This is a genomic window from Microbispora triticiradicis, from assembly GCF_005864065.1.
Lineage (GTDB): Bacteria > Actinomycetota > Actinomycetes > Streptosporangiales > Streptosporangiaceae > Microbispora > Microbispora triticiradicis.
Window position 1 is genome coordinate 57,672 of the sequence record NZ_VANP01000018.1, and the last position, 57,671, is coordinate 115,342.

Consider the following 57,671-nt stretch of genomic DNA (forward strand, 5'->3'; position numbering starts at 1 on the left):
GCGTGAGGTCGCGGGCGCTGGTCGCGGGCTGCGTCCTGCTGGGCGGGGTGGTCGCGATCGCGATGGTCTCGGCGCTGTGGACGCCGTACGACCCGGCCGACACGTCGGGCGGCAGGCTTGAGCCGCCGGGCCCGGAGCACTGGCTGGGCACCGACCGGCTGGGGCGGGACCTGCTGACCCAGCTCATGATCGGCGCCCGGGTGGCGCTGTCGATCGGGGCCGGGGCGGTGGCCCTCGGCGGGGCGCTCGGCCTGCTGGCCGGGATCGCGGCCGGCTTCGCCGTGCGGTGGCTGGACGACATGATGGCGGTGGTGCTGGACCTCCTGATCGCCTTCCCGACGCTGCTGCTGGCCATGCTGGTGATCGCGGCCAGGCGGGGATCGCTGCTGTCCGCCGTGACCGCCATCGGGCTGGCGATGACCGCCGTGGTGGCCAGGCCGGCCAGGCAGCAGGTGAAGCGGGTGCTGGCGCAGGACTACGTGACGGCGGCCCGCACCTCCGGCACGTCCTGGCCGGGGATCGTCGCCGGGCACGTGCTGCCCAACATCTGGCCCGCGCTCGCCGTGAACCTCGCCCTCCAGCTCGGCCGGGCCGTCCTGGCCGAGGCCGGCCTGTCCTATCTGGGCCTCGGCCCGCCGCCGCCGAACGCCTCCTGGGGACATATGCTGCGGGAGGCCCAGGCCACGGTCCTGGTCGCGCCCGGTGACATCGTCGCCCCGGGACTGCTGCTCGTCCTCCTGGTGATCGGCGTCAACCTGCTGGCCGACGGCGTCCGCGAGGTCGCCGACCCGCTCCTGCGGGGGCGCTGGTGAGCCTGCTCGAAGCCGGGAACCTGACGGTGCGCACGGCGGACGGCCGCGAACTGCTGCGCGACCTGTCCTTCCGGCTGGCCAGGGGGGACCGGCTCGGGCTGATCGGGGAGTCCGGCGCCGGCAAGTCCCTGACCGTGCTGGCGATCGTCGGCCTGTTGCCGGCCGGCATGACCGCCTCGGGCCGGGTCCTCCTGGACGGCGAGCCCATCCTCGGCGCGCCCGAGCGGGTGCTGAACACGGTCAGGGGCCGCCGCGTCGCCATCGTCTTCCAGGACCCGCTCGCCGCCCTTGACCCCCTGATGCGCGTCGGCGCGCAGGTCGCCGAGCCGCTGCGACGCCACCGGGGCCTGCGCGGGGCCGCCGCGCGGCGCGCGGCCCTGGAGGCGCTGACGGAGGTGCGGCTGGGCGACCCGGAACGCATCGCCCGGTCCTATCCCCACGAGATCTCCGGCGGCCAGCGCCAGCGGGTGGCGATGGCCATGGCACTGGCCTGCGAACCGTCGTTCCTGATCGCCGACGAGCCCACGGCCGCTCTGGACGGCACGGTCCAGGCGGAGATGCTCGCGCTGCTGGAGCGGCTGGTGGCGGCTCGCGGCATGGGGCTGCTGTTCGTCGGCCACGACCTGGCCGTGGTGGCCCGGGTCAGCCGCCGGATCCTGGTGCTGGAGCGGGGCAGGGCGGTGGAGGAGGGCGAGGTCGGGGACGTGCTGCGGGCGCCGTCGCACCCGCACACCCGGGACCTCGTGTCGGCCGCCCGGCGGCTGCACGGAGCGCTGGAGCGGATGCTGCCGTGACGTCGCCTCCTCCTGTTCTCGGCGTACGCGACCTGGGCTTCGCCTACCGGCGCGGTCCCGCCGTGCTCAGCGACGTCTCCTTCGAGGTCACCGCGGGCCGCGGGCTGGCCCTGGTGGGGGAGTCGGGAGCAGGCAAGACCACGCTGGTCCGCCTCATGCTGGGGCTGCTGCGGCCCCGCACCGGGCAGGTGCTCCTCGACGGCCTGCCGTTGCGCGGACGGATGCGGGCACTCCGGCACGCGGTGCAGCCCGTCTTCCAGGACCCGTACTCCTCGCTGGACCCGCGGCTGCGTGTGGACCGGATCGTCGGAGAGCCCCTGCGCTCGCTCGGCGTTGCCCGCGGTGCGGCGGCGACGGCCATGGTCGAGGAGGCGCTGCGCTCGGTGGGGCTGCCCGCGGACGCCGCCCGTCGCTATCCCCACGAGTTCTCCGGCGGGCAGCGGCAGCGGATAGCGATAGCGCGGGCGATAGCGGCCTCCCCCCGGGTGCTGCTGGCCGACGAGCCGGTCAGCGCCCTGGACACCGCCACCCGGGTGCGGCTCCTCGATCTGCTCGCCGAACTGCGGGAAAGCAGGCGGCTGACCGTGGTGCTCGTCTCCCACGACCTGGCCGTCGTCGCCGCGCTGTGCGAGGAGACCGTGGTCCTCGACCGGGGCCGGGTGGTCGAGCGCGGGGCCACCGCCGAGGTGCTCGGATCGCCGCGTCATCCCTGCACACGGCGCCTCGTGGCCGCGGCGCCGCGGCTCCCGCGAGCTCTAAACCCGCCCTGACCTGTAAAAAGCCGATTCAATAACGGAAGGATGGCGGCCTTTCCTACCTTTAAGGCGTCGGACAGAGTTCCCAGCCACAATGTGAGGTAAGAGATGAAGAACCACCTGCTGTCGCGTCTCGGCCGGATCGTCGGTGCCATGGTCGTCACGTTCGCGTTCGTCGCCTTCCCGCTCAGCGGAGGCGCCGCCGCCGGTGCCGTCGTTGACGTCAAGCCGGTCTACGAGGTGCCCGCCACCAAGCTCTGCTGCGGTTTTCCGTGATTGGGGCGCCCCGTTAAGAGTGAGTGAATTCTTGTTGCCGGCTGGAAATCGAATCCTGTGATTCTGACTGTGCCCGGTCACGCTCACAATGGAGCGGGATCGGTGGGGGTAGGGGGGCTTTCCCGATCTGGGGGAAGTCGAAGCCGACGCGGTGTGCCGCTCTGGACGGATCGTCGGCGAAACGTACGCGCACTCTGAGAAATCAGCCCATGACGGGTGGTGCCTGGTCGAAGCAGCCGAGGGGGGCGGCCTCGCCGGGTGTCACGACGACGGCGCTCGGCGTGTGGCAAGGGGGGCACGAACAGCATGGTCTCGTGTCGCACGCCGAGGGTGCGGGGGCCGTCAGGCCGTCATATGTCTTATACGTTTGTATTACCCGCTTTCATTCGGAAAGAGACTTTACGGGACACCTGGCATCACAGTGACTGAAAGTCGTCGAGAACGGCTCAGCTGTCGGGGTTCGGACGTAGCACACACGATTGGGATGGATTAATCTCTCCGTCAGGTCCTTCGGCATGGGGGAGCTACGCCAGCCCAACAGGAGATGTGGGTGGACTTCCGGATCCTGGGCCCACTTGAGGTCGTTCTCACCGACCGAAGGCTGGAGCTCGGGGGAGCCAGACAACAGACCGTCCTCGCCGCGTTGCTCCTGGAGGCGGGCCGGACGGTCACCGTCTCCCGCCTCACGGAGACCATCTACGACGACGCCCCTCCGCCGACCGCCAAAGCCCAGATCCAGATCTGCGTCTCGGCCCTGCGGCGCCTGTTCGGCAGCTGCGGCAGGCCCGACATCATCGTCACGCAGTCGAACGGCTATTCGGTGCGCATCACCGACGAGGGGTTCGACCTGGGCCGATTCGAACACCTCCTGCGCCAGGCCAAGCAGGCCCGGACGGCGAACCGCGCCGAGGAGGCGGTGGCCCGGTACCGCGACGCACTCGCCCTGTGGCGGGGCCCGGCCCTGGAGGGCATCGAGAGCCGGGTGGTCCAAGCGGCCGCGATGCGCCTGGACGAGGACCGGATCGCGGCCAACGAGGACTGCGTCGACCTGGAGTTCGACCTCGGCCGCCACCACGAGCTGGTGGGCGAGCTGACCGCGCTGGTGGCACAGTATCCGCTCCGCGAACGGCTGCGGGGGCAGCTCATGCTGGCCCTCTACCGTTCCGGCCGTCAGGCCGAGGCCCTGCAGGCTTACAACCAGGCGCGACGCGTCATGATCGACGAGTTGGGGATCGAGCCGCACGAGCGGCTCCAGCGACTCCAGCACGCGATCCTCACCTCGGACCCCGGGCTGAACCTGCCGGCGACCGCCGTGCGGGTGAGCACGCCTGCGCCGCCCTCTCCGCCGGTCGCCGTGCCCCGGCTGCTGCCGACCGACATCGCCGACTTCAGCGGCCGGTCCAAGCTCGTGGACGAGATCCTGGAGCGGCTGGTGGGCTCCGGCGGCGGTCCCGGCAGATACGCCGTGCCCATCGTCGCGCTGGCCGGCAAGCCCGGCATCGGCAAGAGCACGATGGCGGTGCACGTGGCGCACCGGGTCGTCGAGCACTATCCGGACGGCCAGCTCTACGCCAAGCTCCACGGCGGCTCCTCCCGGTCGGTCGCCGCCATCAGGGTGCTGGAACGATTCCTGCGGGCGCTCGGCGTGACGGGCTCCGCCGTCCCGGAGGGGCTGGAGGAGCGGGCCGAGCTCTACCGCATGCTGCTCGCCGACAAGAAGGTCCTGATCGTCCTGGACGACGTCGGCACCGAAGGCCAGGTGCTGCCCCTGCTCCCCGGCAGCCCCAACGCGGCGGTCGTCCTCAGCAGCAGGAGCCGCCTGGCCGGGTTGTCGGGCGCCGTGCACGTCGAGGTGGACGTCTTCGACTCGGCGCAGTCGCTGGACCTGCTCTCCCGTATCGCGGGGGCCGAGCGAGTGCAGTCCGAGCCCGACTTCGCGGTGGCCCTGGCCGAGCTCTGCGGCCACCTGCCGCTGGCCCTGCGCATCGCGGGCGCCCGGCTGGCCGCCCGCCCCCACTGGAGCATCGAGCAGCTCGTGGAGCGGCTGGGGGACGAGACCCGGCGGCTGGACGAGCTCAAGCACGGCGAGATGGGGATCAGGGCGAGCATCTCCCTGACGTACGAGAGCGTGAGCGGCGACGCGAGGCGGCTGTTCCGGCGCCTGGCCATCCTGGACTGCGACATCATCACCGCCTGGCTCGGTGCGGCCCTGCTCGACCGGCCCGTCGCCGAGGCGCAGGACCTGCTGGACGACCTCGCCGACGCCCAGTTGCTGGAGACGACCGGCACCGGCCGTGGCATCAACGCCCACTACCGCTTCCACGACCTCATAAGGGTCTTCGCCCGCGAGCGCCTGGCGGCCGAGGAACCCATCGCCGAGCGCAGCGCGGCCCTGGGCCGGATGCTCGGCGGCCTGCTGACCCTGGTCGACGCGGCCAGGCGGAAGGAGCTGGAGGACCGCCTCCTGATCCCGCCCCCGGCGTGGTCCCTGCCCGAGGTCCTGGTCGACCGTCTGGTGGAGCACCCGCTGGCCTGGTTCGAACGAGAACGGTCCATCCTCGTCTCGGGCATCAGGCAGGCGGCGCAGGCCGGGCTGACGGAGGTCTGCTGGGGGCTGGCGCTCGGCGCCGCCACCTTCTTCCTCTCGCGGTTCTACCTCGACGACTGGCGCGAGGCGCAGCAGATCGCGATGGCCGCCGTGCAGCAGGCGGGGGACATGGCCGGGCAGGCCACCATGCTGTACGTCAACGGCGCGCTGGCCTCCAACGAGCGCAGGTTCGACGACGCGCGCCGCGACTACCTGGCGGCGATCCAGCTGTTCACCGAGCTCGACGACCAGCGCTCCCTCGCCACCGCGCTGGCCAACCTCGGCTATCTCCACCTGGTCACCGGACAGCTGGACGCCGCGGCGGAGCGGTGCCGGCAGGCGCTCGACCTCTCGCGGCGCCACGGCACGCCGAGCAACACGAGCAACGTGCTCTGCCACCTCGCACAGATCCGGCTGTTGTTCTCCGACCCCGAGGGCGCCGAGGCCCTGCTGTCGGACGCGATGGAACTGGCCGGCGGCGTCAGCGGGCGTCAGAAGGCCTACATCCAGGTCAGGCTGGGCTACACCTACCTGGAGCTGGGCCGGTCGGCGGAGGCGCTCAGGATCGTGGAGGCGGCGCTCGCCGTTTACCAGAAGATCGGCGACCCCATGGGCGAGTCGTACGCCCTGATCTGCACGGGCCTGGCGAAGCTGCGGCTCGGCGCAAGGGCCGAGGCGAGCGGCACGCTGCGGCGCGCCCTGATGCTGGCCACCACCACCGACGACCGGCTCAGCAGGGGCCGGGTGCTGGCGGCGCTGGCCGAACTCGCCCTGGCGGAGGGCGACTCCGCCGGCGCGGTGACCGCCGCCGAGCAGGCACTCGACCTGTTCGCCACGCTGGGTGTGCCGCTGGACGAGGTCAACGTCCTCAAGCTGCTCCGGGACGCGCACCGGGTGCGGGGCGACGACGCGTCGGCCGCGGAGGCCGTCGCGCGCATCCTGACCATCGCGGCGAAGCTGGGTCCGGAGGTGGCCGAGCGGCTGCGGGTCGTGCTGGCGACGCCCACGCGTCGGGCCGGCATGTCCTAACCCGGCCGCTGCCGGGACTGCCAACCTGTTGGAATCCCCATCGGTTGGGTCATAGGATCGGTCCGCAACGGTAATCTTTTCGTCCATCCCCATCAACGTGTGAAACCGATCATCCTTGTGGGCCCGGGGGACGGGTCCGATAAGTGCAAGGAGTCACGCGGTGAAGTTTCGCATTCTCGGGCCTCTGGAAGTCGTGGACGGCGCGCATCGCGTGGACCTGGGCAGCACGAGACAGCAGACGGCTCTCGCCGTGCTCCTGCTGGACCACAGCCGGGGCACGTCCATCGGCAGGCTCATCGAGGCGGTCTACGACGACAACCCGCCCACGACCTGCCGCTCACAGGTGCAGATCTGCATCTCGGCCCTGCGCCGGGTCTTCGCCCAGTACGGCCGGCCCAACCTGATCTCCACTCACTCCCAGGGGTACGCGATCGAGGTCGGGGACGACGACGAACTCGACTGCGACCGCTTCCAGAACCTGATCCTGCTGGCCCGGCGGTCCGGCGCGGCCGGCGCGGCCGAGGCCGCCGTCGGGCACTACCGCGAGGCGCTCGCCCTGTGGCGCGGCCACGCGCTGGAGGGGATGGACAGCAGGCTGATCCGGGCGGCCGCCCGCCGCCTCACCGAGGACCGGATCACCGCCCACGAGAAGTGCATCGAGCTGGAGCTCTCCCTGGGGCGGCACCGGGAGGTGATAGCCGAGCTGACGGAACTGGTGGAGCGGTATCCGCTGCGCGAGCAACTGCGCGGTCAGCTGATGACCGCTCTCTACCAGTCGGGACGGGAGGCCGAGGCCCTGCACGTCTACCGCGAGGGCAGGCGGATCCTCGTCGAGGAGCTGGGGATCGAGCCGAACGAGCGGCTGCGCCGGCTCGAACACGCGATCCGGGTCTCCGTCGAGACGGGGCGGCCGGCGCCTGCCCCGGCGGCCGCGGCGGGCGTCGCCGTGACGGCGCCTCGTACCGGCGCCCCGCGGATGCTGCCGGCCGGCATCGCCGACTTCACCGGCCGGGCCCCGGAGGTCGACGCCGTACGCCGTCTCATCACGCCGTCCCCGGGGGAACGGGCGCCGTTCGCCGTGCCGATCGCGGTCATCACCGGCAAGCCGGGCGTCGGCAAGAGCACCCTCGCCGTCCACACCGCCCACACCGTGGCGGAGCGGTTCCCCGACGGGCAGCTGTTCGCCGCCCTCCACGGCGGGACGGCCCGCCCCGTGCATCCGTTCGACGTGCTGGGGCGGTTCCTGCGGGCGCTCGGCGTCCCGGGCGGCGCGGTACCGGAGACGCTGGACGAGCGGGCCGAGATGTACCGCGGCCTCCTGGCCGGCCGCACGACGCTGGTGGTGCTCGACGACGCGGCGGGCGAGAGCCAAGTGGTGCCGTTGCTGCCGGGCAGCTCCGACTGCTCGGTCATCGTCACCAGCCGCAGCAGGCTGACCGGCCTGCCCGGCGCGCGTAACGTCGAGGTGGAGACCTTCGACCCGGACCAGTCGATGCGGCTGCTGGCCCACATCGCGGGAGAGGACCGGGTGCGGTCGGAGCCGGCGTCGGCACAGGCCCTCGCCGAGCTCTGCGGCCAGTTGCCGCTCGCGTTGCGCATCGCCGGATCACGTCTTTCCGCCCATCCGCACTGGAGCATCGAGCAGCTGGCGGGGCGGCTGCAGGACGAGACCCGTCGGCTGGACGAGCTCAGGCACGGCGGGATGGGCATGAGGGCCAGCATCGCCATCGCCTACGAGAGCACCGGCGAGGTGGCCCGCAGGCTGTTCCGCCGGCTCGCCATCCTCGACTTCCAGCCGTTCCCCTCGTGGGTCAGCGCCGCGTTGCTGGACCGGCCGCTGCACGAAACTCAGGACCTGATGGACGACCTGGCCGACGCCCAGCTCGTCGAGATCACCGGGACCGGGCGGGGCGCCCACAGCCGGTACCGTTTCCACGACCTCATCCGGGTCTTCGCCAGGGAGCGCCTGGCCGCGGAGGAACCGGCCGCCGAGCGCGGCGCCGCGCTGGCCAGGGTGCTGAGCTGCCTGCTCCACCTCGCCCGGGACGCGCACCGCGAGCAGTACGGCGACGACTACGCGGGCCTCCACAGCGGCGCCGCCCGCTGGCCGCTGCCCGACACGCTGGTCCGCCGGCTCGTCCAGCAGCCGCTCCCGTGGTACGAGCGCGAACGGCTGACCCTGGTGTCCGGGATCCGCCAGGCGGCCCAGGCCGGTCTCGCCGAGCTGTCCTGGGACCTGGCCATCTGCGCCGCGCCCTTCTTCGAGTCCAGGGTCTACTTCGACGACTGGCGCGACACGAACAACGTGGCGATGGCGGCCGCCCGCCAGGCCGGAGACCGCAGGGGACAGGCGGCCATGCACTACTCCACGGGCCTGCTGTCGGCCGCCGAGCAGCGCTACGCCGACGCCCGCGGCAGCCTCGACACGGCGCTGGAGCTGTTCCGGCAGACCGGCGACGACCACGGCGTGGCCCTCACCATCCGCCGCATCGGTCTGCTGGAACGCGAGTCGGGCCGTTTCGACGAGGCCGGCGCCCGCCGCGTGGTGGCGAGCCGTCTTGATGAGGAGAAGACACAGGCACCCGGCCGGCGTTCCGCCCGGCCGGCCCGTGGCCGTCCGGCCTCCGGGCCCTCTCCGCGGAACGTGGAAACCCCCGCCCGCAAGTGATCCGGGCAAACGAATGGAGCCGTCGGGTCGATTCCCGACGGCTCCATTTTCGTACGTGCGACTCGTTCGTCTCTCATCGCTGGAATCACGGCTTCTGCCGGCTACCGCGCACTCAGTGGCGTCACCTCTCATGAGGCTCACAAATCGTTCAAAATTGCGCTTTCGCTGATATCACTATAAGAGGATCGGCAGACGCGTTCACACCCCTAGGCACCCTTGTCCGGGTGGCCTCGGCCCAGATGTCCGGCGCCCGTTCGCGGCCCCGCATCCCCGATAGAGCGGCGAAGGTGAACCGATAGCCGGCGCTGCGAGGCTGTGCGGAAGCGACCCGGAACACGTCACTGGAGACTCGAGATCGGTCCCCGAGGGTCCGATAGACAGGTGTGCGGAGAGATGAACATTACGGCGCAGGCGTTGGACAGCGTTTTCGGCCGCGGTGCGGCCGGCGTTCGTTTGCGCCTGGAGCGCGAGGTCGACGGCATCTGGTGGCATGTGACCACCGCCGAGACCGACGGGGCGGGCGTCGTGAAGGGATGGGACACCGCCCAGTTGGAGCGCGGGCTCTACCGCATGATATTCGACAGCGACCACTACTTCGTCAATCTCGGAATGACCGCCGCCTATCCGGAGATCGCCGTGATGTTCCGCATCATCGGCGACGTTTCCTCTTTCCAGATCCAGGTGACGCTGTCGCCTTATTCCTATTCGACGTATTTCGGTTCGAACGGTTAACCCTGAGCCAGAGAGAAGGGATCTTCCGTTGACGAGGATGACCAAGGCGCTGCGGCGCTACCGCGCACCCGAACCCGTCCGGCTGCCCGGCCGCCGCTGGCCTGACAACGTCATCACGCGGGCGCCTCGCTGGCTTTCCACCGACCTTCGCGACGGCAACCAGTCGCTGGCCAGTCCGATGAGCCCGGCGCGCAAGATGGCCATGTTCGATCTGCTGGTCCGGATGGGCTACAAGGAGATCGAGGTCGGCTTTCCCGTGGCGAGCGAGGACGACCACGCCTTCCTGCGCGAGCTCATCGAGCGCGACCTGATCCCCGACGACGTCCGCGTCTCCGTCCTGGTGCAGGCACGTGACGAGTTGATCCGGCGGACCGTGGAGAGCCTCGAAGGCGCTCCCCGCGCCACCATCCACCTGTACAACGCGACGTCGCCGTTGTTCCGGCGGCTGGTGTTCGGGATGACCAGGGACGAGTGCAAGGACCTGGCCGTCCAGGGCACGCGCCTGATGATGAAGTACGCGGACAAGACGCTGAGCGACTGTGACCTGGGCTTCCAGTACTCTCCCGAGCTGTTCAGCGACACCGAGCTGGACTTCGCCCTCGAGGTCTGCGAGGCGGTCATGGACGTCTGGCAGCCCGGCCCCGGACGGGACATCATCCTGAACTTCCCGTCGACCGTCGAGCGGAGCACGCCCAACGTCTTCGCCGACCAGATCGAGTGGCTCGACCGCAACCTGTCCCGGCGGGAGCACGTCTGCCTGTCCATCCACCCGCACAACGACCGGGGGACCGGCGTCGCCTCGGCGGAGCTGGCCATGATGGCCGGCGCGCAGCGCATCGAGGGCTGCCTGTTCGGCAACGGCGAGCGCGCGGGCAACGTGGACCTGGTCACGCTCGGCATGAACCTGTTCAGCCACGGCGTCGACCCGGGCATCGACTTCTCCGACCTCAACGCGATCCGCCGCGTCGTGGAGGAGTGCAACGGCATTCCGGTCCACCCGCGCCACCCCTACGGGGGCGACCTCGTCTACACCTCCTTCTCCGGCTCCCACCAGGACGCCATCAAGAAGGGCTTCGACGCGCTGGAGCGGGAGGCCGCTGCGGTCGGCGCCCCGATGGACGAGATGCCCTGGGACATGCCGTACCTGCCCGTCGATCCCGCGGACGTGGGCCGGACCTACGAGGCCGTGGTGCGGATCAACAGCCAGTCCGGCAAGGGCGGCGTCGCCTACATCATGAGCACCTGGTACGGCAGGCACCTGCCGCGCGACCTGCAGATCGACTTCGCCCGGGTGGTGCAGCGGCGGGCCGACAGCGAAGGCATGGAGATCACCCCCAGCGGGGTGCGGGAGCTGTTCGAGAGCGAGTACACGTGCCCGCCCGGGCCGCCCGTCTTCGGACCGGAGCCGCTCGCCGTCGAACTGCACGTGGACGGCGGCGGGTTCGAGGTCGGCGCGGAGCGCGCCGACGCGCTGCAGGCACTCCGGGTGAGCCTCGCCGAGTGGGGGATCGAGGTCCGCGCCGTCCACCGGACCGGTGTCGGCCAGGGGGAACAGGACGTCGCGGCGGGGGTCGCGGTCTACGCCGAGTGCCGCCTGGGGAACCGTACGCACTGGGGCGTGGGGATCGAGCGGGACGCCGAGACCGCCGCGCTCCGCGCGGTGCAGGCCGTCGTCCACCGGGCCGCCCGGCTCGTCGAGCCCTCCGGCAGGAACCACCGCGAACTGGGCGAGGCTCACGGGCGCCCGCGCAGGCGGCGGCTGGCCACCACCGCGTGACCGCGCACGACCGACCTCCGGCCCTCGTCCACGGGCCCCGTACGGAAGGGCACGACGCGATGACGCGAAAGCAGCTGAAGAAGAGCCGGCCCTCGGGGCGCCCTGCGGCCAAGGACGAAGCGCCCGACCTGCGTACTCCCTCCGGCCGCCCGCTGAAGTTCTGACGCGCCCGCCGCCTCCGCCCTGTCACGGGCGGGGCGGCGGGTGTCGCGCGTCCCGGCGGGTCCCGTCCCTGGCGCGTGAAATCGCCGTGAATTCCCAGCTCACGAGGTCATGGCGGGGGCGCGGGAGTGCGGGATAAGCGCGCGATAGCGATCCAAAAGTGGCCGGCGAGACCATCGTCTCCAACAAGCAGGCAAGCGTCCATTCGTAAGGACGGAAGCTCAGCTGGAGGGGGCCCGCTTGATGATGAACTTGATTGAGAGAGACGAGGCACTGACCTCGTTACAGGAGATGCTGGCGGCCGCGCTGACGGGCAAGGGCAAGGTCGCGATGCTCAGCGGCACCGTCGCCACCGGGAAGAGCGCACTGCTCGACGCGTTCGCCGAGCAGGCCGTGGAGCTGGGCGCCCTGCCCGTCGCCGCGACCGCGTCCCGCATGGAGCAGGACCTGCCGCTCGGCGTGCTCGGCCAGCTCATCGAAGAGGCGCCGCTGGTGGAGGAGGAGCGCGTGCGCGCGCTCGCGCTGCTTGAGGAGGGCAAGCAGACCGCGATGAGCTCCGGGCTCGCCTCCGAGACCCTGGACCAGGTGGACGCCCAGATCGCGCACGCTCTGTGCACTGTGCTGCTGGAGCTGTCGGAGCGTTATCCCCTGGTGATCGTGGTCGACGACGTGCACTACGCCGACCGTCCGTCGTTGCTGTGCCTGGCGTACCTCGCCCGGCGCGTACGCTTCGCCCGGATCATGGTGATCTTCAGTTACTCCGACTACGTGCGCAGCACCGACACCTTCTTCTGGACCGACCTGCTGCGCCAGCCGTACTGCGGGGTCGTGCAGCTCAACCCGCTGTCCCGGCAGGGGGTGCACACGCTCGTGCGCGAGCGGGCGGGCGACGACGTCGCGGTCCGCTTCGCGGAGGACTGGTACGCGTTCAGCGCCGGCAACCCGCTGCTGGCCGCCGCCCTCATCGAGGACTACCTCGGCGGGCCGCGGGAGAGGGACGGCGAGCCGGTGACCGACGAGCCGGTGGTCGGCGAGCGGTACGGCCAGGCCGTGCTGACCTGCCTGCACCGGGGAGAGCCCGAACTGCTCAGGATCGCCCGGTGCCTGGCGGTGCTCGGCGACACCGACTCGCTCGACCGGCTGCTCGGCCTGGGGCACACCCAGATCAGCAGGGCCATGAACGCCCTGACGGCCGGCGGCGTGCTCAGCGTGGGCCGGTTCCGGCACGAGTCGGCCCGTACGGCCGTGCTGGCCGAGGTGGGCCTCGACGAGCGCCGGGACCTGCACCGCCGCGCGGCCGAACTGGCGCACGCGGACGGCGCGGCCACGTCGGTGATCGCCGATCACCTCGTCCAGGCCGGCCCGATCGACGCGCCCTGGGTGGTGCCGGTGCTGGAGGACGCGGCCAGGGACGCGCTGCGCGAGGGCCGCACCGAGCGTGGCGTGGACTACCTGCGCCTCGCGTGGCAGGCGTGCACCGACGAGCGGCGCCGCCTCAAGATCGCCACGATGCTGGTGCGTGCCGAGTGGCGCATCAACCCCGAGGCGCCCGACCGGCACCTGGCCGACCTCACCGAGGCGATGCAGCGCGGTCACCTGCGCGGCAGCGACGGCGTGGTCCTGGCCCGCGCGCTGCTTTGGCACGGCCGGTACGACGACGCGCAGGACGTGATCGAGCATCTGACCACGGCCGGCTACGAGAGCGACCCCGAGACGGTGATGGAGCTCAACATCGCGCGCCCGTGGCTGCGCGCCACCCATCCCGCCTTCGCGTCCAAGCTCGGCGAGCCGCGCGCGGACACCGGAACCGCCCTGGTGTCGGTGGCCGCGGGGCGCCGTCTGGAGACGGCGACCGCGCTCGCGCAGGTGCTCGTCAACGGCCCGCACGAGGGCGCCCTGATCGCCGTCGAGCGCATCCTGCGGCTCGCGCGCCTGGACGAGATGTCGATGGACACCGTGGAGTGCGCGCTGCTCGCGCTCACCTACGGCGGGCAGGCGGAGAAGGCCGCGCCGCTGTGCGACCTGTTCAGCGTCGAGGCGTCCTCCCGGCGCGCCCCGAGCCGCCAGGCCAGGCTCTCGGCCATCCGCGCCGAGATGGCCGTACGGCAGGGCGACATGGTCAGCGCCGAGCAGTACGCGCGGGCCGCGTTGGAGATCATGCCCATCACGAGCTGGGGTGTCACGGTGGGCAGCCCGCTCGGCAGCCTGGTGATCGCGCTGACCGCGATGGGCCGGTTCGACGACGTGCACGACATCCTCGACCGGCCCGTGCTGGACGCTATGTTCGAGAGCCGGTACGGCCTGCACTACCTGTACGCCAGGGGCCGCTACAGCCTGGCGGTCGGGCAGGCGGCGCTGGCCCTGCGGGACTTCCAGCTCTGCGGCGAGCTGACCGGCAGGTGGGGCCTGGACGTGCCGGGCCTGCTGCCGTGGCGGGCCGGCGCCGCTGAGGCCTGCCTGCAGATGGGCCGGTCCGAGCAGGCCTCCCGGCTGATCGAGGACCAGTTGTCCCGCTGCAACTCCCGCACGCCGCGGGAGCTCGGCATGACGATCCGCCTGCTGGCGGCCACCAGCGAGCTGCGGCACCGGCCGATGCTCCTGCGCAAGTCCGCCGACATGCTGCAGAACGGCGGTGACCGCTACGAGCAGGCCCGCTCGCTCTTCGACCTGGCGGAGGCCTATCGCGGCCTGGGCGAGCACCGGAGAGTCGGCATGATCATGATTCGGGCGCGGGCCCTGATGAAGGAGTGCGGAGCCGAGATCGGCGGCGCGCAGGCGGCGGCCGAGACCGGCAAGCAGGCCTCCCCGGCTCTGAGCGGGGGCAGCGCGGCGCTGCTGAGCGAGGCCGAGCGCCGGGTCGCGGTGCTGGCCGCCGCCGGGCACACCAACCGGGAGATCGCCGGTGAGCTCTACCTCACGGTGAGCACGGTGGAGCAGCACCTCACCCGGATCTACCGCAAGCTCGACATCAGCAGCCGGGCCGACCTGCCCGCGGTCCTCGAGTTCGGCGGGGCCGCCGTCGGCTGAGTCGATCGTGGTCCCCCGGTGGCCGGCCCGTAGGGGGCCGGCCACCGCCGGACCGGAACACTGATATCCGGACCGTTTTCCGGTTCTATTCGGGACGCGTTTTATCGGCGCGGTCGCCGTCCTTTTTAGGGGTGTCGTGGCGTTGATCGGCCCCCTTACCCTGAGGGCACCCGGTTGTGCCGTCAGGAGGAATACATATGGGGACCGTGGTGACGCGGGTCAGCGACCTGCCGAAGGAATCTATGCGGGAACGGCTGGCGGATTTGCAGGTGCTCAAGGAGAGCATCCATTCAGGCCCGAGTGAGGAGGCGACCGCGCGCCAGCACGCCAAGGGCAAGCTCACCGTGCGGGAGCGCCTGGACGTGCTCCTCGACAGCGGGTCCTTCGTGGAGGTGGAGGCGTTCCGGCAGCACCGGGCCACCGGTTTCGGGCTGGAGCACCGCAGGCCGTACACCGACGGCGTGGTGGCGGGGTGGGGCAAGGTCTACGGCCGCGAGGTCATGGTCTTCGCCCACGATTTCCGGATGTTCGGCGGCGCGCTCGGTGAGGCGCACGCCGAGAAGATCCACAAGGTGATGGACCTGGCCGAGGCCGCCGGGGTGCCGCTGATCGGTTTGAACGACGGCGCCGGGGCCCGGATCCAGGAAGGTGTGACCGCGCTTGCCGGTTATGGCGGTATTTTCCGGCGCAATGTGCGGATGTCGGGGGTGATTCCGCAGATCAACGTCATGCTCGGCCCGTGCGCGGGGGGAGCGGCGTACTCGCCGGCTCTCTCCGATTTCGTGTTCATGGTGCAGAACACGGCCCAGATGTTCATCACGGGCCCGGACGTCGTGAAGGCGGTGACCGGTGAGGAGATCAGCGCCGACGACCTCGGTGGTGCGCGGGTGCACGGCACACTCTCCGGCGTGGCGGGGTTCGTCTGCCCGGACGAGGTGTCCTGTCTTGAGGAAGTCCGCTATCTGCTGTCCCTGCTGCCCGCCAACAACCAGGAACTGCCGCCGTCCATCACCTGCACCGACCCGGCGAACCGGCGCAACGACGCCCTGCTCGACCTGGTGCCGGCTGATCCGGCGATCTCCTACGACATGTCGGCGGTGATCGAGGAGATCGTCGACGACGGGGAGTTCTTCGAGTTCCACGCGGGCTGGGCGCAGAACCTCATCTGCGGGCTGGCCAGGTTCGACGGCCACGTCACCGGCATCATCGCCAACCAGCCCGCCCACCTGGCCGGGGTGCTGGACATCAAGGCCTCGGAGAAGGGCGCGCGCTTCATCCAGATGTGCGACGCCTTCAACATCCCGCTGGTCAGCCTGGTCGACGTGCCGGGCTTCCTGCCCGGGACCGACCAGGAGCACGGCGGCATCATCAGGCACGGCGCCAAGCTCCTCTACGCGTACTGCGCCGCGACCGTGCCGCGCATCTCGATGGTGCTGCGCAAGGCGTACGGCGGCGCGTACATCGTGATGGACTCCAGGTCGATCGGCGCGGACCTGTCCTTCGCCTGGCCGACCAACGAGATCGCGGTCATGGGCGCGGAGGGCGCGGCCAACGTCATCTTCCGCCGGGAGATCGCCGCCGCGCCGGACCCGGTCGAGGCGCACGCCCAGCGGGTGGAGGAATACCGCAGGCAGCTCATGCACCCCTACTACGCCGCCGAGCGCGGGCTGGTCGACGACGTCATCGACCCGAGCGAGACCAGGGCCACCCTGACCAGGGCGCTCGGCCTGCTGCGGGCCAAGCAGGCGTCGGGGCCGCGGCGCAAGCACGGAAACCCCCCGATGTGATGGGCGCCGAACTGCGGGTGGTCGCGGGAAATCCCACCGAGGAGGAGATCTGCGCGCTGGTGTGCGCCCTGTACGCGGTCGCGGCGGACCGTGCGGACGGCGCAGAACCCGGGCCGGTCGCCGGGCCGAAGAGACACCGGCCCCGGCTGCGCCTGCCGGACTACGGGTCGCCCCGGTCCTGGGTGGCGTGCCACCGAACCGACGCGCTCACCGGTGTCCGGTGACGCCGCAGCCGCCGCCCCGGGTGCTCCCGGGGCGGCGGCTCACCACGTTCTCCAAGCGGCCGGTCTCCCGGCGAACGGCTTCTAGGCGGACGGCCTCGACGAGCGTGTCTTCCACCGGATGTCGGGCAGCAGGGCGCGCACCGAGCGCCCGCGGATCGCGCCGAGCCACAGGCCGGACCCGTACGCCGCGTCGTCCAGGCGCCGGGCCACGGCGTAGCGGACCGGGTCGAGGTGCGCGCCGGTGCGCCGCAGATCGGTGAGGGCGTCCATCACGGCCACGGCGGCCACGGCCCGGCGGAGCCTCCTGGACAGCAGGCAGCCGACGGCGGCGAGCGGCCACCAGTGGCGGAGCAGCAGCGCCGCCGCCTGCCAGACGGCCGCGACGGCACCGTCGGCCGTCAGCGTCAGGGCGAGGCGCACCGGGTGCTCGCTCCGCCTGACCTTGGCCGACATCGTCGCGGCCGTGCCCGCGAAGATCAGCGCCGCGGCCGGCAGCGACCACCGCCGCTGCGCCAGCAGCGCCAGCACGAAGGCCGCGCTCCAGGGCGCCAGCACCGCGGGGGCCACGTCGCGGCCGTGCCGCCGGGCGAGCAGGTCGGCTCCGGTGCCGTAGAAGGCCTTGCGCCGCAGCCAGTCGTGGACCACCGTGCGGTGCTCGTGCCGCACCGTCGCGGCCGGCTCGTAGCGCACCCGCCAGCCCGCCCGCGCCAGCCGCCACACCAGGTCGACGTCCTCGCCGACGCGCATCTCGGCGCTGAAGCCGTGGCCGAGGGCGTCCGCCCGCGCCAGCAGGAACGCGCTCGGGACCCAGGAGACCGGCGCCCTCGGGCGTACGATGCCCGGATCGAGGCCCAGGTCGAGGGAGGACCGCGCGTCCTCGTAGCGGAGGATCCAGCGGGCCCGGCCGGGCAGGCGGAGCCCCAGCACGCGCGGCGCGGCCACGGCCACCCGGGGATCGGCGAAGTGCCGGAGCAGGGTCGGCAGCGTGCCGGGTTCGAGGACCACGTCGGAGTCCGCGAAGGCGACGTAGGGCGTGGTGACCCGGCGCAGGCCCGCGTTGCGGGCGGCGGCGGGGCCGACGTTCTCCGCCAGCGCGACGAGCACCGCGCCGTGCGCCGCCGCGACCTCGGCGACGGCCTCCGGGGCGGCCGACGCGTCGTCCACCACGATCACGCGGTGCCGGTCGCCGATGCCCGACAGCAGCCGGTCGAGCGCGGCGGGCCGGTCGCGCACCGGCACGACCACCGTCACCTGCGAGGGGTCGAGACCGGGCAGGTCCCCCACGACCGGGTCGGCGAGGCCCGCCTCCAGCAGCCGGTCGGCGAGCAGCGCAGAGACGCGGTCGCGGACCCGCAGCCTGCGGCCGTCGAACAGGTCCGCGGCGGCCGGGGTGAGGTACATGACCCGCGTCGGCGCGCCACCCACCAGGGTGCGCCCGCCGTCGCGGACCCGGACACGCCGGTTCAGCCGGACGGTGAAACCGTCCGGAAGCCGGCCGGGCGCCCGGGGGTCCGAGTCGCGGGTGATCTGATCGTGGGTCATGGAGTGAAGCCTCCGTCCGCCGATATCACCGATCCGTTGACGACGCCTCCCTCGCGAGAGCAGCAGAACGCGATGGTCTCGGCGATCTCGGCGGGCTCGATCAGGCGGCGCAGCAGCTGGGACGAGGCGAAGTCCTCGACGCCGTCCAGGCCGTACACATCGGCGGTGGCGGTGAGCATCGGCGTGCGGGTCGAACCGGGGGAGACGGCCGCCGCGGTCACCCCCGTGCCCACCAGGTCGGCGGCGAGGCCGCGCACCAGCCCGACCACCGCGTGCTTGGCCATCGTGTACGCCGACAGGCGGAACAGCCCGTGCGAGCCGGCCGCAGAGGCCACCGCGACGAACCGGCACGCCCCCGGCTCGGGCCCCGCCAGCATGTGCGGGACGCACGCCGCGGCGGTGTTCCACACCCCGAGCACGTCGGTCTCCCACAGGGCGCGCACGTGCGCGTCCGGGGTCTCCCACAGCGGCAGGCCGCCGGCCATGACCGCCGCGGCGGCCACGGCCGCGTCCAGCCGGCCGAAGCGGTCAGCAGCCACGGCGGCGGCGCGGGCGAGCGCGTCGCGGTCGCGCACGTCCGCGATGTACGGCACCACCACGCCGGGGTGGTCGTCGGCCAGTGACTTCAGGTCGGCGTCGGCAGCGAGCGGGTAGGTCACCCCGGCGGGCCGGGCCGGGCCGTCCGCCGCGCACGAGTCGACCGCGACCACCCGGTAGCCCCTGGCGCACAGCGCCCGCACGACGGCGGCGCCGATCCCGCGGGCCGCCCCGGTCACCAGGGCGACCCGGAAGCCGCCGTCCTCGCCGCTCACCTGGCTCATGCCGGAGAGGCCGTCGCGGCCGCGGCCGCGGGTCCGGGTGTGGGTGCGGGGGTGGGGGCGGGCAGGAGGCGGCCGGTGTGGTCGGCCCGTCCGTGCCGGACGCGGGCCGCCACGTCGTCGGCCATCCGGTCGAGCAGGCGGCGTCCCTCCCCGGCGGTGGCCGTGGTCGGATCACCGAGCACGCCGGAGGGTGACACGGCGGCGACGCCCCTGGCCGCGAGCTCGGGCATGATCTCCGCGAGCGGGGCGAGGTTGCCCGGCTCCGCCCGGGCCATGTCCACCAGACGCGGGGCCAGATGCAGCATGAGTGACGTCTCGGCGTGGCCGGCGTGGGCGTCGGCCGGCCCGGCCGCGCAGGGCGCCCAGCACACGTCGTGGCCTTCCTCGCGCAGCAGCGGCGTCGCGGCGGCGAGGGCGTCCAGGTTCCCGCCGTGACCGTTCACGATCACGACGCGCCCGGCCCAGCGGGACAGGGAGCGGACGAGTTCGACGAGCAGGAACCGGAGGGCGGCGGTCCCGATGGACATGGTGCCCGGGAAGTCCTGGTGCTCGCCGCTCGCGCCGTACGCGACGGGCGGCGCCACGAGGACGGGGTCGGCCGGAGCCACCGCGAGAAGGCGGGCGGCGGCGGCCCTCGCCACCGCCGCCGCGACCGCCGTGTCCGTGTGCAGGGGCAGGTGCGGGCCGTGCTGCTCAGTGGAGCCGAGCGGCACCAGCACGGTCGGCGAGGACGGCAGCGCGGGCCACGACAGGTCCGCCAGGCCGCCTTCGCCCCTCTCACGCATCGCCCGGAGACCCGATCTCCCTGGTGGAGCCGATCTCCCCGGTGAACCCGATCTCCCTGGTGAAGCCGGGCGGGACCAGCACGTCGCCGGGCTCCAGATCGTGGATCGACGCGCGGCCCAGGCCGAGCAGCGCCGAGTCGATGCCGCCGCGCAGGATGTCGAGCACGTTCTCCACGCCCGCCTGGCCGTTCGCCGCCAGGCCCCACAGCGAGGCGCGTCCGATCATCACGGCCCGCGCGCCGAGCGCGAGCGCCTTGACCACGTCGCCCCCGCGCCGTACGCCGCCGTCGAGCAGCACCTCGGCCTGGCCGTCGACCACCCGCGCGATGCCCGGGAGCAGCCGGATGGTCGCGGGCGTGCCGTCCAGGTTGTTGCCGCCGTGGTTCGACACCGAGATCGCGGTGACCCCGGCGTCCACCGCGCGGCGGGCGTCGTCGAGCCGGGAGATGCCCTTGAGCATGAACGGGCCGTCCCACTGCTCGCGCATCCACCGGACGTCATCCCAGCCGGGTGGCGGGGTCCGCATCCACTCGCCGTACGCGCCGAAGAACGTCGGAGCGGGACGGCCGGGCTCCGCCACGTTGGGAACGGTGAGGTCGGGCAGCCGGCCGGTCCTGGCGAAGCCCAGCAGCCACCGCGGCCGGGTCAGGCCCTGCGGCGCGAAGCGGGCGAGCGCCTTCAGGTCCAGGCGTTCGGGGATCCACGGGCTGCCCCAGTCCCTGCCGTGGGAGAACGTCCAGTCCAGGGTCACGATCAGCCCCTTGACCCCGGCGGCGCGGGCCCGCTCCATGTGCGCGGCCATGGACTCGCGGGTGCCCATCCAGTACATCTGGAAGAAGGTCTGCGGGTTGGCGGCCACGACCTCCTCGACGGGCTTGCTCGCGAAGTTGCTCAGCCCCATGATCGTGCCGCGCGCCGCGGCGGCGCGTGCCACCGCAACCTCCCCGTCGGGATGCACGGCCTGCACCCCGGTGGGGGAGATGAGCACCGGCAGGGAGATCTGCTGCCCCATCACGGTGGTGGACAGGTCGCGCTTGGCCGGCAGGTCCGCCACGTGCGGCGCGAAGCCGAGTTCGGCGAACGCCGCCGTGTTGTCGCGGTACGTCCGGCCTCTCTCCGAACCGGCGAGCAGCGCGGAGTACACCGACTTCGGCAGGTGGCGTCGCGCTCTGCGCTGCGCCTCCGCAACCGTCTCGAACCAGGCGTTCGCGGCCACGAGCTATCGTCCTTCTGCTACACGTCGGATGAGGGGCTGAACCCGGCGAGCGGGCTCTCCGCGCACGCGTGCACGGGTGGGTGTACGGGTGGGGCGGCGGAGGGGCGGCGTCCGATGCGCACCGGAACCGGCCCGGCTCCGGCCCGGCGGGCGCCGGGGCGGCGGGAGTGGTCCTGGCTGGGCCGGGGCACCGTACGGCCCGCCGCGGCGAGCGCGTCGGCGGCGTGCCCCTGCACGCATTCGGGGTCGGGCCCGTCGAGCGGCAGGCCGGTGAAGAACTTGGCGGCCATGCACCCGCCCCGGCAGGAGTCGAAGAACCCGCATCCGGTGCACGCGCCCGAGGTCTGCGGCGACCGCAGGTCCTCGAACAGCTCCGACTCCCGCCACACGGCGGCGAACCCGCCGTCGGAGAGCACGTTGCCGGCGCGGAAGCGGTCGTGGATCGCGAACGGGCAGGCGTACACGTCGCCCAGAGGGTCGATCAGGCAGACCACCCGGCCCGCGCCGCACAGGTTCAGCCCCGGCAGCGACTCGCCGTACCCCGCGAGGTGGAAGAACGAGTCGCCGGTGAGCACGTCCTCGCCCGCGCGCAGCAGCCACTCGTACAGCTCACGCTGCTGGGCCGCCGTCGGGTGCAGTTCGTCCCACACGTCGGCGCCCCGTCCGGACGGGCGCAGGCGGGTGAGCCGGAGCGTCGCCCCGCGCTCGTCGGCGATGGCCTTGAACTCGTCGAGCTGGCCCGCGTTCTCCCGGGTCACGACCACCGACAGCTTCGCGTCGGCGAACCCGGCCGCGGCGAGGTTGTCGAGCGCCCGCAGCGCCGTCTCGTACGACCCCGGGCCGCGGACCCGGTCGTTGACCTCGGGGGTGGCGCCGTCGAGCGACACCTGCACGTCCACGTAGTCCGTGGCGGCCAGGAACCGCGCCCGCTCGGGGGTGAGTCGCGTCCCGTTCGTGGAGAACTTCACCCCGACCTGGTGGTTCACGGCGTACTGCACCAGATGCCAGAAGTCGGGCCGCACGGTCGGCTCCCCGCCGCCGATGTTGACGTAGAAGACCTGCATGGCCTGCAGCTCGTCGATCACCGCCTCGCACTGGGCGGTGGCGAGCTCACGCGGGTCACGCCGCCCCGACGACGACAGGCAGTGCACGCACGACAGGTTGCAGGCGTAGGTGAGTTCCCAGGTCAGGCAGATGGGAGCGGCCAGGCCGTACTCGAACCGCTTGGCCAGCGACCCGCTCGCCGTCCCCGACCGTGCCGGGCTGTCCTGTACTGCCGAGTTCTGCGCCGTCGAGTTCTGCGCCGTCGAATTCTGCGCCGTCGAGTTTCGCGCTGCCGTGCTCCGGCTCTCCACCCGCCCGCGCGGCCTGATCATGTCCGCGCCGGCGAGGCCCCGCAGGGCCTCCGCGTACGCGGGCCACCGGCCGGCGGGAACGCCGGCACGGGTCAGCGCGGCACGGGCGTCGGGCTCGGTGGAGAGGTCGCGGAGCACCGAGACGAGCTCGGGGCGCTTGAGGAAGGTCAGCCGCCGGTTGCCGAAGTGGTAGGCCAGGGCCCCGAACGGCTCCGGCCGCAGGGCCACCCGGGGAGACAGCTCCCAGGCCTCGTCCAGGGGATCGTTCATCAGTAGACGCCGCACATGCCGTCGATCGACACCTCTTCGATCAGCGTCTCCGCCGTGAGCTCCTCCGTCGCCTCGGCCGGAACGGTCGTCTCCTCCATGGCTGCTCCTTCCTCGGGGCGCGGAACCTGGTTTTTTGGAATAAGCGGGTTTTCGGGGATAAGCCGGGTCTTCGGGATATTCGTGCGGCGAGAGCCGGACCGGGGCGTCCTCGCGGAATCGCCGGCGCTCTCGAGATGTGAGGGAAGGGACTACCGCCGCGACGGTCTCGATTCGAGCGGCCACGATTCGAGCCCGCTCGACCTGAGCGAACTCGAATGAGGCGACTCGCCTTTCTGCTGAAACACCAATCACACTAAAAGGAGTGATAGGCGTGGAAAACCCCTAGACACCCTTGTCCGGGCGGTCCCGGCCCCCGCCTCGTGCCGTCCGGGGTGCGGGGCGGGGGCGCGTGAGCCGCGACGCGGCGCTGTCGAGGAGCATCTCCAGGGCGGCGGGGTAGGCGCTGTCGTTCATGCGGGCGACCAGCAGAGGGGCGACCGCCGCGATGTTGGGGTGGGTGGCCCGGGGCAGCCGGGCGTAGGTCGCCCGCCAGATCTCCTCGTCGGCTTCGCGCGCCTCGGCGGGCAGCGCCAGGGTGGCCGCGTCCAGCGCCGCGAAGGCCAGCGTCATGTCGATGAAGGTGTGGTAGACGCCGACCGCCTCACGGTCGGGGAACCCCGCGCCACGCAGCAGCCCGAGGATCGCCTCGTCGGCCGCGATCTCGTGCGACTTGCCGCTGATGCGGCTGGCGGTCAGCACCGCGGCCTGCGGGTGTTCGAGGTAGGCGGCGTGGATGCGCAGGCCCAGGTCGCGAAGGCCGGCGCGCCAGTCGCCGCCTCCGCTCCAGCCGGCCATCGCCTGTCCGACGAGCATGTCGCCGATGGCCAGGGTCAGGTCGTCCACGCCTCTGAAGTAGCGGTAGAGCGTGCTGGGGTCGGCTCCCAGGGCGATGCCGAGTCGCCGTACGGTGAGGCCGGCGGGGCCGTGCTCGCGCAGCATGCGCAGCGCGGTCCGCACGATCAGGCCCTCCGAGAGGACCACCCCGTTCTTCGTCGGGCGGCGCCGCCGGCGCGCCGACTCGCCCACCACCGGCTTGGGCACGGCGTCCCCCTCTCTCCTCACCGCCTACCTTATGCCAACGCCATTGACGTTCGGGGTGGGGGTGGCGTTGGATCGGCACATCAGGGGCGTTTGTCCAAGAAAGGGATGTTTGTACCATGCGCGTGCTGCTTGTCGGAGCCGGTGGAGTGGGTACGGCGATCACCCGGATCGCGGCCCGCAGATCCTTCCTCGAGCACATGGTCGTCGCCGACTACGACCTGTCCCGTGCCAAGGCGGCCGTCGCCGCGCTCGGGGAGACGGGGGATCGCTTCAGCGCCTGCCGGGCCGACGCGGGTGACGAGGTCGCGGTCGCGGCGCTGCTGGCCGAGCACCGCTGCGACGTCCTCCTCAACGCCACGGACCCGCGGTTCGTCATGCCGTTGTTCCGGGCGGCGCTGGCGGCCGGCGCGCACTACCTGGACATGGCGATGTCGCTGTCGCGGCCCCATCCGGACCGCCCGCACGAGGAGTGCGGGGTCAAGCTGGGCGACGCCCAGTTCGAGACGGCCGCGGAGTGGGAGCGGGCGGGCCGGCTCGCGCTGGTCGGCATGGGCGTGGAGCCGGGGCTGTCGGACGTGTTCGCCCGGTACGCCGCCGACGAACTCTTCGACCACATCGAGGAGATCGGCGTGCGGGACGGCGCCGACCTCACCGTCGACGGATACGGCTTCGCGCCGTCGTTCAACATCTGGACCACGATCGAGGAGTGCCTGAACCCCCCGGTCGTCTACGAGACCGGCCGGGGATGGTTCACCACCCCGCCCTTCAGCGAGCCCGAGGTGTTCGACTTCCCCGAGGGGATCGGCCCGGTCGAGTGCGTCAACGTCGAGCACGAGGAGGTCCTGCTCATGCCCCGCTGGATCGACGCCGAGCGGGTGACCTTCAAGTACGGGCTGGGCGCGGAGTTCATCGACACGCTGCGGACCCTGCACCTGCTGGGGCTGGACCGCACCGAGCCCGTCCAGGTCGCCGCCGGGGGCGGCACCGCCGTCAAGGTGTCCCCGCGCGACGTGGTCGCGGCGTGCCTGCCCGACCCGGCCACGCTCGGGGAGCGCATGCGGGGCAAGACGTGCGCGGGCACCTGGGTCAAGGGAACCAAGGACGGCGGCCCGCGTGAGGTCTACCTCTACCACGTGGTCGACAACCAGTGGTCCATGCGTGAGTACGGCTCCCAGGCGGTGGTGTGGCAGACCGCCGTCAACCCGGTCGTGGCCCTCGAACTGATGGCCTCCGGCGCCTGGTCCGGCGCCGGAGTCCTGGGTCCCGAGGCCTTCCCGCCGCGGCCCTTCCTCGACCTGCTCACCGAGTACGGCACCCCCTGGGGCATGCGCGAGCAGTGACCCCGGCGCGGGCCGTGCCCGCCTCCGTCAGAAGATGCCCGTGACGACGTTCGACCTGGCCTGGATGGCGACGCCGTCGCCGTCGACGAACCTGGCCCGTACGTAGACCTCGTCGGTGACGCCGTCGAGAAGGCCGTCGTCCTCGTTCAGCCAGCTCCCGGGCTCCTCCTGCCACTGCGTCAGCAGGCGGATGCCCTCCTCCGTGGCCGACAGCCCCACCGCCGACCTCACGTAGGTGATCGGGCCGAGGACGAGGTTGTCGGAGACCGGGTCCTCGCCGTAGAAGCGCAGCTCTATCCGCGCTCCGTTGTTGAGGTACCCGTTGGCGTCGTACAGGTTCATGGGGACCTTGACCAGGACGCGCACGTTCATCAGGCCGGGCCCGGGAGGCGCCGCTCTGGTGATGCTCAGCGACGCCGTGATCGTGGTCGCCGCCTGTGCCGGTGTGCCGGCCGGGCCGAGCACTCCGCCGGCGAACAGCGCGCCGGCGAGCAGCGCGGCGGCGAGCGCCGAGCGGCGAACGCGGTGCGTCTGCGCGGGGGTCCTCACAGGGGTTTTCACAGGGGTCTTCACGGGCTTGTTCGAGGGGATGCGCATGGGTCTCCTCCGGATGGCGCACGCCGGGCGCTCTGCCCGGCGACTCCGCACACGCTAGGAGGAGGCCCTTCCCGCATCCTTCTCTCCGGCCGGCGACTCCTTCCGCGCCGCCTCCCACGTGGCGCCGCTCCGGCGGCAGCGGGCCGCGTCCCGCGGATGCCCGGCGTCGTCGAAGAGGTCGGCCGCCTGTGCCAGCAGGCGGGCCTCCGCCGGGTGGTCTCCCTCGGCCCGGGCGATATGGGCCCGGGCCTCCAGGATCGCCGCCTGCCAGGAAGTGCCCTGCCACAGCTCGGCGGAGCGCTCGGCGGTGGCCAGATGGAGCCGCGCGTCGCCGAGGGCGCAGGCGATCGCCGATGGCACGGCGAGCATCACATGGCAGAAGAAGCAGACGTCGCCGGCGCCGAGGGTGGCCCAGGCGCGGTCGACGACGGCCCGCGCCTCCCGGGGGCCGTCCGCCGCGACGATCATGGTGCCGAAGATGCGCTGCATGAGGTGCATCGCGAGGTTCGACCAGCGCGCCAGCGGCAGGGCGCGGTTGAGCAGGCGGCCCGCGGCCGCCTTGTCGCCGCGGGCCAGGCACAGTTCGGCCAGGCGTTGCAGGGAGTGCGACTCGCCGGCGAACGCGCCGATCTCCCGATGCAGGTCGACCGACTCGCGCAGCTCCCGCTCGGCCAGGTCGAGGTCGTCGCTCAGCAGGGCGGCCTCCCCGATCAGCGCGGTCGCGAACGCCACGGCCCGCATCGCGCCCGCCCGCGTCGCGGTCTCCCGCAGCGCCGCCGCCAGCTCGATCACCTCCCGGTACGGCGTCGGGCCGTAGAGCAGGTACTCCGCCACACAGAGGTGGGAGTCGAAGATCGCGGTGGCCAGGGACGGCTCGTCACGGGTCCGGCGTAGCTCCACGCGGAGCTGCTGGTACCACTCTCCCCGGTTGTGCGCGACCAGCCCCCGCAGTGTGACCAGGTCGAGGACCTGCCGGTCCATCTCGCCCGCCGTCACCAGGCCGCGCGCCTGCTCCGACACCGTACGCGCCAGCTCCAGGTCGCCCCGGAAGTAGGCGAGCTGACCCCGGGCGAGCAGGATCGTCGGGTCGGGCGGTCCGCCGCCGAGGTCCAGCTCGTCCAGCATCGTCCCGGCCGTCTCCAGATCGCCGGCCAGCACCAGCATCTGGGCCAGCCGGGCCCGGAGCGGCCTGCGCCGGGGCGGCGGGGCGGCCTCGATCGCCTCCCGGTAGGCCGCCGCCGCCGCGGCGTCGCCGACGGCGGCGAGCAGGTCGGCGCGCAGCGCGAGCGCACGCGGGCGGTCGGCCTCGCCGCACACGTGCCGGATCGAGTCGACCAGGGCCAGCGCCTCGCGGAACGCCCCCACCGCCGCCTCGGTCTGCGCGGCACGGAGCACGTACGGCACGGCCGCCGCGGCGTCCCCCGCTGCGAGCAGGTGGTGACCGACCCGCGCCGGCGAGGCGTTCAGGGCGGCCAGCCGCTCGGCGCAGACCCGGTGCAGCCGGCGCTGCCGGTGGGGCGGGATGCCGGCGAGCAGCGCCTCGCGGATCAGGGGGTGCCGGAACCGGTAGCCGCTCGCGGTGCGCTCGGCGACCAGTGCCGCCAGCGCCGCGTCCAGGCAGTCGAACGCCTCGTCCTCGGTCGCGCCGGACAACGCGATGAACTCGTCGGTGTCGAACGCGGAGCCCGCGATCGCCACCCGTTCGAGCACGGCCCGCGCCCGCGGGTCGAGCAGGCCCAGCACGACCTCGCCCGGGACGGCGCCGGGCGCGTCACCCTCGCCGGCCACCCGCGCGGCCTCGACGACGGCGAAGGGCAGCCCCCCGGAGAGATGCCAGATCCGCTCGCCCGTCTCCGGGCCCAGCCCCGGCCGGGACGCCCGTGCCAGCGCCTCGGTCTCCTCCCGGCCGAGGGGAGTCAGGGGAAGCTCCACCGCCGCGCCCCGCGTCAGCAGGCTCGACCGCACCTGCTCGAACGTGTCCGTGAGCGGCTGCCTGCGGTGGCAGAGCAACAGGAGCACGCGTTCGCTCGCGCAGCTTCGCGCGAGGTAGTGCAGCAGGCGCAGGCCCGCCTCGTCCGCCTCGTGCGCGTCGTCGACGACGAGCAGGGCGCCGCTGCCCGCGGACGCGAGCCGCATCAGCTCCATGACCGCGACGTAGAGACGCTGGTGGCCGCCGTCGCCGCTCCAGTCGAGGTCGCGGCCGGAAAGCGCCAGCTCGATGCTCTCCCGGCAGCGGTCGTCCAGGCCGTCCAGCAGGGTGGGGTGGCGCCGGCAGAGGTCCGCGACCGCTTCGAGCACCGGGGCGTACGGCCAGGCGCCCTCCACCCGCGACGCCGCGCCGGCGCCGGTGCGCCAGCCCATGCCCGCGACCCGGTCGAGCGCCCACCGGGCGAGGAACGACTTGCCGATACCCGGTGCGCCGGCCAGGAACACCGTGCGGCCCCGGCCCCGCCCGACCTCGGCGATCGTCTCCTCGAACCGGCGGGTCTGCGCCTCGCGGCCCACCAGGACGGCGGGAGCGGCCGGCCCCGCCCGTCCGGCGGGATCGGCGGTCAGCGCCTCGCGCAGGGCGACCGCCTCCGCGCCCGGCGCGACGCCGAGCTCCCGGCCGAGGGCCCGGTCGAGCCGCTCGTACTGCCGCAGGGCGGCCCGGCGGTCGCCGCGCTCCGCGTGCCGCCGGATCAGGGCGAGATGCGCCTCCTCGTTGGCCGGGTCGAGCTCGACGAGCTCGTCCCAGCGCTCCGCCTGCCGGAGCAGGCGCGCGTACAGCAGACGCAACCGGTCGCGGTGGGCCTGCGCCCATCGCTCGTACGGATCGTCGGGCAGCAGGGGACCGGCGTAGGCCTCCAGCGCCGCGACGGCCGCTGCGGCTCCGCCGTCGGCGAGGGCGGCGGCGGCCAGCTCGGCGAAGCGGACCGCGTCGACGACCACGGGCACGTCGGGAAGCAGTCCGACGCTCTCGCCGCGCAGCACGACACCGTCCGTGGCACCGAGGGCCCGGCGGGCGTAGTGGGCGGCCTTGTGCAGCCGGGGCGCGGCCTGGCCGGGGGAGACGCCCGGCCAGAGCGCGTCGATCACCTCTTCGCGGTGCAGGCGGCGGCGCGGTGCCAGGGCGAGCAGCTTGACCAGCTCCGCCGCCTGGCGGCGATGCCACGCCCCGGGCGGGAGCACGCTGCCGTCCACGTGGACGGCGAACCGTCCCAGCATGGTGATGTGCACCTGCATGTCCTGGCACCTCCGGACATGAAGGTACTCGTCAGCCGGCGCCGACGGCACTGATCATCTCCACCTCCGCGCTCATCGCCGAGTTGAGCTCCAGCAGGTGGCGGCGCACCTGGTTGAGGTCCCAGCCATAGGCCGCGATCCGGTCCACCGCGTCGTAGATCGGACCGATGACGCGGTCCCGGTCGGCGGCGTACGTGCCGGACAGTGATCCCGGTCCGCCCGCCGCCGCGACCTCCCGCGCCAGCCTCTCCGCGTCGCGCAGCGCGTCGGTGATGCCGTGGGAGCTCAGCGGGTCCAGGAAGGAGCCGGCGTCGCCGACCAGCGCCCACCCGGGTCCCTGGGCCTCGCGGACGAAACTCGGCCGCCCCACCCAGGTACGCAACCGAAGAGGAGGCCCGGCGGCGGCCAGCCTGCCGCCGGCGCCCTTCGTGGCGGCGGCGAGCATCCGGTGGTAGCGCCCACCCAACCCGCCTCCCGTCCTGGCGCCACTTGTTCCGCCGCCGGAGGTCCCGGCGGCGCCCTGTTCCCCGGCGGTGGCCCGGAAGAGGGCGGCGGGCATCCCGGCGAAGACGCACACCTGGCCGTCGTTGGTCGGGATCATGCCCGCTGTGTGACCGGGCCGGTAGAACCACTCGTAGCCGCTCGTTTCCAGGCCGGTCCAGTAGCCGTACACGACGGCCCCGGCCCCGGTGCCCGTACGCAGCGTGCGGGCACCGGCGGCACGGGCGACGGTGGACCGCCGGCCGTCCGCGCCGACCGTGAGCCGGGCCCGGACGGACACACGGGTGCCCCGGCGGTCGTGGCCGGTCACCCCGGCGACCCGCCCCGAGTCCTCCCGGAGCAGGCCGGTGACGGTGACCCCGAACCGCACCTCGGCCCCGGCGGCCGCGGCCGCGTCCACCAGCAGCGCGTCGAGCAGGCTCCGCCGGGGCGCGTAGAGCGCCTCCACCCCCAGGCGGGGCCTGATGCTGACGGTGGCGGTCTCGTCGCCGTAGTGGAAACGGGTCTGCCGCACCGGCGGAGTGCCGGCGGCGACGATCCGGTCGAGCAGCCCCCACCGGGACAGCAGCAGCACGCCACCCCGCATCAGGGCGTGGGTGGACAGCGTGTCCGCGCCGTACCGGTCGCGGTCGGCCAGCAGCACCCGCAGCCCCTGCCGGGCCAGCAGCATCGCGGCCGCGGCCCCGCCCGCGCGAGCGCCGACGACGGCCACATCGAAACTCTCCACGTCGTCTTCCCTCTCCCCTCGCGGGCGCGCGTCGGTGCGTGACCCGGCCGGTCTCACCGCGGACCCGATCTCAGGCCGCGACCACGTCGATGTCCACCCGCGTGCCGTTCGTCAGCACGTCGTAGACCGCCGACCTGGCCCGGGACTGCTCGACCAGCCCGCGCAGCACGTCGGCCGGCGCGTCACCGGAGATCCGGAAGGTGACCCGGATGCCCTGGTAGCCGTTGCGCACCCGCTCCGACAGGCCGAGTACGCCCAGGAGGTCGATGTCGCCCTCGACGGTCGAGCTCACCTCGTGCAGCGTCACGCCGCGGGCGGCGGCGATGTTCGCCACGCCCGCGGTGATGCACGAGGCGATGGCGTGCAGCAGGAACTCCACCGGGGTCGGGGCGTTGCCCCCGCCGACCAGGACCGCCGGGTGGTCGGCGTCGTAGGTGAAGTCGTCGGTCCGGGTGGTGTCCTCCTGGCCGGCGCCGTAGAAGCCGCGGATGACACTGCGGTTGTGGGTGCCGCTGATCCAGGTGTTGGTGGCCCGGAACCGGAACTTCGCCAGTTCCGGATCTCCCTTCACGGCGTTCAGCGTCGCGAAGAGCGTGGGGGTGTCGACGCCGTTGCGCGGCGCACGGGTCTGTGTGGTGCTCACGGTTTCCTCCTCCGCCGCACGGTCCCGGCCGCCCTGCGGGCCGCCGGGCGACGTCTACCGGTGACCGGCGACGGGAGGACAGTAGGAGGCCCGCCTTCCCGCGTCCTTCCGCGAGCCGGACCCGGACCTTCCCCGGCTCGATCTCCGGCTCGCGCCCGAGCCCGCCGTCGCCTGCCGAGGCGGCGGGGAGGTGCCGGAGGGGTGGCGGTTCTCGGCTGTCTTCCTGCGTACCGCCAGGTCAGCGGTGCATGGAGGCCGCCTGGGGTGGCGTAATCCGGCCGTTATCCATATATTCCTACCGGGAAGCTAGGCTTCTTTCCCATGGAGCTGGCGGATGCGAGGCGGCGGCGGGCGGACCGGGCCCGCCAGGTGGCCGACCTGCTGCGGTGCGAGATCGTGCGCGGTGGTTTCGACGGCGGCCACCTGCCCCTGGAGGCCGCTCTCGCCCGGGAGTTCGGGGCCTCGCGCAACACCGTCAGGGACGCCCTTGACCTGCTCAGGGACGAGGGCCTCATCGCGCGGTGCCCGGGAGTGGGCACCACGGTCGCGGCGGAGAAGTACCCGCACGGCCTGTACCGGCTGCTCGGCCTGGCCGAGACGCTCCGGGAGCACGGCGAGGTGACGAACGAGGTCCGCGCCATGGGCCTCATCCCGCCTCCCGCCGCGGTCCGGCAACGGCTCGACCTGCTCGAGGGCGAGCCCGTCGTCTACATCGAGCGGCTGCGCAGACTCGACGGGCTGCCGCTCTCGCTCGACCTGACCTATCTCGTACGAGAGCTCGGCGAGCCGCTCTTCGACGCCGACCTCGTGCACAACGACGTGTTCGTGCTCCTGGAGCGGATCGCCGGGCGGCCGCTCGGCGCGGCGGAGCTCACGATCGAGGCCGTCAACGCCGACGCCCACACCGCCGCCGTCCTCGACGCGCCGCGCGGAGCGGCGCTGCTGATGGTCGAGCGCCTCACCCACCTCTCCGACGGCCGCCCCGTGGACCTGGAGTTCGTCCGGTTCCGCGGCGACCGTCTCACCATGCGTGGCCATCTCTGGAGGAACACCGATGACCCTGGTCAATAGCCGCGTCGACGTGCCCGTGACGATCGACGAGTCGCTGTGCATCGAGGGCTGCACGCTGTGCGTGGACGTCTGCCCGCTCGACTCACTGGCCATCCACGAGGTCAGCGGCAAGGCGTACATGCACGTGGACGAGTGCTGGTACTGCGGCCCCTGCGCCGACCGGTGCCCCGCTGACGCCGTCACGGTGAACATCCCCTACCTGCTCCGATAGAAGGACATCCCCCCATGCGCACAATCTTCGCCACCGTGGCGCTGCTGGCCGCGGCCGCCGGCGCCCTCTCCGGGTGCTCCGTCTCCGCGGGCGCCGACGACGGCAAGGAGACCGTGGTCGTCGGATATCAGTCGAAGACCATCAACACGGTGACGGCCGGGACGCTGCTGCGCGGCCTCGGCTACTTCGAGAAGCGCCTCGGCGGCAGGTACCGGGTCGAGTGGCAGGACTACGACACCGGCGCCCCGATCACCGCCAAGATGGTGGCCGGGAAGATCGACATCGGGTCGATGGGCGACTACCCGCTCCTCATCAACGCCTCGCGCACCCAGGGCGTGTCCGCCGCCCGGACCCGGCTCGTGTCGGCGACCGGCTACAACCTGCGCGGCGGGCTCAACTCGGTGGTGGTCGCCCCGTCGTCGAAGGCGCGCACGCTGGCCGACCTGAAAGGTGGGAAGGTGTCGGCCAGCTCCGGGTCGGCGGGCCACGGCACGCTCGTCCAGGCGCTGGAGCGGGCCGGGCTCGACCCCGCCACCGACGTGGAGGTCGTGAACCAGCAGCCGCCGGTGGGCGCCTCCGCGCTGCAGTCGGGCAACGTGCAGGGATACGCCCAGTTCGTGGCGTGGCCGGGACTGCTCGTCTTCAAGAACCAGGCCCGGCTCGTGTACGACGGGTCGGCACTCGACGTGCCGACGTTCCACGGCGTCGTGGTGCGGGAGGCGTACGCGAAGGAGCGGCCCGACGTGCTCCAGGCGTTCCTGCGGGCGCAGATCGACGCCACGAAGTACCTTCACGAGCACCCCGTCGAGGCCGCCGAGGCGGTCGCGAAGGCGACCGGGCTCCCGGCCGAGGTCGTCTACCTCTACAACGGGCGCGACGGCATCGCCACCTTCGACGTCACGCTGAAGTCCCGGCTCCTCGCCGCGCTGGACCACGACCAGAAGTACCTGAAGTCCATCGGCACCGACTTCAAGGGCGTCGACGTGGCGAGGTTCGCCGACGACTCCTATGTCAGGAAGGCGTACGGCGCCTCCTACGACGCCGACGCCGCGGGCACCGTCAACGCGGCGCGCATCACCGGGACCGACGCCGCCTGCGGCACCCCGGCCGGCGACCCCGCGAAGGCGGGCGAGCTGTGGCTGGCCGGGGAGGACACGCTCCGTCCCGCGGCCACGCCGACCTGCCTGCTGCGGCAGATCGCCGCCGCCACGTCGGGCGGTGGGTCCGTACGGGCCGCGTACGTGCCCGACGCGGCCACGGGCACGCACTGGTTCGCGGACCGGTCCGTCTGGGTGCGCGATCCCGCCGCGGACGAGAACGAGAGGTTCAAGCCCTTCACCACCCGCGACGGCGCGGAGGCGTTCGTGAAGGAGCACCCCCGGGCGGCGGTCGTCGGCTACGACGAGGCGCTGAAGGCCGCGGCGGGAGGTGCGTCGCGGTGAGCACCCCGGCGCTGGACACGTCCCCGGCCTCGGAGTCCCCGGCCTCGAAGTCCTCTGGCTCACAGTCCTCTGACTCGGAGCCCTCGGCCTCGGGGTCCCCGGCCTCGCAGCCCCCTGGCTCGGAGCCCCCGGCTTCCGGTGCCGTCTCGGCGGTGCGGCCGGGACGGCGCGTACGCGGCCGGGCGACGGCGGCCGGGCTGCGCAGATGGGCGGTGCGGCTGGGATCCCTGGTGGTCGTCGTCGCGCTGTGGCAGTGGCTGACGACCGCCGACGTCCGCGCCGGGCTGCGGTTCGACCGCCTGCCCTCGCCCGTCGAGGTCGCGACGGAGTTCAGCCGGCAACTCGCCGGTGGGCTCTACTATCTCGACCTGGCCCAGAGCATGATCCGCATCCTCACCGGGTTCGCGCTGGCGTCGGTGGCCGGCATCGCCCTGGGCGTGCTGGTCGCGCGGTCCCGGTGGGCGGCCGACGTGCTGCTGCCGCCCGTCGAGGTCGTCCGGCCGATCCCGGCGATCGCCCTCGTCCCGATCGCGATCCTGGTGTTCCCCACCGACGAGCAGGGCATCGTGTTCATCACGTTCGCCGCGGCGTTCTTCCCGATCATGGTGAGTACCCGGCACGCCGTACGGGCGCTGCCCACGCTGTGGGAGGACGCGGTCCGCACCATGGGCGGCGGACGCGCGCACGTGCTGTGGCACGTCGTGCTCCCCGGCACGCTGCCGGGCGTCTTCGGCGGGTTGTCGGTCGGCATGGGCGTCGCCTGGATCTGCGTGATCTCCGCCGAGATGATCTCCGGCGAGTTCGGCGTCGGCTACCGGACGTGGCACGCGTACACGGTGGTCGACTACCCGGCGGTGCTCGTCGGCATGGCGTCGATCGGGGTGCTCGGGTGGCTCACCTCCGCCTCGATCGAACTGCTCGGCCGGCGCCTCACCCGATGGCTGCCCCGTGCCGAAGAGAGGGCCGAACAGAGGGCCGAACAGAGGGCCGAACAGAGGGCCGGAGAGAGGGCCGGAGAGAAGGCGGAGGAGAGGACCGGCGTGCGGGCCGGCGACCGGGAAACCCATGAGCGGGCGACCTTCGAGCAGGCGGCCTTCGAGCAGGCGGCCGGCGGGCGGGAAGCCGGCCAGGGCGTCGAGGAGGCCGCCCGATGAGTGCCACGGTCGCGCCCGCCCTGGAGACGGGGCTCGCCATCCGGCTGGAGGGCGTGTCCCTCGGCTACGGGCGGCACGCCGTACTGGAGGATCTTCACCTCGACGTGGCCCCCGGCGAGGTCCTGGTGATCGTCGGACCGTCCGGTTCGGGCAAGTCCACGATCCTGCGGGCCGTCGCCGGGCTGCTGACCCCGCGCGCCGGCCGGGTCCTGGCCCAGGGCGTGCCGGTCACCGGGCCGTCGCCCGACCGCGCGATGGTCTTCCAGGACGACGCGCTGCTGCCCTGGCGCACGGTCCGGCGCAACGTGGAACTGCCGCTGCGCATCCGCGGCGTGCCGAGACGGGACCGCGGACCGGCCGCCGAGAGCTGGATCGCCCGGGTCGGCCTCGCCGGCTGGGAGGACCGGCTGCCCCGGGAGCTGTCCGGCGGCATGCGGCAGCGCGTGCAGCTCGCCAGGTCCCTGGCCGCCGCGCCGCGCGCCGTGCTCATGGACGAGCCCTTCGGCGCGCTGGACGCGCAGACCCGGGGCGAGATGCAGCGCCTGCTGCTGGACGTGCTCCGCGACACGGCCGCCACGGTCGTCTTCGTCACCCACGACGTGGACGAGGCCCTGCTGCTCGCCGACCGGGTCGTCGTGCTCGGGCGCGGCGGCATCGGACGCGTCCTGCCCGTGCCCGGCCCGCGCACCCCTGAGACCGACCGTGCCGGGCTGCGCGCCCGGATCATCGAGGAGCTGTGATGGACATCCCTTCCCCGGCAGACCGCCTGCATCTGGAATGCCAGGTTCTGGTGGTGGGCGGCGGCACCGCGGGGACCATGGCCGCGATCACCGCCGCCGAGCGCGGCGCCGACGTGATCCTGCTGGAAAAGGCGCACGTACGGCACAGCGGCGCGCTGGCGATGGGCATGGACGGCGTGAACAACGCGGTCATCCCCGGCAAGGCCACCCCCGAGGACTACGTCGCAGAGATCACCAGGGCCAACGACGGGGTGGTCAACCAGCGCACCGTCCACCAGACGGCGACGCGCGGCTACGACATGGTGCGGCGGCTGGAGCGCTACGGCGTGAAGTTCGAGAAGAACGAGCACGGCGACTACGCGGTGCGCCGGGTCCACCGGTCGGGCAGCTACGTCCTGCCCATGCCGGAGGGCAAGGACGTCAAGAAGGTCCTCTACCGGGTGCTGCGCCGTCGCGACATCCGCGAGAAGGTGCGCATCGAGAACCGGGTGATGCCGGTCCGCGTGCTCACGAGCGAGGGCCGGGCCGTCGGCGTGGCCGGGTTCGACACCCGCTCCGGCCGGTTCGTCACGGTCTCCGCCGGAGCCGTGATCCTCGCGACCGGCGCGTGCGGGCGGCTCGGCCTGCCCGCCAGCGGCTACCTGTACGGCACGTACGAGAACCCGACCAACGCCGGGGACGGGTACGCGATGGCCTACCACGCGGGCGCCGAGCTCAGCGGCATCGAGTGCTTCCAGATCAACCCGCTGATCAAGGACTACAACGGCCCGGCCTGCGCCTACGTGGCCAATCCGTTCGGGGGCTACCAGGTCAACGCCGAGGGGGAGCGGTTCGTCGACTGCGACTACTGGTCGGGCCAGATGATGGCCGAGGTGGCCGGGGAGATCGCCTCGGCGCGCGGCCCGATCTACCTCAAGACCACCCACCTGCCGGACGAGACGCTCACCGCGCTGGAGAACATCCTGCACACCACAGAGCGGCCCACCAGGGGCACCTTCCACGCCGGGCGCGGGCACGACTACCGCACCCACGACGTGGAGATGCACATCTCCGAGATCGGCCTGTGCGGCGGGCACTCGGCCTCGGGCGTGTGGGTGGACGAGAACGGCGCGACCACCGTCCCCGGCCTGTACGCCGCGGGCGACCTGGCCTGCGTGCCGCACAACTACATGATCGGCGCGTTCGTCTTCGGGGACCTCGCCGGGGCCCACGCCGCCGAGCACCACCGTACGGCCGGCGGTCTGCCGGAGGACCAGATCACCGCCGCGCACGAACTGATCTACCGCCCGCTGCGCAATCCCGACGGCCCGCCGCAGCCGCAGGTCGAGTACAAACTGCGGAGGTTCGTCAACGACTACGTCGCCCCGCCGAAGACCGGCAGGAAGCTCGGCCTCGCGCTGGAGACGTTCGAGCGGATGCGCGACGAGATCGCGGCCATGGGCGCGCGGACCCCGCACGAGCTGATGCGGTGCGCGGAGGTGACGTTCATCAGGGACTGCGCCGAGATGGCCGCCCGGTCCTCGCTGGTCCGCACCGAGAGCAGGTGGGGTCTCTACCACGACCGCGCCGACCTGCCCGAGCGGAACGACGACGAGTGGCTCTTTCACCTCAACCTGCGCAGGAACGCCGCCGGGGCGATGGAGTTCGTCAAGCGCCCGGTCGAGCCGTACCTCGTGCCCGTCGAGGGCTTCACGCCCCGCCCGGCCGAGCCGGTCGTCGTCGGCGCGTACGGCGCGCCCCGTTCGGTGCGGCGCGGCGGGGGCGGCCGGCTCGCGGTGGAGGCGATCGGGCGCTCGCCGCGCATCCTCGAACTGCTGCGGCTCGCCGACGGCGAGCCCACACTCGACCAGATCACCCCCTACCTGGCGGAGGCCGACCCGAAGGTCCGCAGGGCGGCCGTCGCCACGCTGACCGAGACCACGCCCCCGGGCGTGGAGACCGCGCTGGCCCAGGCCCTCGCCGACCAGCACGGCACCGTACGGCGGGCCGCCGCCACCGGCCTGCGGGAACTCGTCGAGGTGCTGCCCGCGACCCCCGCCTTCGGCGCCTCCCTCCGCGCGGTGGCCGGTTACGGGGCGAGTCCCGGTGACGCGGGCCAGGCGGGAGTGAGTCACAGCGGGGTGGGGGAGACGGCGGGCGGGGCCGGCGCGGCGGCCGGGGACCCGATCGTCCGCGCGGCCGTCCTGGACGTCCTGCGGGCGTTGCGCCTCGGCGACGCCGGCGTGTTCGGTGCGGCGCTCACCGACTCCGACTCCCGGGTGCGGATCGAGGCGGTCAGGGGCCTGGTCTCGCTCGACGACGCCGGGCGGGTGGCGCTCGCCGCCGGGGACGAGGACCGCGAGGTGCGCGTCTGGGCGGCCAGAGGGCTCGGGACCATCGGCCTGCCCGGCGGCGCCCCGGCCGTCGTACGGCTCGCCGCCGACCCCGATCCGCTCGTCCGGGCGGCCGCGCTGGAGGCGTCCGCCGGGCTCGGCCCGGCTCTCTACCGCGAGCCCGGAGCCGGCTTCGACACCGGCTCCGATACCGTCTCCGGCTTCGGCGAGACGGCCGTACGGGCTCTGGCGGATCCGGCCTGGGAGGTGAGAGTGGGCGCGGCCCGCGGGCTGGCGGCCGCCGATCCCGGCATGGCCGCGGGACCGTTGGTGGCGGCGCTCGCCGACCCGCACCTCGACGTGCGCAAGGCCGCGGTCCTCTCGCTGTCCGCCTGGGCGGCGCGGCGGGACGTGGCCGCCGCCCTGCACGGCGCGCTCGGCGACTCCGACGCCGACGTCCGCGCGTACGCCCGCAGGGCGCTGGAGACCGCCGCCCCGGCCGGCGCGGCCGGGGTCCCGGCGGGAGTCTGATCCACCGCCGCCGGGGGGCGAGGCCGGACCCGGCCCGGAGGCGTCGGCTCCCGGCGGCGGTTCGGGAGCGCGCTTCAGGAGCCTGGCGGTTCCGGGAGGGCGGTTCGGGAGCGCGGCGGCTCGCTGTCAGGAGGGCGCGTGACCCCCGCCGGTGGCGGGCAGTCCCGCCGCCCGCCAGGCCACGAATCCGCCGACGACGTCGGTGGAGCGGGTCAGCCCGAGGTCGTGGAGCGACGCGGCGGCCAGGCTCGACGTGTAGCCCTCGGAACAGATCACGATGACCTCCACGTCGTATCCGGTCGCCTCCGGCAGCCGGGCGTCCTGGGCGGGGTCGAAGCGCCACTCCAGGACGTTGCGTTCGACGATCAGCGCGCCGGGCACCTCGCCCTCCGCCGCCCGCTGGGCCGCGGGCCGGATGTCGACGAGCAGGGCGCCCTCGCGGACCCTGCCGTACGCCTCCTGGGGGGTGAGCCTCCGCAGGCGGCGCCGGCTGTCGGCGAGGACCTCGTCGATGCTCCGGGCGCCCGGCGGGCGGACCGGCGTCGCCGCGCCCGTCACCACTGCTCCGCACCTTCCTCGGCGACCTTGGTCAGCCGGCCGTCGGTGAGGTCGTAGCGGCTCATGGTGGACAGCGGAGGCGAGTAGACGTGCACGCTGACCGCAGGAGCGGTCGAGACGTTGCGCACCTCGTGCACGTAGTCGGGTCCGAACTCGCGCGCGTCACCGGCGTGGAGATCCCGTTCGACGGTCACGTCGTGTTCGCGCAGGGTGCCGAGGGCGACGGCGAAGGCCCCCCGCGAGCCGCCGTGGTCGTGGAACCCGGTCGACTGACCGGGCAGCCAGCTGATCAGCCAGATCTCGTGGTCGTCGTCGCTGTGCAGCCGCTCGTACCAGCGGCCGTCGGTGCTGAGCCGCACGCGCTGGATCCATTCGTCGGGGGAGGTGGCCAGCGCGTGGGCGATGTCGGCCAGCCGGGTGCGGGTGAGGGTGGGTGCGTTCGCGGTCATTCCATGCTCCTGGTCGTGCGGTTCCGATACCTCTGCTCACGCGGGTGCGGACGCCGTACAGAGAGCACTCGCCTGCCTGCGGAGATCTACGGGCAGGTTCGACCAGTGGAGAGGCTCCAGGTGCATGGGCCAAGGATGCGGGAGAAATACCTACTAAGTCAACCTGGAAAGCGGGGTATAGGGGTGCGGCGGCTCCCGGCGGGCGGGGAGGCATAGGGGAGCGGGAAAGGGGCAGGTGGGCCCAGGTTGCCGAAGTGAGGCCCCGGAACGAACCCCCGAAGCGAGTCACAGCTTCCCGAAGCGAAAGGTGACGGCGTTGACCACTACCGAAGACCGCGATGTCATCGACCTGCTGCTGGCGCAGCACGAGCAGATCAAGGGCCTGTTCGCCGGGATCGTCGTGGCGGACGGAGATCGCAAGAGCGACCTGTTCAACGACCTCGTGCGGCTGCTGGCCGTACACGAGAGCGCGGAGGAGCAGGTCGTGCACCCCGCCGCGCGCTCGTCGGCGGGCGACGAGGTCGTCGAGGCCCGTCTGCACGAGGAGAGCGAGGCCAAGCACGCCCTCTCCGACCTGTACGACCTCGGCGTGGAGCATCCCGAGTTCGACGCCAGGCTCGCCATGCTGGAGAAGGCGGTCGTCGAGCACGCCACCCACGAGGAGCAGGAAGAGTTCCCCCGCCTGCGCCAGGAGCTCTCCGCGGAGCGGCTGCGCCGGATGGCCGGCGCCGTACGGGCGGCCGAGGCGATCGCGCCCACCCGGCCGCACCCGGGCGCCGGGGAGTCCGCGACCGTGAACATGCTGGCCGGCCCGCCGGTGGCGGTGTTCGACAAGATCCGCGACGCGGTGCGCGACTGGCGGCAGTCGAACAAGGACTGACGGAGACGACGTAGGCGAGCACCTCCCGGCGCGGGTCTGCGCCGGGATGGGTGCGCCCGGCGCCGCCCGCCCCACGGGCCCGCCGAGTCTCCCGTGCGCGCGAGCATCAGGCCGGGAGTCGAGGTGACGGGCTGCCTGCAGCGGGCGGTGCCCGCTTCTCGCCGGGAGCCTCGCACAAGGCGGTGGGGACGACTCTCTCGGAGAGACGTACGCGTGTGCGGGCACCGGTGCGCGCGACGACGCGTCATCCGTCCGGCAGCAGCGAGGCGAGGAAGTCCTGCGTCTTGGGGTCCACCGAGTAGACGGCGGTGCCGACCATGCCGCGGGTGAGCAGCACCTTGTAGGTGTTGCGGATCAGCCGGTCGGCCTGTTGGTCGGTGACGGTCTTCTTCAGCAACGCCGGGTCCCTGCTGGCCGCGCGTACGGTGACCAGGCGCCCGTCACGGTAGACGAGGTCGGGCCCGAAGACGACCCCGTTCCAGTCGTACTCGAAGCCCTGGGCGGTGTACACGCAGCCGACCTGCTCGAAACCGCCGGGCAGGGTGGCCCACAGCGCGCTGGGAGGAGCGTCCCCGACGGCGCGGTCGCCCTTGACGTTCCAGGGTTTGGCCCAGTCGTCGACCTGCACGTCGGAGACCAGGCGGTCGCCGTCCGGATCGCTCCACCGCCAGCAGTAACCGGCCGTGATCCGCGCGGAGTAGCCGGCGTTCAGCCTGCCGCGCAGCAGTCCCTCCAGCTCGTACGGCGACTCGGCGAGGGTGACCTCGAAGTCGGCGTCGCCGGTCCACGCGCCGGGATCCTCGCCGTTGAGGCCGAGCAGCCGCAGCACCCACTCCTCGTACGCGCGGCTGCCGCCACAGCGGAACTGGGCGTCCAGATCCACCTGGTGGACGGCCAGGCCGAGGGACCGCGCATGCGCCCTGATGTCGGCGACGGTTCCGGTCTCGCCCGGCCGTACCACCTGATGTTCGTCCAGGAGGAAGACGGGAACGCGGGCCGCGGCCATGAGTTCGTCGAGCTGGGGCCGCCCCGTCCGCTCGGTGGCCCTGGTGAAGCGGTTGGCGGAGGTTTCGCGGACCCGGTGGGCTTCGTCGCAGATCAGCACGTCGAGGTCGTTCGGCCTGGCGGCCGTGAAGTTGTTGAAGTATTTGAACATCGCCTTCGTCCGTGTGGAGCCCCTGGCCACGTGGCGGCGCATGGTCTCGGTGAAGGACCGCGACCCGGTGGCGTGCTGTGCCGGGTAGCCGCGCTCGGCCAGCTCGCTGAGCAGTGACAGGGCGATGACGCTCTTGCCGGAGCCGGGGCCGCCGGTGACGATCACGACCTGCTTGGAGTCGGCCGCCCTCGCCTTCTCCACCGCGTGCAGCACGAGCCCGTACGCCAGGCGCTGCCGGTCCAGCAGGACGAACTGGTCGCGATCCTTGATCTCGGCCGCGGCCACCTTCAGCAACTGCTTGGACGGCCGGACCGCGGACGACAGCAGCCTGTCCGCGGCGGGGGCGCCCGGCTCGGGTGCGAACTGGGCGCGGAGGTAGTCGATGAACCGGCCTCGGCGGCTCTGGCTGAACAGCCGGGTCCACTCGTCCTCCACCCGATCGTAGAGGTCGTGGATGTCCAGGTCGTTTGCGTTGTGCAGGTAGGCGACACCGCGCACCGCGTGACGGCGGTGTTCCAGGGCGCCGACGAAGTCGGCGAGGTAGTCGCAGTAGCCGCGCACCTGCAGGACCGGATGAAGCTTGAGCTGGTCGCCCATTCCGGGGACGATGACGAGGTCGGCGTCGTCCTCGTACAGTTCGGCCTGGCTCCACTGCTTGAGCTCCACGATGACGTACGCGTCGTCGCCGCTGTGCCGGTCCACGCCGGCCAGGATCACGTCGGCCCGCTTGCTGGTCAGCGGTAATCGGTACTCCAGGAGCATCTCGACGCCGCCGAGCCCGGCCTCGACCAGATCGCGGGCGAGGACGGGCAGGCTTCGATCCCAGGACCTCCGCTCGCTCCTGCCGGGGCTGATGCCTTGGGTGTGGTGAAGCTGTTCGGCGATCACCTCGCTGAGCACCCTTTCCGGTACCGACGCGAGTTGGAGCAGGCCTTCCGCGGAATGCCGGACAACCGCCACGGACGTACCCCCAGGCAGCACGAAGAATTCGTGCGGTATGGGGGCGTGTCCGCTCTCACGTGAGTAACGGAAGCCCGTCGGGCCGCATCACCAGGACGTCCAGAAGATTACAACGATCCACCGGCACGCAACCCGGCGAGGACGGACGCGAACGCGAGGTCCGGCACCCGGGTACATGTCGTGGTCGTCGGACGGCCATCGCCTGGACGCGGTCCGGTCGCTTCGTGAGGGTTGCGACGAGGGTGAGCGGGCCCACCGCGGCCGGTGCGGCGTTCAAGGCATCCGGCCCGCCGCTCTTCGGTCGGATTCCGCTTCATCCGAGCCGGCGGCGGACCAGGCCGCTACTTGCCGTGCGGGTCGGACGCGTTGAGCCTCGCCACGACCTGGTCGTAGTCGCCGCGCGCCTCGCCGTACCGCAGGAACTTCACCCGCTCGACCTGGATCTCCTTCGCGTCGGGCTGCGTCTCGAACAGCTCGATGACCTCCGCCACGAACTCGTCGAGCGGCATCGCCGCCTCGCTGTCCTCCTGGCCCGGCAGCAGCGAGGTACGGACGGACGGCGGTTCGAGTTCGACGACCTTCACGCTCGTGTCGGCGAGCTGCAGCCGGATCGACTCGCTGAGCATGTGGACGGCGGCCTTCGACGCGTTGTAACTCGGGGTGACCTTGAGCGGCGCGAACGCCAGGCCCGAGGAGACGGTCACGATGGTGGCCTCCGGCTGCGCCCGCAGGTGCTCGACGAACGCGGCGATCAGGCGGATCGTGCCGAGCAGGTTGGTCGTGATGACCGACTCGGCGGAGGCGAGGAACGACTCGGGCCGGTGCCAGTCCTCGACGCGCATGATCCCGGCCATCGTGACGAGCACGTTGAGATCCGGATACCTCGCCAGCACGTCCTTCGCGGCGGCCTCGATGCTCCCGGCGTCGGCGGTGTCGATCTGTACGGTGCCGATGCCGGGATGCTCGGCGGCGATGCGCTCCAGCAGGTCGGCCCGCCGTCCGCCGACGATGACCGTGTTCCCCCTGTCGTGCAGCGCGACGGCGAGTGCGAGTCCGATCCCGCTGGTGGAGCCGGGGATGAATATGGTGTTTCCCGAGATGTTCATGCTCACATTCTCGACGCCGGGCCGTGGCGGGTGCAGAGAGCGCTTATCGGGGGATCGGCGATCCCTGGCAGGCGGTCACCGGCTCGCGGACGCCGGGCGGATACTGGGCGCATGGACCGCGCCGGACTCGCCGACTTCCTCCGCCGCCGCCGTGAGGCCCTGCGTCCGGAGGACGTGGGGCTCGCCGCCGGCGCCCGCCGCCGTACGCCCGGGCTGCGGCGTGAGGAGGTCGCGGCGCTCGCCGCGATGTCCAACGACTACTACACACGGCTTGAGCAGCAGCGCGGACCGCAGCCCAGCGAGCAGATGCTCGCCTCGCTCGCCCGGGCGCTGCGGCTGACGGGCGACGAGCGCGACTACCTCTTCCGGATCGCGGGGCACAATGCCCCGGCGAGGGCCTCTGCCGCGACGCACGTCGTCCCCGCGCTGCTGCGGGTGCTCGACCGCCTCAGCGACACGCCGGCGCTCATCCTGTCCAACCTGGGCGAGACGCTGGTGCAGAACCGGATGGCCGACGCGCTGTTCGGCGACAGGTCCGGCTACACGGGCCTCGCCCGCAGCGAGGTCTACCGGTGGTTCACCGATCCCTCGGAGCGGCTGCGTTATCCCGAGGACGACCGTGACCGGCACAGCCGGGCCCAGGTGGCGAACCTGCGCGTCGCGTACGGGACGATGGGGGAGCAGTCCCGGGCAGGTGAGCTGGTACGGGCCCTGCGCAAGGCGAGCGCCGAGTTCGCCGAGCTGTGGGACCGGCACGAGGTCGCCAAGCGCTTCGAGGACCACAAAACGCTCATCCATCCCGAGCTCGGCCCGATAGAGCTGGACTGCCAGGTGCTGTTCACCGAGGACCAGTCCCAGGCGCTGCTCGTGCTCACCGCCCCTCCCCGCACCGAGGGCTACGAGAAGCTGCGGCTGCTCGCCGTACTGGGACAGGAGCGCTTCACCGAGCCGTCGCCGTACGAACTGCCTTAGGTCGCCCGCTCCATCGTCTGGGGCGCCTGATCTTGTCCTGCGCATCCTGCAGAAGGCCGGGTAGTTGGCGGCCTTCGCTGGGTGCGGTTCCTGCTTTACCCGGCCACATCGAGCGGGCGAGTCATCGGGGCCGGCTCGTTTTCGTGATGTGCGGTCGCTGCCGGGATCGGTCCCTCGGCCACTTCGAGCAGCCGCAGTGCGGAGACGGCTGCGTCCGGCTCGGCATGACCGTCATAGCCAAAGGCCCGTCAGTTCCAGCGCATGCTCGGGCGAGGTGGCATGCCGTACGCCTGGGACGGGATCGCCGTGCTGGTCCAGGAGTCGCCACCCTCCGAGCTGGACAACGGGGGCCCGGCCGTGCCGCATTGCGAGGGCGAGCTCCGAGAGGGTGCCCCAGGAACCGCCGATCACGATCACAGCATCCCCCGAGTTGACAATGATGTTGTTGCGTGCCTCGCCGGCCCCGGTGGGGATCACGATGCTCAGGTCGGGGTTGGCGTGCTCGCGGTCAGGACGGGACAGGATGCCGACGACGGTCCCGCCGGCGGAGCGCGCTCCCGCCGCCACCGCGGCCATCACTCCCGTGTAGCCGCCGCAGATCACCACCGCATCGCGCTCGGCCAGAAGCCGGCCAATCTCCTGTGCGTTGCGCGCGTCCTTGACCGTACAGTCGCGGGGCCCGCACACCGCTACTTGAATCGCCACTCCGCGAGCATGTCATTCGATCCGAGCCAGTGGCCAGGGACTACCGCCCGGCGGGACGTCGACCACCGTTATCCGGTCACCTGAGCCGCGCGCCTGCTGGAAGCCCCTGTCACCGCAGGAGGGCTACGCGCGTCGGCCCTGAGGGCCGGGCGCACACCCAGGGGTCGCGGAAGCCACCACGCAATCTGGATAAGCGACCGACTTAATCGATGGGATGACGAGAGGCGAGGTTTTAGGTCAAGATTGCTTTGTCCGTATGTCGGCCAGTGGAGGTAGGGGCGTGCGCGTTTCACGGATAGCGGTGGCGGCTTTCCTGGTCACCGGAGTAGTTTCGGGCTGCAGCACCGGTCCGACCCTGCAGGAGGCCAGCACAGAGCTCCAGAAAGACATGCAACGCCTGGAGACTGACAGCCTTCTGAAGAAGCCGTACAGTAAACTACGGATCGTGGAGCGCCCCGACAAGGATCTACCCTGCGATAAGGATAAGTTCCAGCGGGTTCTTCGAGCGACTGCCGAATATGAACGCGAAGATTCGGATGCGGACAGTCACCTGGACCAGGCGGAACGGGTGATGGAAACCACTCTATCTACTTATCTCCATTACACGCTGACTTATGATTTATCACAATTGGACTGGAAAGATGCCCGACTCATAGACGGTAGGAAGGAAGTTCCTGGCATCACTGTCAAGGTGATAGTGGTGCCGGAGTCGCCAACCTGGCGTTTGGTCGCAAGGACTGATTGCTTGCCGAGGTCCTAGCCGTCACTTCCAAGTGGTGATCAGTTCTTTGGCAAGCTCGCTCGTCTGCGCACGTGAGGACCGCTCGACTTGCTTGTCGAGGGCTTCGTTGCTGTCCATCCAGCGTTCGTAGGGGGTCAGCTTGGCCCGGAGGACATCCTCCCAGTTCTTGCCTGCGCGAGTTGCTTCTGTCCTGGCCTCGGCCATTACCTCATCAAATGTTTTCAGGTGGCCGGTTTTTGCAGTGACCAGCTCGGCCGGCGGCTTGCTCGCGGGGAAGCCAGCCGCATGCAGTAGGTAAGCCATATCATATTTCTGACGTAGGGTGAAGTTCGCCCGGGCTTCGTTCAGAGCCTGAACGCGTGTTTCGAAACTGGCAGCCCAGCTGTCCAGCCATCTGCTTACAGCGTAGGTCTTGGCCAAGGTCCATGCAGTCTTCCCGAATGGGACAGGAATTTCGTCGATACCCAATGCCATGGTGTTCTTCACCACATCCCGGATCAGACCGTCAGTCGCGTCCTTCTCGCCACGCACCTCGAGCGCCGCCTTGAACTCGAGGCCGCCGAGGTCCCCGAACATCTGCGATGCGCGCTCAAGATGACCGCCCGTTCCGTTGGCTTCGAGCCGAGCTGCGTTTGTGAGGGTGTCGTAGCGATAAGCGGCCGCGGTATCGTCGAAGTCGTCGGTGAGTCGCTCCTCGCCAGTGAATGTTTGGAGGAAGCGGTAGGTGTCCCAAGGGCTGAGATAGAACGCGGGCGTGACCCCGGCGATGTGAAGCCACTTGTCGGGTTGAGTCATGCCAGACGCCCGATAAGCGGCTTTGTCGAAGCGGGCGCCGGAGGCGAGTTCGTGGATGTACGACTTGGCGATAGAGGTCATAGAGTCCCGAGTGGGGTTCGGGAGGTCCTTGCCGAAGGAACCGGCAGCGAGCATCGCGTCCAGGGTGAAGGCGGCGGCCTCCGCCGAGTGCTTGCCCGGCTTCTCTGTCGCGGCCTCGCTACCCGCCTCCATGGCCCGGCCGAAGGCGTCCGCGACGTCGTCGCCATTGCCGGTCGACTTGGCATAGGTCAGGATCTGCTTCATCTTCTCGACCTGGGTGAGCTTGACTCCATCGCCACCCATCTGGGCGAAGGCGGCCCGTGCGGCCTTGCCGTCACCGGCGAGAAGCCCCAGCGCGAGGGCGACAGTGTCGGGGGAGTAGCCGTAGGCGTCGGTCTCGCTCACGCCGGCGCCGCGCCAGTCCTGGCGGGGGTTTTTCGTGAAGTCGTCGAGCGCGAGGGAGCGTGCCGCGGCGACCCGCACGTCCGTCGGCGCTTCAGCCCCGGCGAGCAGCGTGAGCCGGTTCCAGGCGACCACCCGGTTCGCGGGCTTGCTCAGCAGTTCTGCCTTCACCTTTTCGAACGCCGGGATGCGGCCGGGGGCGCGCAGGGCGGCGCCCAGGGCGGCGCTAAAGGCGGCGAGATCCTCCTTCGCGGTCGGGCTGCCGGTGTTCATCAGGAGGTCGGGCAGCGCGTCGCGCACTTCAGCGGGCAACGTGGCGAAGAACGCCGCCGCCGCGGCGGGGTCCTTGGCCAGTGCGGTGATCTCCTTGATGTGCTGATGGACGAGGTCACCCTTCGTCTCGACGGTGAAGTCGGGGTTCGCAAGGAGGCCGATGCCGTACATGAGGCCCAGGCCGTGGCCGGTCGCGAAGCTGTCCAGTGCGTCCGGCAGGCGGGCGAAGGTGTGGTCGCCCGTTCCGTTCAGCGCCTTGATCAGTTCGGCCCGCTCCGAGAGCTTGGGCACCTGGCCTCTGCCCCAGTCGGCGATGGCGGTGACCTGCGTGAGGGGAGTGGTGCTCACCCCGTTCGCCCGGAACAGCCCCTCGAAGTCGGCGGAGAAGGCGGTGAGCCGGTCGGCGGCCCGGCGCAGGTCGGCCGCCATCGCGTTCATCGCCGCCGGATCGATGCCGCAGAAGTCGCCGCTGGGAGATGTCATCGCGTCCTTCCTGGCGGGGCGGTCACAGCGTTCAGGGGCGCCCGGTCAGCCGGTGCCGGATGAGCTCGGCCTGGGAGCGGGTCACCATCGCCGGATGCCGGTGCAGTTCGTCCTCGATCGCGTGGGTCATCTGCCGTACGAGCTGAGCCAGGCGGTGATGCCGATCCGCCACCTCGTTCGTCCATTTCGCGGCGGTCGGTCCTGTCCAGACGTTGGCTGACTGCATCGCGGCATAAATGCCGTGATATGCCTGCCCGACCTCGTGGGCGCGGCTCTGCACTTCCCTGAGGAGCTCCACCAATTGCGCGTGGCGAGGGTTGGGCACCATCTCTTCCGCCACGCCGTCCCCCGTTCCGCCTGCCCCTCGCCCCCGCTTCGCATTCGATGTCAAAGGTAGACATCGTCCTATAGCCTCGGCAACCGCACTCTCCGGACATCCAACCGGCGATTCATTTCGGATCGCCCGATATGTTCGCCGGAGTGGAGAAGATAAGTTCATCCCTCACGAACTTATCTCCGTCTCAGCAACGTCGCCAGGGAAACAAGCATCGAATTGGAGTGACAGCCGCCGGCACACGTGCGTCGGCGACGATCGCTTCAGCGGCCACCGGCCGAGAGCCGGTCAGCAGCCGGGGTACTTGCCGGACGCCGCGCGGCCTCCACTGGACTGGCCGCTGAACTGGTCCGCGAAGTCGTCGGCGAGCTCGGTGATGACCTCCCGGCCTTCGAGCCGGGACAGCCACCGCTCGGGAAGGGCCGCCTCGCCGTGCCGGGCGCCGAGCAGGTTGCCGCAGACGGAGCCGGTGGAGTCGCTGTCGCCGGAGTGGTTGACCGCGAGCAGCAGCCCTCGCTCCACGTCGTCGTCGCTCACCAGAGCGCAGTAGACGCCGATGGCGAGCGCCTCCTCGGCCACCCAGGCGCCGCCGAGCGACTCCACCGTCTCGGGTGACGGCTTCGCCGCGCCCGCCAGGGCGACCGCGGCCTGGAGGGCGGTGGTGGTCTCCTCGTGCGCGGGCTTGTCCCGCAGGATTTCGAGGGTGTGGTGTACGGCCTCCATCGGCGGCCTGCCCTCGACCAGGAAGAAGACGATCGCCGCGAAGGCCCCCGCCGCCAGGTAGCCGGTCGGGTGCCCGTGCGTGATCTGGGCGCATCTGGCCGCGAGATCGAAGGCCGCGTACGGGTCGCGGGCGGCCAGCCCGAACGGCGCCGAGCGCATCACCGTGCCACAGCCCTTCGACCGGGGATTGACCGGCCCGGGTTCGCCGGGAGCGGCGGCCGGACCGGGCGCGACGCGCAGTCCGGACAGACAGGCGTTTCCGGGCGCGCGACGGGAGTACAGCCAGGCCTGCTCGCGAAGCCGGCCGGTGCGGACGAGACCGTCCGCCGGCGGCGGGGAGCGGTGCTCCTGGGTGTCGAGCCAGCGCAGGTAGGCGTTGCGGACGACGTCGGTCTCGCTGCCGATGCCTCTCTCGCGTACGCGGACGTCGGCGCGGATCAGCCCTTCGGCGGTGAACAACGTCATCTGGGTGTCGTCGGTGATCAGCCCGACCTTGCCTCGCCAGTCGGGGGTGAAGTCGACCAGGCCCGCGCTGCCGTGGTCGCGCTGGATGACCGCCAGAGGGTCGAACTCGACGGGCGCGCCGAGGGCGTCGCCGATCGCCCCGCCGAGCAGGCAGCCGCGAACCCTCGCCCGGAACGACATTCCACCTGTCTCGGCATCACTCACAACGAGAATCCCCTTTCGCCCGTCTGGGCTTCTATTGGGTCTTGCCGGGCATTCCACCACAACGGTCCCGCGCACTCATCTTGAGGGTGGAGCGTCGGAGGCGGTTTCAGGTTGTATGACCGAAATCAGCTCTTTTCTCCGGCTGGTGGTGCCGCGAGACTGAGGAGTCATGAGCTTCGACATCGGACGCGTCCGTGCCCTCTATCCCGCCCTGTCCGACGGCTCCGCCTGGCTCGACGCGGCGGCGGGCACCCAGGTGCCCCAGCCTGTGATCGACGCCATCGTGGCGGCCTACTCGGCCGGCATCGGCAACACGCACGGGGCGTTCGCGGCCAGCTCGCGATCCGACGCCATCGTCGCCGAGGCCCGGCGGGCCGTCGCCGATCTCGTCGGCGGCGATCCCGGCGGCGTCGTCCTCGGCCCGAACATGACCACCCTCACCTACCGGTTCGCGTACGCCCTGTCCAAGGAGTGGGGCCCGGGGGACGAGATCGTGCTGTCCCGGCTGGACCACGACGCGAACGTCCGGCCCTGGGCGCAGGCGGCCGAGCGTGCCGGCGCCCGGGTCCGCTGGGCGTCGATCGAGGTGCCGAGCGGTGAACTGCCCGCGGACCAGTACGGCGAGCTCGTCGGCGAACGGACGAGGCTGGTGGCGGTGACCGCGGCGAGCAACATCCTGGGGACCATCCCCGAAGTGCGGAGGATCGCCGACCTGGCGCACGCCGCCGGGGCCCTGACGTACGTGGACGGCGTGCACGCCACCCCGCACACGCCGGTCGACATGGTCGCGCTGGGCGCCGACTTCTACGCGACCAGCGCGTACAAGTGGTCGGGCCCGCACGTCGGGGCCGTCGTGGCGCGTCCGGACCTGCTGGAGCGCCTGCGGCCCGACAAGCTCGCCTCCGCTCCGGACGACGTGCCCGACCGGTTCGAGACGGGGACGGCGCCCTTCGCCGACCTCGCCGGGGTCGCCGCCGCGGTCGACCACCTCGCCGGCCTGGACCCGGAGGCCACCGGCACCCGCCGGCAGCGGCTGCGCGTCTCCATGGCGGCGGTCGAGGCCCATGAGCAGGCCGGGCTGGCCCATCTGCTGGAGGGGTTGTCGTCCCTGCCCGGGGTGACGCTGATCGGGTCACCCCGGCGCCGCACCGCCACGGTCTACTTCACGGTGGACGGACACACGCCCCGTGAGGTCGCCGAGCATCTGGCCGCCCACCGCGTCAACGTGTGGGACGGGCACTGCTACGCCTGGGAGCCGGCCCTGGCCCTCGGCATCCGCGACCGGGGCTCCGCCGTACGCGCCGGCCTCGTCCACTACAACGACCGCTCGGACGTGGACCGGCTGCTGGAGGCGCTGACAAGCCTGCCGGGCGGGCGGAAATAGTACGGAAAACGGCCGGAGGCCGCGGCACGGCTGGTGAGCCGTGCCGCGGCCTCCGGGTGGTGACGGTGACCGGTGGCCGGGGCGGGATCAGCCGCCGATGGCCACGGCGAAGATGTGCATGGTCGCGACGTTGGTCGCCGCCCGTGCGCTGATGTTGGGCAGGTCGACGCGGGAGATCTCCTTGTTCTGCAGCGGCACGCCGACGTAGTAGATGGTCGCGGCGGTGTTCTGCCGCTGGTTGTTCGGCCGGTTCTGGTAGGGGGCCACGACGGCCGCGTCGCCCTCGGGCCTCGGCGCGCCGTACCAGTCGGGCGAGCTGAGGGTGAAGGTCTGCCTCGTGCCGTCCTTGTAGACGATGGTGGCCGGTCCGGACACCGCGCCGTAGGTCCCGGTCAGCAGGAAGCCGAGCGTCTTGCCGGTGCCGGTGATCTTGAGGGACTGTCCCGAGGCGATGGCGTTGTCAGGGGTGCCCACCGGGACGTTGGGCCACTTGAAGTTCACCCCGTTCTTGGTGACGGTGGCCCCGGGGGTGACCCCGACCGACGCCAGCGCCTGGGCGGAGATGCTGGCTCCTCCGGTGCCGTCGAAGCCCCCGGGAGCGGTGTTGTTGTCGTCGGTGATGCCGACGTTGCTGAACAGCTCCTCCAGCGGCTTCTCGCCGCCGCTCCACACCCGCACCGTGGCCTGCGTGGACGCGGTCCAGTCCTCGCCCGCCTGGGTGCCGCTCACCACCGCGGTGAGGACCGCGGTGCCGCTCGCCGCGCCGGCGGCGGGGGTGACGGTGAACTGCACGGTGGCCTTCGCGTACGGCGCCAGGGGCCCCACCTCGGCCTGTGCGGGGGTGACGGTCCACCCCTCCGGCGCCTGGAGCGTCACGGTCGCATTGGGCGCGATCGGCATGTCGACCGCCTTGACGGTGACCTTGACCTTCCCTCCCTGTCCCGGGCTCACCTCGACGGGCGCGGTCATCGTGATCTTCTGCAGGGCGACCGCCTGGTACGTGTGGCGGGCCTGCGCGTTGATCTCGATGGCGTCGGGCTCGACCCTCTTGTACTGGGCCGTGCCGCCGCCGGTGGTGTCGAGGAGCTTGAAGCGGCCCGCGAAGATGTCGCCGCGCAGCTTGACGACGCCCTCGCGGTCCGGCCTGACGCGGTAGTCGTCGGCCTGGCCCTCGCTCCACTCCACGCTGACGGTGTGGCCGCCGCGGCCCCGCAGACCCTTGACCCGTCCGTTCGTCCAGGCGGGCGGCAGCGCGGGCAGCAGGTGCAGCTCGCCGGCGTGGCTCTGCAGCAGCATCTCGGCGATGCCGGACGTGGCGCCGAAGTTGCCGTCGATCTGGAACGGCGGGTGCAGGTCGAACATGTTCGGCGCGAGCCGGGCCGGCGTCACGAGGAGGCGGACCAGGTCGTGCGCCCGCTTGCCCTCCTCCAGCCGCGCCCAGTAGTTGATCTTCCACGCCAGGGACCAGCCGGTGCCGTCGTCGCCGCGCAGTTCGAGCGTCCGCCGCGCCGCGGTGTAGAGCTCCGGAGTGCCGCGCTTGGTGATCTGGTGGCTGGGGTGCAGGCCGTACAGGTGCGAGACGTGCCGGTGGTTCCGCTCGGTCTCGATCCAGTCGTACAGCCACTCCTGGATGTTGCCGCGCGAGCCGATCTTCATCGGAGGGAGCCGGTCCTTGGCGGCCAGGACCTGCTCCCGGAAGCTCGCGTCCACGCCGAGTACCTCGCTGGCCTCGGCGCAGCCGGTGAACAGGTCACGCAGGATCTGGTTGTCCATCGTCGGGCCCGCGGCGACGCTGACGTTCGGGTGGTGCGGCAGTTCGGGCGAGTTCGACGGGTTCGTGACCAGATACCCGAGCTTCGGCTCCTCCACGAGGGTGTCAAGGAAGAACTGCGCCGAGCCCTTCATCGCCGGATAGTTCTTCCGCAGGAACTCGACGTCGCCGGTGAACAGGTAGTGGTCCCAGATCATGGTGGACAGCCACGCGCCGCCGGTCTGCCACATGCCCCAGAGCGCGCCGTCGACGACCGAGGTCGCCCGCCACGCGTCGGTGTTGTGGTGGGTGACCCAGCCGCCGGCTCCGTACTGCACCTCGGCGGTGCGGGCGCCGGTCTCGGTGAGGTCCTTGATCATGGAGAACACCGGCTCGTAGCACTCCGACAGGTTCGTCGTGTCGGCGGGCCAGTAGTTCATCGGCAGGTTGGCGTTGATGGTGTACTTCGAGTCCCACTGCGGGCTCAGGGAGTCGTTCCAGATGCCCTGCAGGTTTGCCGGTTGCGTTCCGGGCCGCGAGCAGCTGATCAGCAGGTAGCGGCCGAACTGGAACAGCAGCGCGGAGAACTGCGGGTCGTCGACGGCCCCGTGCTGGGCGATCCGGACGTCGGTCGGCTGGTCGGCCGCGTCGGTGCGGTCCAGTTCGAGCGTCGTCCGCTTGAACAGGCCCTGGTAGTCGGCGACGTGCCGGCTGCGCAGCTGGTCGTACGGTGTCTGCTGGGCGGCCTCGAGGTGCTGCCGAGCGATGCCCTGGTAGTCGCCGCTGACGTCCTTGTAGCTCACGTAGCTGGTGCCGATGGAGATCAGCAGCGTCACGCTGTCCGCGGCGGCGACTTGGAGCGTTCCGCCGGTGCTGGTGACCGCGCCGCCCTCGGCGACGACCTTGGCCAGGGCCAGGAACTTGACCTGGCCGGGGATGCCCTCGAAGGTGCCCGAGACACCGTCGAGCGCCACCGTGGTGCTGTCCGGGCTGGTGCGGGTCGTCGTGCGCTGGGGGGTGTCGAAGGTCGCGCTGAACGTGATCGAGCCCGGCTTGTCCGCGGTCAGGCGGATGACGATGACCTGGTCGGGCGCGCTGGCGAAGACCTCGCGCTTGTACCGCACGCCGTTCAGCAGGTAGTTGACGGACGTGACGGCGGTGGTGAGGTCGAGCTGGCGGTTGTACTCGGTGAACCCGCTGGTGCTGGGGAAGGTCAGCCTGATGTTGCCGACCGTCTGGTAGGCGAGCTGGCCCGCGGGCTTGCCCAGCATGTTCTGGTCGATCAGGGTCTGGGCCTGGCTCCACTGGTCCGCGAAGACCAGGCGCTGGATCTCCGGCAGCGCCGCCGCGCCCTTGGGGTTGCTCTGGTCGTACGGTCCGCCGCCCCAGACGGTGTCCTCGTTGAGCTGGAGCCGCTCGACGTCGACGTTGCCGAACACCATGGCGCCGAGGCGCCCGTTGCCGATCGGAAGGGCGCGGAGCCAGTCCGTGCCGGCGCCCCGGTCGTACCACAGGGCCATGTCGTTGGCGGCGCGTACCTCCGGGGGTGCCAACGATCCGGCGCGGGCGACCGCTGTCCACTGCATCGGCAACATCAGAGCTCCTGCTCCGACCGTGCCGATCTTCATCAATTGCCTTCGCGTCAGGTCTGGCATCGGTTCTCCAAACGCGCTCCGGCCTTGCCGACGGCCCGGCGCACGCCGATACGCCTGATCCCGGCGGTGGCGGGGGCAGACGGGCTCGGCGGGACCGGCACTGTGACGAGGCGGTGTAGGGGGTGAGCGCAAAGCTACAAAGATTTGATGTATGGGTCAATGGTTGTTATCAAAACGCCCGAAAACCCGCCATCTTGCCCCCTTGGCACTCGAGAACATCTGACCTTTGGCCTTAATCCTGTCCGGAACGCGTTGACTTGGGCCGATCTTGCGGGTGGACTGGACGGACGCCCCGGCGTCCGCGTCGTCGTGACTGTGGCATCACGCACGGTGATTGCAGCGCCTGTCGCGATCACGAGCCCCGGCGTCCGGAAGGTCCGGCGTTCGGGGAGGGGCTCAGGGATGCTCAGGGGATGCGGCGGCCTCGGGCGTCGGGCACGCCCGACTTGCGGAGGAAGTAGGCGTTGACCTGGTCGCGCCACTCCTCGGCGCAGCGGAGCTGCTCCGCGAACAACTCGCGTACGCGGGCGTGCGGGGCGTCGGGCACCAGCCCGGCGAGCTCCGCCCAGCGCAGCCGCGCCCGCTCCACCTCCTCGACGCCGGCGAAATGCGTGTCGTAGATGTGCTGGATGACGGTGGTCCCGTCGTGCAGCACGTGCCCGTACGGGACGTGGTGGAAGAACAGCAGCAGTTCGTCGGGGCACCGCGCGAGCGACTCGTAGACCTCCGACCACGGCGGCGGATACTGGCCCGTGAACCCCGTGCCGGTGGCGCGGGTGCGGTCGACGCCCACGCCGTCGCGGTCGGCGAAGTGGTAGGTGCCCCACGGCGTGTACTCGTACCCGTCCACGTCCGGGCCGTAGTGGTGGCCGGGGCGGACCATGAACCCCACGCCTAGCGGCACGGTGTACCGCTCGTACGTGCCGCACGAGTCGTCCATGATCTCGTGCAGGGCCTCCCGCAGCCGCCCGTCGTCCCCGCCGGTCGCGTCGTTCCCGCCCGCCGCCGCCGGGAACGTGAGGCCGATCCACTCGTCGAGGATCGCGGCCGGGTCGGAGGACGGCGCCCAGGCGAGCCGGCCGAAGGCGTACAGGTTGGCCTGGGCGAGCGGGTGGCCGGTCCAGTAGGGGTCGTCGCCGACGTTGGAGACCCCGACCAGCCCTCCACCGGCCGCCCCGTCGGCGACGTCACCGGCCACCACGTGGGCCACTCCGGGCCCGGCGGGTCCCCACGGGCGGAAGCCGAGCACCTCGCTCCACATCGGCGCGAGGTAGCAGACGTGCCGCTGCTGGCCGGTGTACTCCTGCGTCACCTGAAGCTCCACCGCGACCCGGGTGCGGGGCATCGCCGCGATCACCGGCGAGACCGGCTCGCGCACCTGGAAGTCGATCGGGCCGTGCTTCACCTGGAGGATCACGTTGTCGCGGAAGCGCCCGTCGAGCGGGGTGAAGTGGTCGTACGCCGCCCGGGCCCGGTCGGTCGACCTGTCGCGCCAGTCCTGCCGGTGGTTGTAGACGAAGGCGCGCCAGTGGACGACCCCGCCGAACGGCGCCAGCGCCTCGGCGAGCAGGTTCGCGCCGTCGGCATGGTCACGTCCGTACGCGTGGGGCCCCGGCTGCCCCTCGGAGTCGGCCTTGACCACGTAGCCGCCGAAGTCGGGGATCGCCTCGTACACCCGCGCGGTGACGGCGGCCCACCACGCCCGCACGTCCTCGTCGAGCGGGTCGGCGGTCGCCGTCCCGCCGAGGGCGACCGGCGCGGCGAAGTTCACCGACAGGTGTACCCGTACGCCGTAGGGGCGCAGCCGGTCCGCGATCGCGGCGACGTCGCGGAGACGATCGGTGAGCAGGAGGGTCTCCGTGGCGTGCACGTTCACGTTGTTCACCGTGACCGCGTTCACCCCGCAGGCGGCCAGCAGCCGCCCGTAGGCGCGGACCCGCGTCAGGTCGTCGCGCAACGCGCCGTCGCGCCAGAAGATCGACCCGCCCGCGTAGCCGCGCTCGACCTGGCCCATCACCGGGTGCACGTCCACGTTGTCCCAGTGGTCGAGCATGCGCAGCCGGGCCGCGGGCCGGTGGTGCTCGGCCGGCCGCGCGGCGCCGAACGCCTCCTCGCCGAGCCGCACCAGATGGAACAGGCCGTAGAGCAGGCCGGTCGCCGAATCGGCGAGCACCACCGTGACGCCTTCGTGCCGGGCGACGACGTAGCCCTCGTCCCCGATGCGCTCGTCCCCGCCGGCCGTGCCGATCACCGGGCCGATGTCCGGGCCGACCGCCGGGCCGTCACCCGGCGCGGGCCCTCGCCGGAACCCGGCCAGGGCCGTCTCGGTGACGGCGGGCAGGGGCCCGGCCGTGGTGAGCGCGAGCACGAGGTCGTACGGCCCGCCCTCGTCCGCGCCGTCGCCCGCGCCGTCGTCCGCGCCGGCCTCCGGGGCCTCGTCCGGGCCGGCCGCCCGCCGCCGGACGCTGCCGCCGTACCGGGCGCAGGCCGACGCCACCTCCTCGTGCACGGTTCCGGCGAGCGGTCCGCCGCCGCACAGGAGCGTACGGCGCGAGCCGATCGGCCGGAACGCCTCGTCCGGCAGCCACGCCGGGTGGACGCCGCGCGAACCGGGGGTGCCGGGCGGGCCGGAAGAGGTCAAGGGACTTCCCTTCGGACGGGCGTACCGGTCGTCGCGGGAGGGTCACGCAGTGAACCTGTCCCGCACCTCGGCGATCATCGGCCGGCTGTTCAGCAGCAGCAGCGCCGCGAACACCGAGGCCAGCGCCGCCGTCGCCGCCTCGGTGGCGACCAGCGTGAGACCGGCCGCCGCGACGAGGAGTCCCGCGTCGCCCAGCGCCACCCGGGGCGTCCGGAACAGGAAGTAGGCGGCGAGGCGGGCGACGTCCCGCCCCCGGAACGCGAAGAGAGAGGTGATCACCAGCGCGTTCGCGGTCCACACCACCGTCACCACCCCGATGACGACGAGTGGCACCGTCCACCAGTCCGGCACTCCGGCGGCGGGGAAGTTCGCGAGGACGACCGCGACGACGGTCAGCAACGCCAGCGCCGGGACCCACACCTTGAGCGCGCCGCGGACGTTCATCGCGTAGCCGCGCAGGAACGCCGCCGCCGGACGCAGGTCCGCCAGATCCGTGCGGCGGCGGTGCAGCGCGTACAGCGCGGCCGACAGCGCCGGGCCGGCCGGGAGCAGGCAGGCCGCGGCCAGCGGCAGGTTGGTCGCGTCACGCCCGAACAGGCCGAGCAGGACGAGCCCCGCCAGGCCGGGCAGGCAGGCGGTCAGCAGCAGCAGTTCGACCACGAGCAGGGTGTAGACCAGCGCGGCGGCCCGCGAGAGCGGGCCGGTGCCGAACCGCCGTGCCGCCTCCGTCGTCGCCGCGGACGTCGCCGCCCCTGACGTC

The 57,671-nt window shown here is 71.9% G+C and carries 45 protein-coding genes (2 of these 45 cut by a window edge); 23 read left to right on the forward strand and 22 right to left on the reverse strand.

Annotation, left to right across the window (positions count from 1 at the left end; translation table 11 throughout):
* From FED44_RS31590 to FED44_RS31640, 12 genes are all read left to right on the forward strand, one after another.
* Window positions 1–6 carry the 3' end of an ABC transporter permease gene (locus tag FED44_RS31590; protein WP_117409925.1) on the forward strand. Its footprint begins 960 nt before the window's first position, so the window shows 6 of its 966 coding nt (coding positions 961–966); its start codon lies off the left edge, out of view; the stop codon is at window positions 4–6.
* The gene (locus FED44_RS31595; protein ID WP_220502369.1) at window positions 3–812 is read left to right on the forward strand and encodes an ABC transporter permease; all 810 of its coding nucleotides are present in this window, start codon (window positions 3–5) and stop codon (window positions 810–812) included. Before FED44_RS31590 ends, FED44_RS31595 begins: the two co-directional genes overlap by 4 nt.
* Complete coding sequence (locus tag FED44_RS31600; protein WP_138462965.1) at window positions 809–1,606, forward strand: ABC transporter ATP-binding protein; 798 nt, start codon at window positions 809–811, stop codon at window positions 1,604–1,606. Before FED44_RS31595 ends, FED44_RS31600 begins: the two co-directional genes overlap by 4 nt.
* Window positions 1,603–2,376, forward strand: a complete 774-nt coding sequence (locus tag FED44_RS31605; protein ID WP_117409927.1) for an ABC transporter ATP-binding protein — start codon at window positions 1,603–1,605, stop codon at window positions 2,374–2,376. Before FED44_RS31600 ends, FED44_RS31605 begins: the two co-directional genes overlap by 4 nt.
* A gap of 93 nt (window positions 2,377–2,469) precedes the next feature.
* Window positions 2,470–2,637 (forward strand): hypothetical protein, encoded by a 168-nt coding sequence (locus tag FED44_RS36140; RefSeq protein ID WP_165900889.1) that lies wholly within the window; start codon window positions 2,470–2,472, stop codon window positions 2,635–2,637.
* Between the two features lie 550 nt (window positions 2,638–3,187).
* Window positions 3,188–6,253: an AfsR/SARP family transcriptional regulator gene (locus FED44_RS31610; RefSeq protein ID WP_117409960.1), complete on the forward strand. Its 3,066-nt coding sequence runs from the start codon at window positions 3,188–3,190 to the stop codon at window positions 6,251–6,253.
* A gap of 160 nt (window positions 6,254–6,413) precedes the next feature.
* On the forward strand, window positions 6,414–8,921 hold the full coding sequence (locus FED44_RS31615) for an AfsR/SARP family transcriptional regulator (RefSeq protein ID WP_138462966.1): 2,508 nt from the start codon (window positions 6,414–6,416) through the stop codon (window positions 8,919–8,921).
* 393 nt (window positions 8,922–9,314) lie between these two features.
* On the forward strand, window positions 9,315–9,653 hold the full coding sequence (locus tag FED44_RS31620; protein ID WP_117409929.1) for a hydroxyisourate hydrolase: 339 nt from the start codon (window positions 9,315–9,317) through the stop codon (window positions 9,651–9,653).
* Window positions 9,654–9,690: 37 nt separating this feature from the next.
* Window positions 9,691–11,430, forward strand: a complete 1,740-nt coding sequence (leuA, locus tag FED44_RS31625) for a 2-isopropylmalate synthase (RefSeq protein ID WP_117409930.1) — start codon at window positions 9,691–9,693, stop codon at window positions 11,428–11,430.
* 408 nt (window positions 11,431–11,838) lie between these two features.
* Window positions 11,839–14,619 carry a helix-turn-helix transcriptional regulator gene (locus tag FED44_RS31630; protein WP_117409961.1) on the forward strand — a complete coding sequence of 927 codons (2,781 nt, stop codon included), beginning with the start codon at window positions 11,839–11,841 and terminating at the stop codon, window positions 14,617–14,619.
* A gap of 197 nt (window positions 14,620–14,816) precedes the next feature.
* Window positions 14,817–16,406, forward strand: coding sequence for an acyl-CoA carboxylase subunit beta (locus tag FED44_RS31635; protein WP_220499464.1), 1,590 nt, complete (start codon window positions 14,817–14,819; stop codon window positions 16,404–16,406).
* The gene (locus FED44_RS31640; RefSeq protein ID WP_117409931.1) at window positions 16,406–16,630 is read left to right on the forward strand and encodes an acyl-CoA carboxylase subunit epsilon; all 225 of its coding nucleotides are present in this window, start codon (window positions 16,406–16,408) and stop codon (window positions 16,628–16,630) included. Before FED44_RS31635 ends, FED44_RS31640 begins: the two co-directional genes overlap by 1 nt.
* Window positions 16,631–16,711: 81 nt before the next feature.
* On the opposite strand, the gene mftF is transcribed toward FED44_RS31640, so the two are convergent.
* The 7 genes from mftF to FED44_RS31675 form a co-directional block, all read right to left on the reverse strand.
* Window positions 16,712–18,172: a mycofactocin biosynthesis glycosyltransferase MftF gene (gene mftF / locus FED44_RS31645; protein WP_138462967.1), complete on the reverse strand. Its 1,461-nt coding sequence runs from the start codon at window positions 18,170–18,172 to the stop codon at window positions 16,712–16,714.
* The gene (locus FED44_RS31650; protein ID WP_138462968.1) at window positions 18,169–18,993 is read right to left on the reverse strand and encodes a mycofactocin-coupled SDR family oxidoreductase; all 825 of its coding nucleotides are present in this window, start codon (window positions 18,991–18,993) and stop codon (window positions 18,169–18,171) included. The genes mftF and FED44_RS31650 overlap by 4 nt, the downstream gene beginning before the upstream one ends.
* Entirely contained in the window at window positions 18,990–19,778 is a 789-nt protein-coding gene (gene mftE, locus FED44_RS31655) for a mycofactocin biosynthesis peptidyl-dipeptidase MftE (RefSeq protein ID WP_138462969.1), read from the reverse strand. The genes FED44_RS31650 and mftE overlap by 4 nt, the downstream gene beginning before the upstream one ends.
* Window positions 19,771–20,994, reverse strand: a complete 1,224-nt coding sequence (mftD, locus tag FED44_RS31660) for a pre-mycofactocin synthase MftD (protein WP_117409935.1) — start codon at window positions 20,992–20,994, stop codon at window positions 19,771–19,773. Before mftD ends, mftE begins: the two co-directional genes overlap by 8 nt.
* A 17-nt stretch (window positions 20,995–21,011) precedes the next feature.
* Window positions 21,012–22,619: a mycofactocin radical SAM maturase gene (gene mftC / locus FED44_RS31665; protein WP_138462970.1), complete on the reverse strand. Its 1,608-nt coding sequence runs from the start codon at window positions 22,617–22,619 to the stop codon at window positions 21,012–21,014.
* Complete coding sequence (gene mftA, locus FED44_RS31670; protein ID WP_117409937.1) at window positions 22,619–22,717, reverse strand: mycofactocin precursor MftA; 99 nt, start codon at window positions 22,715–22,717, stop codon at window positions 22,619–22,621. Before mftA ends, mftC begins: the two co-directional genes overlap by 1 nt.
* Before the next feature lie 283 nt (window positions 22,718–23,000).
* Complete coding sequence (locus FED44_RS31675) at window positions 23,001–23,780, reverse strand: TetR/AcrR family transcriptional regulator (protein WP_244302439.1); 780 nt, start codon at window positions 23,778–23,780, stop codon at window positions 23,001–23,003.
* 95 nt (window positions 23,781–23,875) lie between these two features.
* On the opposite strand from FED44_RS31675, the gene FED44_RS31680 reads away from it, so the two are divergent.
* Window positions 23,876–25,099: a saccharopine dehydrogenase family protein gene (locus tag FED44_RS31680; RefSeq protein ID WP_138462971.1), complete on the forward strand. Its 1,224-nt coding sequence runs from the start codon at window positions 23,876–23,878 to the stop codon at window positions 25,097–25,099.
* Window positions 25,100–25,126: 27 nt separating this feature from the next.
* Here the strand turns inward: FED44_RS31680 and FED44_RS31685 are convergent, their stop codons facing one another.
* The 4 genes from FED44_RS31685 to FED44_RS31700 all read right to left on the reverse strand — a co-directional run bounded on the left by FED44_RS31685 (window position 25,127) and on the right by FED44_RS31700 (window position 30,792).
* The gene (locus FED44_RS31685; protein ID WP_138462972.1) at window positions 25,127–25,660 is read right to left on the reverse strand and encodes a hypothetical protein; all 534 of its coding nucleotides are present in this window, start codon (window positions 25,658–25,660) and stop codon (window positions 25,127–25,129) included.
* Window positions 25,661–25,750: 90 nt separating this feature from the next.
* The gene (locus FED44_RS31690; protein WP_138462973.1) at window positions 25,751–28,921 is read right to left on the reverse strand and encodes an ATP-binding protein; all 3,171 of its coding nucleotides are present in this window, start codon (window positions 28,919–28,921) and stop codon (window positions 25,751–25,753) included.
* 31 nt (window positions 28,922–28,952) lie between these two features.
* Window positions 28,953–30,149, reverse strand: a complete 1,197-nt coding sequence (locus tag FED44_RS31695) for an NAD(P)/FAD-dependent oxidoreductase (protein WP_138462974.1) — start codon at window positions 30,147–30,149, stop codon at window positions 28,953–28,955.
* Window positions 30,150–30,219: 70 nt separating this feature from the next.
* Window positions 30,220–30,792, reverse strand: coding sequence for an OsmC family protein (locus FED44_RS31700; protein ID WP_138462975.1), 573 nt, complete (start codon window positions 30,790–30,792; stop codon window positions 30,220–30,222).
* Window positions 30,793–31,113: 321 nt separating this feature from the next.
* Between FED44_RS31700 and FED44_RS31705 the strand changes: the two genes are divergently transcribed.
* From FED44_RS31705 to FED44_RS31730, 6 genes are all read left to right on the forward strand, one after another.
* On the forward strand, window positions 31,114–31,863 hold the full coding sequence (locus tag FED44_RS31705; RefSeq protein WP_138462976.1) for a GntR family transcriptional regulator: 750 nt from the start codon (window positions 31,114–31,116) through the stop codon (window positions 31,861–31,863).
* Window positions 31,847–32,074: an indolepyruvate ferredoxin oxidoreductase subunit alpha gene (locus FED44_RS31710; RefSeq protein ID WP_079312946.1), complete on the forward strand. Its 228-nt coding sequence runs from the start codon at window positions 31,847–31,849 to the stop codon at window positions 32,072–32,074. The genes FED44_RS31705 and FED44_RS31710 overlap by 17 nt, the downstream gene beginning before the upstream one ends.
* A gap of 14 nt (window positions 32,075–32,088) precedes the next feature.
* Window positions 32,089–33,516 (forward strand): ABC transporter substrate-binding protein, encoded by a 1,428-nt coding sequence (locus tag FED44_RS31715; protein ID WP_138462977.1) that lies wholly within the window; start codon window positions 32,089–32,091, stop codon window positions 33,514–33,516.
* Window positions 33,517–33,668: 152 nt separating this feature from the next.
* Window positions 33,669–34,670, forward strand: coding sequence for an ABC transporter permease (locus FED44_RS31720; protein ID WP_208759280.1), 1,002 nt, complete (start codon window positions 33,669–33,671; stop codon window positions 34,668–34,670).
* On the forward strand, window positions 34,667–35,410 hold the full coding sequence (locus FED44_RS31725; RefSeq protein WP_138462978.1) for an ABC transporter ATP-binding protein: 744 nt from the start codon (window positions 34,667–34,669) through the stop codon (window positions 35,408–35,410). Before FED44_RS31720 ends, FED44_RS31725 begins: the two co-directional genes overlap by 4 nt.
* Window positions 35,410–38,253, forward strand: coding sequence for a fumarate reductase/succinate dehydrogenase flavoprotein subunit (locus tag FED44_RS31730; protein ID WP_138462979.1), 2,844 nt, complete (start codon window positions 35,410–35,412; stop codon window positions 38,251–38,253). The genes FED44_RS31725 and FED44_RS31730 overlap by 1 nt, the downstream gene beginning before the upstream one ends.
* Window positions 38,254–38,379: 126 nt before the next feature.
* Here FED44_RS31730 and FED44_RS31735 read toward each other — a convergent pair whose 3' ends face one another.
* Together FED44_RS31735 and FED44_RS31740 are read right to left on the reverse strand one after the other, a co-directional pair.
* The gene (locus FED44_RS31735) at window positions 38,380–38,814 is read right to left on the reverse strand and encodes a rhodanese-like domain-containing protein (RefSeq protein WP_138462980.1); all 435 of its coding nucleotides are present in this window, start codon (window positions 38,812–38,814) and stop codon (window positions 38,380–38,382) included.
* Window positions 38,808–39,260, reverse strand: a complete 453-nt coding sequence (locus tag FED44_RS31740; protein WP_138462981.1) for a cysteine dioxygenase — start codon at window positions 39,258–39,260, stop codon at window positions 38,808–38,810. The genes FED44_RS31735 and FED44_RS31740 overlap by 7 nt, the downstream gene beginning before the upstream one ends.
* Before the next feature lie 316 nt (window positions 39,261–39,576).
* Here FED44_RS31740 and FED44_RS31745 point away from each other — a divergent pair, with 316 nt between their 5' ends.
* Window positions 39,577–40,140 (forward strand): hemerythrin domain-containing protein, encoded by a 564-nt coding sequence (locus FED44_RS31745; protein WP_117409950.1) that lies wholly within the window; start codon window positions 39,577–39,579, stop codon window positions 40,138–40,140.
* A 244-nt stretch (window positions 40,141–40,384) separates the two neighbouring features.
* Here the strand turns inward: FED44_RS31745 and FED44_RS31750 are convergent, their stop codons facing one another.
* Window positions 40,385–42,196: a DUF2075 domain-containing protein gene (locus tag FED44_RS31750; protein WP_244302440.1), complete on the reverse strand. Its 1,812-nt coding sequence runs from the start codon at window positions 42,194–42,196 to the stop codon at window positions 40,385–40,387.
* Between the two features lie 401 nt (window positions 42,197–42,597).
* Window positions 42,598–43,362, reverse strand: a complete 765-nt coding sequence (locus FED44_RS31755; RefSeq protein WP_138462983.1) for an SDR family oxidoreductase — start codon at window positions 43,360–43,362, stop codon at window positions 42,598–42,600.
* Window positions 43,363–43,473: 111 nt separating this feature from the next.
* Here FED44_RS31755 and FED44_RS31760 point away from each other — a divergent pair, with 111 nt between their 5' ends.
* Window positions 43,474–44,334, forward strand: coding sequence for a helix-turn-helix transcriptional regulator (locus tag FED44_RS31760; RefSeq protein ID WP_138462984.1), 861 nt, complete (start codon window positions 43,474–43,476; stop codon window positions 44,332–44,334).
* Window positions 44,335–44,565: 231 nt separating this feature from the next.
* On the opposite strand, the gene FED44_RS31765 is transcribed toward FED44_RS31760, so the two are convergent.
* Window positions 44,566–45,039, reverse strand: a complete 474-nt coding sequence (locus tag FED44_RS31765; RefSeq protein ID WP_138462985.1) for a TIGR00725 family protein — start codon at window positions 45,037–45,039, stop codon at window positions 44,566–44,568.
* 280 nt (window positions 45,040–45,319) lie between these two features.
* Between FED44_RS31765 and FED44_RS31770 the strand changes: the two genes are divergently transcribed.
* Window positions 45,320–45,799: a hypothetical protein gene (locus FED44_RS31770; protein WP_138462986.1), complete on the forward strand. Its 480-nt coding sequence runs from the start codon at window positions 45,320–45,322 to the stop codon at window positions 45,797–45,799.
* A gap of 3 nt (window positions 45,800–45,802) precedes the next feature.
* On the opposite strand, the gene FED44_RS31775 is transcribed toward FED44_RS31770, so the two are convergent.
* From FED44_RS31775 to FED44_RS31785, 3 genes are all read right to left on the reverse strand, one after another.
* Window positions 45,803–47,755, reverse strand: a complete 1,953-nt coding sequence (locus FED44_RS31775; RefSeq protein ID WP_138462987.1) for a hypothetical protein — start codon at window positions 47,753–47,755, stop codon at window positions 45,803–45,805.
* A 31-nt stretch (window positions 47,756–47,786) separates the two neighbouring features.
* Window positions 47,787–48,095 (reverse strand): hypothetical protein, encoded by a 309-nt coding sequence (locus tag FED44_RS31780; RefSeq protein WP_117409956.1) that lies wholly within the window; start codon window positions 48,093–48,095, stop codon window positions 47,787–47,789.
* A gap of 282 nt (window positions 48,096–48,377) precedes the next feature.
* Entirely contained in the window at window positions 48,378–49,481 is a 1,104-nt protein-coding gene (locus FED44_RS31785) for an ADP-ribosylglycohydrolase family protein (protein ID WP_244302441.1), read from the reverse strand.
* A gap of 169 nt (window positions 49,482–49,650) precedes the next feature.
* Here FED44_RS31785 and FED44_RS31790 point away from each other — a divergent pair, with 169 nt between their 5' ends.
* The gene (locus FED44_RS31790; protein WP_117409958.1) at window positions 49,651–50,865 is read left to right on the forward strand and encodes a cysteine desulfurase-like protein; all 1,215 of its coding nucleotides are present in this window, start codon (window positions 49,651–49,653) and stop codon (window positions 50,863–50,865) included.
* An 87-nt stretch (window positions 50,866–50,952) separates the two neighbouring features.
* Here FED44_RS31790 and FED44_RS31800 read toward each other — a convergent pair whose 3' ends face one another.
* The 3 genes from FED44_RS31800 to FED44_RS31810 form a co-directional block, all read right to left on the reverse strand.
* Entirely contained in the window at window positions 50,953–54,210 is a 3,258-nt protein-coding gene (locus FED44_RS31800; RefSeq protein ID WP_244302443.1) for a glycosyl hydrolase family 95 catalytic domain-containing protein, read from the reverse strand.
* A gap of 466 nt (window positions 54,211–54,676) precedes the next feature.
* Window positions 54,677–56,911 carry an alpha-glucuronidase gene (locus FED44_RS31805; RefSeq protein ID WP_138462988.1) on the reverse strand — a complete coding sequence of 745 codons (2,235 nt, stop codon included), beginning with the start codon at window positions 56,909–56,911 and terminating at the stop codon, window positions 54,677–54,679.
* Window positions 56,912–56,953: 42 nt separating this feature from the next.
* Window positions 56,954–57,671, reverse strand: the 3' portion of a protein-coding gene (locus tag FED44_RS31810) for a hypothetical protein (RefSeq protein WP_111702016.1). Its footprint extends 17 nt past the window's final position; only the last 718 of its 735 coding nucleotides appear in the window; its start codon lies beyond the right edge, outside the window; its stop codon occupies window positions 56,954–56,956.

Coding starts and splice junctions, on each gene's coding strand:
- FED44_RS31620 (WP_117409929.1), top strand. CDS start 9,315: ATGAACATTACGGCGCAGGCGTTGGACAGCGTTTTCGGCCGCGGTGCG.
- FED44_RS31725 (WP_138462978.1), top strand. CDS start 34,667: ATGAGTGCCACGGTCGCGCCCGCCCTGGAGACGGGGCTCGCCATCCGG.
- FED44_RS31630 (WP_117409961.1), top strand. CDS start 11,839: ATGAACTTGATTGAGAGAGACGAGGCACTGACCTCGTTACAGGAGATG.
- FED44_RS31730 (WP_138462979.1), top strand. CDS start 35,410: ATGGACATCCCTTCCCCGGCAGACCGCCTGCATCTGGAATGCCAGGTT.
- FED44_RS31705 (WP_138462976.1), top strand. CDS start 31,114: ATGGAGCTGGCGGATGCGAGGCGGCGGCGGGCGGACCGGGCCCGCCAG.
- FED44_RS31635 (WP_220499464.1), top strand. CDS start 14,817: ATGGGGACCGTGGTGACGCGGGTCAGCGACCTGCCGAAGGAATCTATG.
- FED44_RS31710 (WP_079312946.1), top strand. CDS start 31,847: ATGACCCTGGTCAATAGCCGCGTCGACGTGCCCGTGACGATCGACGAG.
- FED44_RS31775 (WP_138462987.1), bottom strand. CDS start 47,755: ATGACATCTCCCAGCGGCGACTTCTGCGGCATCGATCCGGCGGCGATG.
- FED44_RS31650 (WP_138462968.1), bottom strand. CDS start 18,993: ATGAGCCAGGTGAGCGGCGAGGACGGCGGCTTCCGGGTCGCCCTGGTG.
- FED44_RS31640 (WP_117409931.1), top strand. CDS start 16,406: ATGGGCGCCGAACTGCGGGTGGTCGCGGGAAATCCCACCGAGGAGGAG.
- mftF (WP_138462967.1), bottom strand. CDS start 18,172: ATGACCCACGATCAGATCACCCGCGACTCGGACCCCCGGGCGCCCGGC.
- FED44_RS36140 (WP_165900889.1), top strand. CDS start 2,470: ATGAAGAACCACCTGCTGTCGCGTCTCGGCCGGATCGTCGGTGCCATG.
- FED44_RS31740 (WP_138462981.1), bottom strand. CDS start 39,260: ATGACCGCGAACGCACCCACCCTCACCCGCACCCGGCTGGCCGACATC.
- mftE (WP_138462969.1), bottom strand. CDS start 19,778: ATGCGTGAGAGGGGCGAAGGCGGCCTGGCGGACCTGTCGTGGCCCGCG.
- FED44_RS31800 (WP_244302443.1), bottom strand. CDS start 54,210: ATGTTGCCGATGCAGTGGACAGCGGTCGCCCGCGCCGGATCGTTGGCA.
- FED44_RS31690 (WP_138462973.1), bottom strand. CDS start 28,921: ATGCAGGTGCACATCACCATGCTGGGACGGTTCGCCGTCCACGTGGAC.
- mftC (WP_138462970.1), bottom strand. CDS start 22,619: ATGAACGATCCCCTGGACGAGGCCTGGGAGCTGTCTCCCCGGGTGGCC.
- FED44_RS31755 (WP_138462983.1), bottom strand. CDS start 43,362: ATGAACATCTCGGGAAACACCATATTCATCCCCGGCTCCACCAGCGGG.
- mftA (WP_117409937.1), bottom strand. CDS start 22,717: ATGGAGGAGACGACCGTTCCGGCCGAGGCGACGGAGGAGCTCACGGCG.
- FED44_RS31715 (WP_138462977.1), top strand. CDS start 32,089: ATGCGCACAATCTTCGCCACCGTGGCGCTGCTGGCCGCGGCCGCCGGC.
- FED44_RS31680 (WP_138462971.1), top strand. CDS start 23,876: ATGCGCGTGCTGCTTGTCGGAGCCGGTGGAGTGGGTACGGCGATCACC.
- FED44_RS31790 (WP_117409958.1), top strand. CDS start 49,651: ATGAGCTTCGACATCGGACGCGTCCGTGCCCTCTATCCCGCCCTGTCC.
- FED44_RS31760 (WP_138462984.1), top strand. CDS start 43,474: ATGGACCGCGCCGGACTCGCCGACTTCCTCCGCCGCCGCCGTGAGGCC.
- leuA (WP_117409930.1), top strand. CDS start 9,691: ATGACCAAGGCGCTGCGGCGCTACCGCGCACCCGAACCCGTCCGGCTG.